A 57671-nucleotide genomic window follows, 5' to 3' on the forward strand; every position below is an offset into this window, starting at 1 on the left:
GAGAGGCGCTCCAGGACCAGCACGCCGACGCCCTCGGAGAAGCCGACGCCGTCGGCCGCCTCCGCGAACGCCTTGCACCGGCCGTCCTCGGCGAGACCCCGCAGCCGGGTCATCTCCCGCAGCACCTGCGTCGTCCCCATGACGGTGACCCCGCCGGCCAGGGCGAGGCCGCATTCGCCCTGCCGCAGCGACTGCACCGCCTGGTGCACCGCCACCAGCGACGACGAGCACGCCGTGTCGGTCGACACCGACGGCCCCTCCAGGCCCAGGGCGTAGGACACGCGCCCGGACGCCACGCTCAGCAGGGAGCCGGTCTGCGCGTAGCCCGCGATGGCCTCGGGGGTGAAGAAGTGGTTGCCGTACCCGAAGTAGGCCAGGCCCGCGAAGACGCCAGTGTCGCTGCCGCGCAGCGCGTGCGGGTCGATGCCGGCGCGTTCGAGGGATTCCCAGGAGGTTTCCAGGAGCAGCCGTTGCTGCGGGTCGGCGGCGAGCGCCTCGCGGGGGCTGATCCCGAAGAACTCCGCGTCGAAGTCGCCCGCGTCGTACAGGAAGCCGCCCGCGCGGGCGGAGCAGCTGTTGGGCCGGTCGGGGTCCGGGTCGTACAGGTCGTCCACGTCCCAGTTACGGTCCTGGGGGAAGTCCGAGACGGCGTCCGTGCCCGAGCGCACCAGTTCCCACAGGTCCTCGGGGGACTGGGCGCCACCCGGGAAGCGGCAGGCGACGCCCACCACCGCGATGGGCTCGGCGGCGGCGTCGGTCAGCTCCCGCAGGCGCTTCCGGGTCTCCAGCAGCTCGATCGACGTCCGCTTCAGGTAGTCGAGAACGTCGGCGTTGTTGTCGTTGTTGCCGTTCGTCATGGCTCTCCCTAGCCGAGCTCTTTGTCCAGCAGCGCGAGAAGCTCTCCCGCCGAGGCCGAGCCGATCTGGTCGGCGATGCCGGCCGGTGCTCCGGCGCCCGCCATCGAGCGGACCCGGCCCTGTACGTCGCCGAGCAGCGCGGAGACGGTGGTTCGTTCCTCCGCCGCGAGGTCGGGGAAGGCCTCCTGGAGGCGGGCGCCCAGCCGCTCGATCTCCTCGGCCAGGCGGGTGGCCGGGGAGCGCGGTCCGGCCTCGGCGCCGGGCGCGATCCGTTCGGTCAGGAAGCGGGCGAGGGCGCTGGGGCTGGGGTGGTCGAAGACGAGCGTGGCGGGCAGTTTCAGGCCGGTCACCGCGGCCAGTTTGTTGCGCAGTTCCAGGGCGGTGAGCGAGTCGACACCGAGCTCCTTGAAGGCCACGGCGGGGCCGATCCGCGTGAGGTCGGCGTGGCCGAGGACGGTCGCGGTCCGGTCCCGGACGGCGTCCAGCAGCACCGCCTCGGCCTCGGCCGGCGGCAGCGACGCCAGGTGTTCGGCGAGCGAGCCGTCGGCCTGGGGGCGCTCCGGGCCGCCCGCGGCGGGCGCCGCGGTGAGGCCGCGCAGCAGCGGGGAGCCCGGGTGGCCGGGTGCCGGAGCCGCGAGGTTAAGCCGCGCGGGCACCAGCACCGGTTCACCGTCCGCCGAGACCGCCGCGTCGAACAGGGCGAGGCCCTCCCGTGAGGACATCGGCAGCACGCCCTGCCGTCGCAGGCGCCCGAGGTCCGTGTCGTCGAGGTCGGCGCTCATCTCGCTGCGCTCGGCCCAGAAGCCCCAGCACAGGGCGGTGGCGGGCAGCCCGGCGGCCCGGCGGGCGTCCGCGAGGCCGTTGAGGAAGGCGTTGGCCGCCGCGTAGTTGGCCTGCCCGGCGGTGCCGAGGACGCTCGCGACCGAGGAGAACAGCACGAACGCGGACAGGTCGAGGGTCCGGGTCAGTTCGTGCAGGTGCCAGGCGCCGCGGACCTTCGGTGCCAGGACGGCGTCCAGGCGGTCCTCGGTGAGCGCCTCGACGACGCCGTCGTCCAGCACGCCGGCGCAGTGGACGACGGCCGTCAGCGGGTGGTCGCCGGGTACGGCGGCGAGCAGCGCGGCGACGGCGTCCCGGTCCGTGACGTCGCAGGCCGCGACGTCGACGTGCGCGCCCGCTCCGGTCAGCTCCGTGATCAGCCCGGCCGCCTCCGGGGCCGCCGGCCCCCGCCTGCTGGTCAGCAGCAGGCGGCGCGCGCCGTGCCGGTCCACGAGGTGCCGGGCGAGCAGCGCGCCCAGGCCGCTGGTGCCGCCCGTGATCAGCACCGTTCCGGAGCCGAGGGCGGGTACGTCCCCGGCGCCGGCCCGTGCGCCGGCGTCGGCGCGGACGAGTCGCGGGGCGGCCGGTGCGCCGGCGCGGATCCTGAGCTGGGGCTCCCCGGTGGCGGCCACCACCGGGAGGAGGGTCCGGGAGGCCGGGTGGTCGTCGGTGTCCACGAGGGTGAAGCGGCCCGGGTTCTCCGTCTGCGCGCTGCGCACGAATCCCCAGACGGCGGCGGCGGCCGGGTCGGGGCGCGGCCCCCGCGCGTCCGGGAACGCGCCCCGGGTGACGACGACCAGCCGCGATGCGGCGAAGCGGTCGTCGGACAGCCAGGCCTGGGTGTGGCGCAGCACCTGGTGCAGGGCCCGCTCCACGGCGGCGGGGGTGTCCTCGCCGCCTCCCCCCGCGCCGTCGCTCTCCGTGCCGTCCACGGCGGCGATCACGAGCGGGGGCACGGGGCCGTCGGCGGCGGCGAGTGCGTCGAGGCCGGCGAAGACCGCCGCGTCCGGTGCGGGGAAGGCGGGCGTGCCCAGTACCGCGTACGCGTCGGCGCTCGCCCCGGCCGGGGCGGGCACCGGGTCCCAGTCCAGGCGGAACAAGGCGTCCCGGTGGTCGAAGCCGAGCGCGGTCAACTGGGCGGCGTCCGCGGGGCGCAGGGTCAGCGACGCGATGCCGCCGAGGGGTGTGCCGCGGTCGTCGGCGAGGGTCACGGACAGCGTGTTCTCGCCCGCCGGTGCGAGCCGGACGCGCAACGCGGCCGGCCGGGCGGAGCCGAGCCGGATGCCGGTGGCGCGGTACGGCAGCCAGCCCTCGGGCCGGGAGGCGTCGACGGTGCCGCCCAGCCCGAGGGGGAGCAGCGCGGTGTGCAGCAGCGCCGGGTGGATACGGAAGCGGTCCTGGTCCCCGCCGCCGGCCGGGGGCGGTTCGACCTCCGCGAACAGGGTGTCGCCCTGGCGCCACACCGCCTTCAGGCCCCGGAACAGGGGGCCGTGGGTGAAGCCGAGGGCGGCCAGCCGGGCGTACTCCTGCTCGAACGGCACCGGGTCCGCGTCCGGCGGCGGCCAGGCGGTCAGGCCGTCCCGGGCGGGTGCCGCGGCGCCGGCGGTGCCGACGGCGTGGCGCGTCCACTCGCTCTCGCCGGCGCCGCGTGAGTGCACGCCGACGGTGCCGGTGCCGTCGAGCACGACGCGGATCTCCCGTTCGGCCGTGCGGGACAGCACCAGCGGCTGCTCCAGGGTGAGTTCGTCCACGGCGTCGTACCCGGCCTTGTGCGCCGCCCACGCCGCCAGCTCCACCGGCACGGTCGCCGGTACCAGGTGGGCGCCGTGGACCACGTGCTCGGCGAGCCACGGGTGGCGCTCCAGCGACAGCCGGCCGCGTCCCGCCACTCCCCCGCTCGCGCCGTCGGCGGGCAGGTCGACCACGGCCTCCAGCAGCGGGTGGTCGGAGGTGGTGCCGTGGGTGCTCTCCCGCGGGGTGTTCAGCCAGTAGCGCCGCCGCTGGAAGGCGTACGTGGGCAGCTCGGCCCAGCGGCCGTCGCGGCCGGGGAACGCCGCCCGCCACGCCACCTCGGCGCCCGCGACGAAGGCCTCCGCCGCCGACCGGTACAGCCGGGCGAGACTGCCCTCGTCCCGGCGCAGGGAGCCCACGACGAAGCCGGTGGCGCCGGGTGTGGTGTCGAACATCTCCTGGACGGTCATCACCAGCAGCGGGTGCGGGCTGAGTTCGACGACCGCGCTGTCGGGTTCCTGTGCGACCAGGCGCCCCATCGCCCCGGCGAACTGGACCGGCTCGCGCAGGTTGCGGAACCAGTAGGCCGCGTCCAGCGCCAGGGGGTCGATCAGGCCGCCGGTCACCGTGGAGTGGATCTCGACCGGGGTGGACGCCGGGGTGATGCGGCCCAGCTCGCGCGGGAGCCGCTCGGCAAAGCGGTCCATCAAGGGCGAGTGGCCGGGCACGCTGGACTTGATCAGCCGCGCGCGGGCGCCTTCGGCCCGGCAGGCCTCGACGAGGTCCTCGACCGCTCCGGTCTCGCCCGACACCGTCGTGGACGTGGGTCCGTTGACCGCGGCGATCCCGATCCGGGACTCCTGGCCCGCGATCAGCTCCCGCACGCGGTGCTCGGGCAGCAGGATCCCGGCCATGCTGCCCTGGCCGGCGAGGGTGGCCAGCATCCGGGAGCGCAGGGCCACGATCTTGGCCGCGTCCTCCAGGGTGAGGGCTCCCGCGACATGGGCTGCGGCGATCTCGCCCTGGGAGTGGCCGATCACCACGTCCGGGGTCACGCCCAACGACTGCCACACCCGGGCCAGCGAGACCATCACGGCGAACAGCACCGGCTGGACGACGGCGATGTCCTCCAGGTCGGCGGAGTCCGGCCCCCCGCACACGGTGTCGACCAGCGACCAGGACACCCACGGGTCCAGCGCCTCGGCGCAGGCGCGCAGGTGCGTGGCGAAGACGGGGGAGGTCTCCCACAGTTCCCGGCCCATCGCGACCCACTGGGCTCCCTGGCCCGGGAAGACGAACACGGTCTTCCCGACGGGCCGCGCGACGCCGGACACCGCGGCGGCGGAGTCGGGCTCGTCGCCCGCGGCGAGGGCGGACAGGGCGGCGAGCAGAGCGTCGCGGTCGGCACCGATGACCACCTGGCGGTGCTCGAACCGCGAGCGCGTCGTCACCAGCGCGTGCCCGACGTCGGCCGCCGTCAGCGAGGGGTCGGCGGCCACGTGGTCACGCAGCCGGCGCGCCTGCTCGCGCAGCGCCTGCTCCGACCGCGCCGACAGCACCCACGGCACCGCGCCGGCGTCCCGGGCGGGGGCCTCGGGCGAGCGGGCCGGGTCGGGGGCCTGTTCCAGGATCAGGTGGGCGTTGGTGCCGCTGATGCCGAAGGACGACACGCCCGCGCGGCGGGGGCGGCCCGGGTCCGTCGTCCACTCCCGGGCCTCGGTGAGGAGTTCGACCGCCCCGGCCGACCAGTCGACGTGCGTCGTGGGGCGGTCGACGTGCAGCGTCCGGGGCAGCACCCCGTGCCGCATCGCCATGATCATTTTGATGATGCCGCCGACGCCGGCCGCCGCCTGCGTGTGGCCGATGTTGGACTTCAGCGACCCCAGCCACAGCGGGGCCTCAGGGTCGCGGTCCTGGCCGTAGGCGGCCAGCAGCGCCTCCGCCTCCAGCGGGTCGCCCAGCCGCGTGCCGGTGCCGTGCGCCTCGACCGCGTCCACGTCACGGGGGGTCAGGCCCGCGTCGGCCAGGGCCGCCCGGACCACGCGCTGCTGCGCCGGCCCGCTGGGCGCGGTCAGCCCGTTGGACGCGCCGTCCTGGTTGACCGCCGAGCCCCGGATCACCGCCCAGACGCGGCGGCCGGCCCGCAGCGCGTCCGACAGCTTCTCCAGGACCAGTACGCCCGCGCCCTCGGAGAAGCCGGTGCCGTCGGCCGCCTCCGCGAACGCCTTGCACCGTCCGTCCGGCGACACGCCCCGCTGCCGGGACAGTTCCACGAACATCCCCGGCGTCGGCAGCGTCGACACCCCGCCGGCCAGCGCCAGCGCGCATTCCCCGGAGCGCAGGGACCGCACGGCCTGGTGGACGGCGACCAGCGATGCCGAGCACGCGGTGTCGGTCGACATCGCCGGGCCGTGCAGGCCCAGCACGTACGCCACCCGGCCCGAGGCCACGCTCAGGAGGTTCCCGGTGAGGGAGAAGCCCTCGACCTCGCCGGCCGCCCCGCCGCCCATCCGGGGGCCGTAGTCGACGCCGTAGATGCCGGTGAACACCCCGGTCGCCGAACCCCGCAGCCCCGCCGGGTCGATGCCCGCCCGCTCCAGCGCCTCCCAGGACGTCTCCAGCATCAGCCGCTGCTGCGGGTCCATCGCCAGCGCCTCGCGCGGGCTGATACCGAAGAACTCCGCGTCGAAGTCGGGCAGTTCGTGCAGGAATCCGCCCGAGCGGGTGTACGTCTTCCCGTGTGCCCCGGGGTCCGGGTCGTACAGCGTCTCCACGTCCCAGCCGCGGTCCGACGGGAAGTCGCCCATCGCGTCCACGCCGTCGGACACGAGGTCCCACAGTCCCTCGGGGGACGTCACCCCACCCGGGAAGCGGCACCCCACGCCCACCACCGCGATGGGCTCGCGCGCGGACTCCTCCAGCTCGCGCACGCGCTCACGCAGGTGCTGCGCGTCGCCGACGGCGCGACGCAGATAGGACCGGAGCTTGTCGACATCCTCCACCAGGGCCTCCCCCTAACGGTTGCTGAGACGGACGGTGCTGCTACACGTATCCACGGTCGATCAAGGCGTACAGATCGTCATCACTGCGACTTTCCGGGCGCTCGTCGGGCGCTGTGCCCCGGGCGGCGTCCGGGCCCGTCGCCGGGGCGGTGTCCTGGGCCGTCCCCGCCGCCGTGTCCGCCGGGCCGGGGTCGGCCGGCGTCAGGAGGGAGAAGAGGTGCCGGGCGAGTTGCCGGGGCGTGGGGTGGGTGAACGCGACGGTGGCCGGCAGGCGCACTCCGGTCACCGCGATGAGCCGGTTGCGCAGCGTCACCACCATCGAGGAGTCGAACCCCAGCGCTTTGAAGGTCTCGCCCGACCGCGCCGCGAGACCGTCGCCGACGAGGCCGGCGTCCTTCGCCGTCAGCAGCGCTTCGGTCTGCGCGTGGACGAGTGCGCGGACGGACGCCTCCGAGGCCAGGTCGGGCCGCTCGGCGGCCGCGTCCGGGGCGGGGGCCTCGTCCGGCGCGGTCAGCCAGTACCGCTGCCGCTGGAAGGGGTAGGCGGGCAGGCCGATCCGGCGCGGCCGGGCCGCGGCGAACACCGTCTCCCAGCTCACCGGCACGCCCCGCACGTGCAGTTCGGCCGCCGACGCGAGGATCTTGGCGGCGCCGCCTTCGTGCTTGTCGAGGGTGTTCACCACCAGGGGCGGGCTCGCCAGCGCGTCGGCGGTCTCCTCCATCGCCACCTGGAGCACGGGATGCGGGCTGACCTCCACGTACACACCGCCGCGCGAGCGCATGAGCCCGCCGACGACCTCCCCGAACCGCACCGTGGAGCGCAGGTTGTCGTACCAGTACGCGCTGCCGAGGGCGCGGGGGTCGAGCCGTCCCGCGGTGACCGTGGAGTGGAACTCCACCGGGGTCCGGCGCGGCGTCACGTGCGCGGCGGCGGCGAGCACCTGCTCACGGATGCGCTCGACCTGATGGGAGTGGGAGGCGTAGGCGACCTTGAGCCGCCGCGACCGCACACCGTCCGCGGCGGCCGCGGCGGCGAACTCGTCGAGGGCCTCCAGGTCCCCGGAGATCACCACGGAGGCCGGTCCGTTGACGGTGGCCACGGACAGCCGCCCGGGCCACCGGGTCAGCCGTTCCTCGACCTCGGCGAGGGGCGCGGCGACCGCGTGCATCCCGCCGAGGCCCGCCAGCGCGGTCAGGGCCCGGCTGCGCAGGGCCACCACCCGGGCCGCGTCCGGCAGGGAGAGGGCGCCGGCCACGCAGGCGGCGGCCATCTCGCCCTGCGAGTGCCCCACCACCGCGTCGGGGACGACGCCCAGGGACCTCCAGACGCGGGCCAGGGACACCATCATCCCGAACAGCGCCGGCTGCACCACGGCGTCCCCGGCTTCCAGCGAGGGCGCCGGCCCGGCGCCGGTCACCAGGTCCGTCAGGGACCAGTCCAGCCACGGTTCCAGTGCCCGCGCGCAGTCGTCGATCGCACGGGCGAAGACCTCCGACTCCGCGTACAGCCGCCGTCCCATGCCCAGCCACTGCGAGCCCTGGCCGGGGAAGACGAAGACGACCGGTCCCGTCGGTCCGCCGGCCACCCCGCGCACGGCGCGGGGCGCGTCGTCGCCCGCCGCCAGCAGGCCGAGGCCGGTCAGCGCCTCCTCGCGGTCGGCGCCGAGCACCACGGCCCGGTGAGCGAACGCCGTCCGTGTGGTCACCAGCGAGTGGCCCACGTCGGCCGCCGTGAGCGAGGGGTCGGCGGCCACGCGGTCGCGCAGCCGTGCCGCCTGCTCCCGCAGGGCCGGTTCGGAGCGCGCCGACAGCACCCACGGCACCGCACCGGGGACGCCGGGCGCCGGGTCCCCGGCCTCGGTCCCGGTCAGCGGTGCGGGGGCCTGTTCGAGGATGACGTGGGCGGTGGTGCCGCCCATGCCGACCGAGGTCACGCCGGCCCGTCGCGGCCGGTCCGGGGTGTCCGGCCAGGGGCGCGCGGTGCGCAGGATCTCGAAGTCGTCCTGGAAGTCGGGGATGTCGGGGTGGGGGGACCGGTAGCCGGGGTGCGGGACCAGCCGGGCGCGGTCCAGGCAGAGCGCCGCCTTCACGAAGCCGACGATCCCGGCGGCCGGCTCCAGGTGCCCGACGTTCGCCTTGACCGAGCCGATCACCAGGGGGCGGCTGCGGCCGGTGTGCCGGATCACCTCGCGCAGGCCGGCGACCTCGGCCGGGTCGCCACGCCGGGTGCCGGTGCCGTGCGCCTCGACGTACTCGACGCCGTCGAAGGGGAGGTCCGCGCCCTTGAGGGCGGCCAGGACGGCCGCCGCCTGCCCGGCGGGGCTGGGGTCCGGTATCCGGGAGGTGGCGCCGCCGCTGCCGACGCCCCAGCCGCGGACCACCGCGTAGACGTGGTCGCCGTCGGCCCGCGCCTGGTCGAGCCGCTTGAGCAGGACGAACGCCCCGCCCTCGCCGCGCACGAAGCCGTCCGCGCGCGCGTCGAAGGGGAAGCAGCGGCCGTCGGGCGACAGGGCGCCCAGGTTCGCCAGGCCCAGTCCCGCTTCCGGGTCGGCGATCAGGTGCACGCCGCCCGCGAGTGCCAGGTCGACCGCGCCGCTGCGGATCCGTTCGCAGGTCAGCGCCAGGGACACCAGGGAGGAGGACTGGCCCGAGTCCGCGCACAGGCTCATGCCCCGGACGTCGAACAGGTGCGAGATGCGGTTCGCGATCAGCGCGCCGCTCGACCCGAGGGCGGCGTAGTGGTCGTCCCGGTCGCTGCCGGTCAGCCTGCGCAGCAGGTCGTACCCGGAAGGGCCGGCGCCGACCACGACGTCGACCTCGCGGCCGGCGAGCGCGCTCGCCGGAACGCGGGCGTCCTCGACGGCCTCCCAGGCCAGCTCCAGGCCCAGCCGCTGCACGGGGTCCATGGCGGCCGCCTCCGCCGGGGGGGTGCCGAAGAACTCCGCGTCGAAGCCGTCGACGGCGTCGAGGAACGAGCCGGTGTTCACGGTGGCGGAGTCCGGGTGGGGCGTGCGGTCCGGGTGGGGCGTGCGGTGCTCGGGGAACGTGCCGAAGGTCGACCCGCCGTCGAGCAGCAGGCGCCAGAAACCGTCCACGTCGTGCACACCGGGAAAGCGGCACGACATCCCGATGACGGCGATGTCGTGGGCTGCGCCACTCATGCGAATTCCCTCCGGTTCCCTCGGTTCTTTCGGCGGACCGCTCTCGCGGGCGGCGGTGCCTCGTTCATCGCCAACGGGTCAGCACGTTCCGCAGCTCGTCGGGCGCGTCCATGAAGTCGTAGTGGCCGCCGTCGACGGCCAGGAACTCGACCGAGTCCGCGTACCGCCGCCAGCCCTGGAGCCGCTGAAGGCTCAGGTCGGGGTCGTCGCGCCAGTGCAGGACGACGACGGGGCAGGGCACGGGAGCCGGTTCGGTGCGCCGGTAGGCGGCCGCGGCAGCGTGGTCGCGCAGCAGCACCATCAGGCCGAGGCCGACCAGATCGGGCCGGGGTTCGAGGCCCCGGCCGCGCAGGAACGTCTCGACCTCGGCGCGCAGTTCGGGCTCGGTCAGGGCGAGCATCCGGTCGTGCGCCGTCTCGTGCGGGGGCAACTGCCCGGACACGAACAGGCACGCGGGTGCGGGCAGGCCGAGTGCGGCCAGCCGGAGCACGGTCTCGTAGGCGGGCAGCGCGCCCGCGCAGTGGCCGAAGAACGCGTACGGCACGTCCAGCAGGGGCCGCAGGGCCTCGGCGACGCCGTCGGCGAGGTTCTCGTAGGTGCCGTAGTGGGGGTGGGCCAGCCGGTTCTCACGGCCGGGGAACTGCACCGGGCAGAACTCGGCGTCGCCGAGCGCGGCCGGCCAGGCGCTGAAGGCCGAGGCCCCGGACCCGGCGAAGGGGAAGCCGAAGATCCGGGCGGCGTGGCCGGCGGCCGGCGGCCGGACGAACCACGGCGACGCGACGGTGCTGGACAGCGAGGTCATGGCGTCCGCCGTTTCTGGGCGCTGATGGGCAGGTGGGTCATCCCGGCGATGAAGTACGACCGCAGGTGCTGCGGTTCGCCGGCCAGGTCGATCGAGCCGAAGCGCTGGAGCAGTTCCTCGAAGAAGACGCGCAGGGTCAGGCGGGCCAGCGGCGCACCGATGCAGAAGTGCGGGCCGAATCCGAAGGCGACGTGGCGTTTGGCGTTGGTGCGTGTGAGGTCGAAGGTGTGCGGGTCGGGGAAGCGGGAGGCGTCCCGGTTGGCCGAGCCGATCCACGCGACGACCGCGCCGCGGGCGGGGACGGTGCCCCCGGCGATCTCGACGTCGTCCACCGCGTACCGCATGAAGTTGCACGCGGCCGAGGTCCAGCGCAGCCCTTCCTCGACCAGGTTCGGGATCAGCGTCGGGTCGGCCTGGGCCTTGTCGAACTGCTCGGGCCGCTCGATGAGCGCGTGCACCGTGCCGGAGACGGTGTGCGGGGTGGTGACGTTGGCGCCGAGCAGGATGCTGTAGCCGTCGAGGGCGATCTCCTCGTCGGACAGCGCGGCGCCGCCCGGGCGGACGTTCATGAGGTGGTGCAGGAGGCTGTCGTCCTCGAAGCCGGTCCTGCGTCGGGCGCGGACCCAGTCCCTGACGTAGGAGACCAGTTCGTGGTGGGCGATGGCCAGGGTGGCCGCCTCGCTGCCCTCCAGGAAGTGCGGGTCCGAGGGGGCCGTCACCATCGCGGTGAGCTGGACGAGTTCGGCCCAGTCCTTCTCGGGGATCCCCAGCAGAGGCCCGGTGACCATGGCCGGGAGGAGCAGTGCCCGCTCGGCCAGGTCGAAGGGCTCACCGTCGAGCGCCGGTTCCAGGAAGGCGGCGATCGTCCGCCGGACGGAGTCCTCCCAGGACTTCACCGCCCGCGCGGTGAGTTTGACGCCGAGCGGCCGGCGGACCTCGGTGTGCCGCGGCGGGTCGGTGGAGGTCAGCAGCACGCCGGCCGCGACGTCGTCCGTCCCGAGGTGGGTGGGGACGGTGCCGCGTTCGGAGGTGAACTCGCGGTGGTCGCCGAGCACGCGGCAGACGTCGTCGTAGCGGGTCACCGACCAGAACTCCCGGCCGTCGGGCAGGACCTGGTGGTGCAGGGGCGCCTGCCGGCGCATCACGTCCCAGACGGGGTGCGGGTCGCCGCCGGTGTACAGGTCCAGGTCGAACAGGTCGACGTCGTCGAGGTCGGGGCCGCGTGCGGGACCCGGCGTCAGCCTCACGTCCCCGCCCTCCCCTCTTCGATCAGCTCGGCGATCCGCGTCGGGGTCCCCGCCAGGTAGAAGTCGCGCACGGAGAGCTGGACGCCGTAGTCCTGGGAGACCCGCTCGATGATCTTGATGCCGGTGAGTGAATTGCCGCCCAGCGCGAAGAAGTCGTCCTCCGCCCCGACCTCACGGCCGCCCAGGCATTCTCCCCACAGCGCGGCTATTTCCTGCACCAGGGAAATCGGTGCACTCGAAGGTGCGGCCTTTTGTTCCATCGCCATTTTCCTTCCTCCGCCGAGCTCTGCTCCGGTGTCCCGCCGGCGGGACAGCGTCCCTTGAGGGCCGGGTGAACGGCCGCGTCGAGTGTCGCGTGGACCGGGGCCCGCTCCCACCGGGCCGGCGGGCCACCGGCCCGCGTCGGCCGGTGGGTTGAGGATGACCCGGCGGCCTTGCATGCTGACACCCCCGGAGCACCCGCGCCCCGTGACCGTCCCGCCGGCGGGACGGGGCGAGCGGAAAGTCGAGTGGAAAGCGACAAAGGGCGCTCGAGGCGTACTGGAACGCCACTGGAGAATCACTGGAAAAGCGCGCGGGAAAAGCACGGAAAAGACACGGGAGAGCCCGGAACGAGCGGGGAACAAGAGGGGCGGACGACGTGGGAGACACCGGCATGGACGCGGACGTGGTCGTCGCGGGCGCCGGGCCGACCGGCCTGATGCTCGCCTGTGAGCTGCGGCTGGCGGGCGCCGACGTGGTGGTGGTCGAACGGCTCGCGGGGCGGACGGGCGAGTCACGGGCCGGTGGCATCCACTCCCGCACCCTGGAGGTGCTGGACCAGCGCGGCGTCCTGGACCGCTTCCTGGCGGAGGGCCAACTGCAGCCGGTGGGCCACTTCTCCGGGCTCTACGTGGACTTCGACGAGTCCGAGTCCCGGCACCCGTACCCGCTGATGATCCTCCAGTCCGCCGTCGAGCGGCTGCTGGAGGAGTGGGCGGTCGAACTCGGCGTGCGCATCCGCTGGTCGGCCCCGGTGAACGGCGTCCGCCAGGACGCGGACGGGGTGACGGTCGGGCTGCACACCCAGGAGGCGGCGTCCGCGACGCTGCGCGCCCGCTACCTGGTGGGCTGCGACGGCGGGCGCAGTACCGTGCGCAAGCTGGCGGGCATCGGCTTCCCCGGCACCGAGCCGACGATGACCGCGCTGGTCGGCGACGTCGAACTGCCCGACCTGCCCGAGGAGTACGTCTGGGTACGCCGCCGCCCGGCCGGCGACTACTCGGCGATCGCGTTCGAGCCCGGCTGGTACCGGGTGATCACCTCCGAGTACGACCGCGTTCCCGGCCGGGACGAGCCGGTGACGTTCGAGCAGCTCAGGGAGTCGCTGATCCGGGTCGCGGGCACCGACTTCGGCATGCGCGAGCCCCGGTGGATCTCCCGGTTCACCGACGCCGCCCGGCAGGCGGACCGGTACCGGGCGGGCCGGGTGCTGCTCGCGGGCGACGCGGCGCACATCCACTTCCCGGCCGGGGGCCAGGGGCTGAACACGGGCGTGCAGGACGCGGTGAACCTCGGCTGGAAGCTCGCCGCGGTGGTGCGCGGCCAGGCGCCCGAGAGCCTGCTGGACAGCTACCACGCCGAGCGCCATCCCGTCGGCGAGCGCGTGCTGCACAACACCCGCGCCCAGTCGGCGCTGGTCCGCCCCGGCGCCCAGACGGACGCGCTGCGCGAGGTGTTCGGCTCGCTCATGGTCATCGACGACGTCAACCGGCAGCTCCGCCACATGCTGAACGCGCTGGACATCCGCTACCCGGCCGACGGCGACCACCCGCTGGAGGGCCGCCGGGTCCCCGACGCCGATCTCGACACGGCCGACGGCCCCGCGGCCGTCCACGAGTTGCTGCACGCCGCCCGGCCCGTCCTGCTCGAGCTGGGCGGCAGCGCCGAGGTGGCGGCGGCCGTCAAGGGCTGGGCCGACCGGGTCGACCTGGTCGAGGCGCGCAGCGCGGACGACCTGTGGACGGTCCCGGCCATCGGCGACATCCCCGCTCCCGCCGCGCTGCTCATCCGCCCCGACGGCCATGTCGCCTGGGCTGCCGAGGCCGGCCGGACGCCCCGCCTCGCCGCGCTCCGCACCGCCCTGACCACCTGGTGCGGCCCGGCCCTGCGGGGGTGAGGAGCGGTCCGCCCACCGCACCACGACGGCGCCACGCCGCACCGTCCCGGCGCCGTGCCGCCCCGCCCCGGGCGGCGCGGCGCGTCTGGTGGCAGCTCACCCGGCTTGCATATGGCGTCATGGTGGTACCACCATGACGTCATGGACCTCACGCCGTACGTCGACACCCTCCGCCGCACCCTCGCGGTGGCCGCCGAGGCCGGCGGGGACGATGCCCGCGAGCTGGCCGACCGGCTGACCGCTCCCCTGGAGTCGTCGGCGCGGCTGACCATGCTCAGCGTGCTGTCCGCCGCGATGGACGAGATCACCCGGGAACTGGCCCCGGGCTCGGTCGACGTACGGCTGCGCGGGCTGGACCCGGACTTCGTGGTGACCCTGCCGCCGGCCGAGGGCGAGGGAGCCGGGCAGCCGGCCGCGTCCGCCGAACCGCTGCCGGCCGCTGCCCCGCCCGCGGGCGAGGAGGGCGGCACCGCCCGCGTCAACCTGCGCCTGCCCGCCCGCCTCAAGGCACGTGCCGAGGAGGCAGCCGCGCGTGAGGGCCTGTCGGTCAACGCGTGGCTGGTGCGTGCCGTGTCGGCCGCGGTGGACGGCGGCGCCCGCCCGCCGGCCGCGGAGAAGACGGCGCGCACCGTCGGGCAGAGCTTCACGGGCTGGGTGCGCTGACCGCGCCCGCCTCCCGCACCACGTCACCCACCTCACCAGACGGGACCGCCATGCCCTCCTTCGACACCCCCGAGGCGATCTCGGTCACCGCGCGCGTGGAGGCCGGGTCCATCCAGTTCACCGCCGGCGAGCGCGCCGACACCGTCGTCGAGGTGCGGCCCCGCGACCCTAAGAAGGACCTGGACGTGCGCGCGGCCGACCAGACGGAGGTCGCGTACGCGGGCGGCGTCCTGACTGTGCGCACCCCCAAGCCGGGCCTGTTCGGCCGCACCGGCACCGTCGACGTGACCGTCGGCCTGCCCGCGGGCTCGCGCGTCGACCTGACCGGCGCCTGGACGCAGGTGTTCGGCGAGGGCCTGCTGGGCGAGGTCCGGGTGAAGACCTCCTCCGGGGACGTCCGGCTCGACGGGACCGGGCCGCTGACGGTCACCGCCTCGCACGGCTCCGTCAGCGTGGACCGCGTGACGGGGGCGACCGAGATCACCACCAGCTCGGGCAGTGTGCGGGCCGGCCTCCTGGACGGTCCGGCCGTACTGAAGAACTCGCACGGCACCACCACCGTGGGTGCGGCCACCGGCGAACTGCGGGTGGGCGGCGCCCACGGCGACATCGACATCGCCCGCGCCGAGGACTCGGTCACCGCCACCACCGCGCACGGCGCCGTGCGGCTGGGCGAGGTGGCCCGGGGCACCGTCCAGCTGGAGACGTCCACCGGCGCCATCGAGGTGGGCGTCCGCGCGGGCACGGCCGCCTGGCTCGACGCCCGTTCCGCCTCCGGGCAGGTGCGCAACGCCCTCACCGCCTCCGGCGCGCCGGAGGATGCCGAGGACACGGTCACGATCCGGGCCCGCACCCGGCACGGCACCATCCACGTGCGCCGCGCCACGCCCTGAGGCTTCCCGGCGGGCGGCTCAGGGGGCCGTCCGCGTCCAGGTGACCGGCAGGGCGTGGACGCCGTAGATGTTCATGTCGGTCCGCAGCGGCACCTCGTCGGCGGGGACGGCGAGTTCCAGGGTCGGGAAGCGGCGCAGCAGTCCGCCGAAGCCGGCGCGCATCTCGATGCGGCCCAGTTGCTGGCCGAGGCACTGGTGGACGCCGTGACCGAAGGCCAGGTGGCCGCGGGCCCTGCGGCGGACGTCGAGGGTGTCGGGGTTCTCGAAGCGGCGGGGGTCGCGGTTGGCGGCCAGCAGGGAGACGACGACGGTCGAGCCCTTGCCGATGGTCTCGCCGCCCAGTTCGAGGTCCTCCGTGGCGTACCGGTAGAAGATGTCGGCGACGGACAGGTAGCGCATGAGTTCCTCGACGGCGTCGGGGATCAGCTCCGGATCGGCGCGCAGGGCGGCCATCTGCTCGGGGTGCTCCAGGAGCGCGAAGGTGCCGAGCGCGAGCATGTTGACGGTGGTCTCGTGGCCGGCGAGCAGCAGCAGGAAGGCGCAGCCGGTCAGTTCCTCGACGGTGAGGTCCTCCTGCCGGGCGAGGTCGGACAGGATGTCCTCGCCGGGTTCGGCGCGTTTGCGGACGACCAGTTGGGCGAGGTACCCGGTCATGGCGCCGTAGGCGGCCATCTTCTCGTCGAACGCCTGGTCGCGGACGAGGAACTTGGCGGTGTTCGTCTGGAACGTCGCCCGGTCCTCGTAGGGGACGCCGAGCAGTTCGCAGATGACGAGCGAGGGCACCGGCAGCGCGAACTCCTCGACCAGGTCGACCGGCGGGGTGAGCCGTGCCAGGGCGTCGAGCTGCCGCTCGGCGACGTCGACGATGTGGTCCTCCAGCTCCTTCATCCGCTTGACGGTGAAGGCGCCGGTGAGCCTGCGCCGCAGCTTGGTGTGGTCCGGCGGGTCCATGGCGATGAAGACGCCCGGGATCTGCGGGGAGGGTTCGGTGGGGACGGGCATGCCGGGGACCTCGTAGGGCACGTGCAGCACGCCGAGGTCCTGGCGGGAGCTGAACCGGGTGTCGGCCATGAGCCGGCGCACCTCCTCGTAGCCGGTGACCAGCCAGCCCTGGTGTCCGTCGGGGAAGTGCAGAGGGCTGACCGGGCGGGCCGCGCGCAGCCGGGTGATCGCGCGGGGCGGGTCGAAGGGGCCCGCGTCCCGCTCGGTGGGCAGGCCGTTCGGGACGGGAACCGTCTGGCTCATCGCATTTCCTTTCGCAGCACAACCGGGGCACCGGCCAACGCCAGCGAACTCCACCTTGGCACACTGGTAGCGCCAAACCGAGCCATTCTGGCCCCGTCGCGCGCCGCGTGAGGAGCACGGGGACGCCCGCCAGCGCTGAAGCAGCAGGCCAGGGCGCCGCCGAGCCCGTCCGCCAGCATGACCGGAAATCGCCATCCGACCTCTGCAGGGGCCCCGCGCTCGCAAAAGTGCCTCGACTTGGCGTCATTGGAGTGCCACTATGGCACCACAACGATGCGAAGTGAGTCGGAAGGAGGGCGGGACCATGACGACACCACCGTGTCGGCCGCAGAAGGCACCCGTCGCCCTCGTCGCCGCTCGCTTCGTGCTCTGCGGCGGCGGGGTGGGGCTCGCCTCCGGCTTCGCCGTGGCGGGCCTCGCCGCGGTGCTGCCCTGGGCGCTGGCCAACGCCGTGATCACCGTGGTGTCCACGCTCCTCGCCACCGAACTGCACGCCCGCTTCACCTTCGGCACCGGCGGACGGGCGACCCGCCGCCAGCACACGCAGTCGGCCGGGTCGGCCGCCGTCGCGTACGCGGTGACCTGCGCGGCGATGGCTGTGCTGCACCTGCTGGTGGCAGCGCCCGGCGCGGTGCTGGAGCAGGCCGTCTTCCTGTCCGCCTCTGCGCTCGCCGGGGTGGGCCGGTTCCTGGTGCTGCGGCTCGTGGTCTTCGCCCGGGACGCTCGCACAGCGCGGCGCCGCCCCGGCGGCGGATGCCTGGCCGGGGCGGCGCTGGAAGGAATGCCGGGCGGTCCGGCCCGGGTCACGCTCGCGTCGTGAGCGGCCACCGGTCAGCGGCCCGCGCGGTGTCCCGGCGGCCGGGGCGTGGGCCCGCGCCGTCGCCGGATCCCGCACCGCACCGTACGCGCGGGGCCCTCAGGGGCGGGCGGCGGCGCCGGCCCCGCGTTCGCGGGCCGACTCCCTCTCGATCACGTCCAGCACCTGCCGGCCGCGGTCGACCAGGTACATGTGGTCGCCGGGGAACTCCACGTAGTCGAACCCGGCCGTGGTCGCCGCCCGCCACTGCCGGGCCTCCTCGGCGGTGACCAGCCCGTCGTGGTCGCCCCGCAGCGAGGTGACCGGAACCCGCACCGGGTCGTCGGTGCTGGGCACGTAGGCCTCGTGCATCTCGCAGTCGGCCTGGAGCGTCGGGAGGATCAGCTCCCGCATCTCCGGATGGTCGAGCGCCTCGTGCCGGAACCCGGCGAACTCCTCGACGCGGGCGAGGAACTCGTCGCCCTCCAGACCCGCCGCCCGCCGCTCGCGCTGCGTCCACGGCCCCGGCGAGCCGCTGACGACCAGCCGCTCGACGGGCACCCCCCGCGCGCTCAGCAGGTGCGCCAGCTCGTAGGCGAGCACCGCGCCCAGGCTGTGCCCGAACAGCACGGTCCGCGTCCCCTCACCGAGGTCCGCGACGATGTCGTCGATCTCGCCGCGGGCCGCCTCGACGACGTTGCGGTACGGCGGGTCCAGGAACCGCCTTTCCCTGCCCGGCAGTTCGACCGAGGTCACCCGCCACCGCCCGGCGGCCAGGTCCCGCCACGGGTGGAAGAACGAGGGCCCCGCCCCCGCGAACGGCACGCACAGCAGCGTGGTCTCCTCCCCGTGCCCCGCGGGCACGCCAGGATCCGTCACCACGACCAACCTCCGTCATCCGTCAGACGTCGCTGAAAGTTCGCTGGGCGCGCATGCGCTACGCCAGCTTCCGGTGGAAGACCTCGAACATCTCCGCCACGGGTCCCGGCATGTGCATCTCGTGGTGCGTGACCGCCACGTCGTGCACCTCCAGGGACCCCTGGACGTAGGGCCGCCACAGGTGCGCGTAGGAGGTGTCCTCCAGCGTGGCGTTGAAGTACACCAGGTCGCCGCGGTAGACCGGCGACTCGAAATCCATCATCAGGGCCGTGTTGTTGGCCAGTACCTTCGACATGGTGTCCAGGAACTCCTGCCGGTTGCCGGTGCGGATGTACTGGCCGAAGTCGTCCTCCAGCTCCGCCCGGAAGTCCGACGAGTCCTTGCCGGCGTGCACCTCCTCGAAGCCGTGCCCGCCCGGCTGGGCGTCCAGGACGGCCACCAGGGCGATCTCGTGGCCGCGCCGTTGCAGGGCGTCCGCGACGGCCTGGACCACGGAGCCGCCGTAGGACCAGCCGATGAGGTTGAACGGACCCTGCGGCTGGGTCTTCAGGATCTGGGCGACGTAGTCCTCGATCATCTCCTCCACGGACGTGGCCAGCGGCTCCACGCCGTCGGAGCCGCGGGACTGGAGCGCGTAGGCGGCCCGGTCCTGCAGGTGCAGCACGAAGCTGTAGTACGCCCAGCCCAGACCGCCACCGCCGTGGACGAACCACACCGGCTTCTTGCCCGTGCCGGGGTCCTCGTTCAGGGGCAGGACGACCGCGAAGGAGTCGGCGTCGTCGTCGGGGGTGCCGCCGGCGAGCATCAGCGCGGCCAGTTCGGCCACCGTGGGGTACCGGATGATCGTCCTGATGGGGATGTCGATGTCGAACCGGTTGCGGATGCGGACGCTGAGCCGGGTGGCGAGCAGCGAGTGGCCGCCGAGCGCGAAGAAGCCGTCGTCGACGCCGACCCTCTCCAGGCCGAGCAGCTCGGCGAACAGCTCGCACAGCGCGCGCTCGTAGGCGTTGCGCGGCTCCCGGCCGGCCGCGGTCGTCGTCGCGTCCTCCGCGGGCAGGGCCCGCTTGTCGACCTTGCCGTTGGAGGTCAGCGGGATCTCGGTCAGCACGGTCACCGAGGACGGCACCATGTAGTCCGGCAGGCGTCCGCGCAGGTACTCCGTCAGCTCCTCTCCCGAGACGGCGGCACCGGACTCGGGCACCGCGTAGGCCGCCAGGCGCTTGTCGCCCTCCTGGTTCTCGCGGACCAGGAGCACCGCCTGCGCCACGTCCGGGTGCCCGGCCAGCGTGTGCTCGATCTCGCCCAGCTCGATGCGGAAACCGCGGATCTTCACCTGGGAGTCGGCGCGGCCCACGTACTCGAGGTTGCCGTCGCGGCCCCAGCGGACCAGGTCGCCGCTGCGGTACATCCGCTCGCCCCGCCCGCCGAACGGGCAGGCCACGAAGCGTCCCGCGGTCAGGCCGGGCCGGCCGTGGTAGCCGCGGGCCAGGCCGTAGCCCGCCACGTACAGCTCGCCGGTCACGCCGGCCGGCACCGGGCGCAGGTGCGCGTCCAGGACGTAGGCGCGCAGCCCCGGGACGGCGGGGCCGATCACGCCGGCCCGGTGGCGGGCGGCGGAGTGCTCGTCCAGGTCGACGCGGGTGACGTGGACGGTGGTCTCGGTGATGCCGTACATGTTCACGAGCACCGGCGCTTCGGCGGCGTGGCGCGTGTACCAGTCGGTGAGGCGGTTCAGGTCCAGGGCCTCGCCGCCGAACACCACGTACCGCAGCGCCAGGTCCTGGCCGGGGGCGTCGGCGTCGGCCTGGGCCAGTTGGTAGAAGGCCGAGGGCGTCTGGTTGAGGACGGTGACCCGCTCGCGGGCGAGGAGCCGGAGGAAGTCGGCGGGGGAACGCGAGACGTCGAAGGGGACCACGACGAGCCGTCCGCCGTGCAGCAGCGGGCCCCACAGCTCCCACACCGAGAAGTCGAAGGCGTAGGAGTGGAAGAGGGTCCACACGTCGTGGGCGCCGAAGCCGAAGTCCCGGGTGGCGGTGAAGAGCCCCACCACATTGCGGTGCGGGACGGGCACGCCCTTGGGGCGGCCCGTCGAACCGGAGGTGTAGATGACGTATGCCGGGTGCGCGGGACGCAGGGCCGTGCGGCGCTCGGCGTCGGTGAGGTCGGCGGCGGACCGCGCGTCGAAGTCACCGGCCTCGTCGAGGCGGACCACGGGGAGGTCGTGCGCCAGGTCCAGAACCGCGCCCGTGGTGACCAGCAGGACGGGCGCCGCGTCCTCGACGATGTAGGCGATGCGGTCGGCCGGGGAGTCGGGGTCGATCGGCAGGTAGGCGCCGCCCGCCTTCAGCACCGCCAGCAGCGCGACGACCAGCTCCGCCGAGCGCTCCAGGCAGACCCCCACCAGGGACTCGGGGCCCACTCCCTCGTCGACGAGATGGCGGGCGAGGCGGTTGGCCCGCGCGTTCAGCTCCCCGTAGGTGAGCGCGGTGTCCTCGTGGACCACGGCGGTCTCGTCGGGCCGCCGGGCCGCCTGCCGTTCGAACAGCTCCACCAGGGTGACCTCGTCGACGGGGGCGCCGGCGGGGTTCAGCTCCACCAGCAGCCGCTCGCGCTCCGGGCCGCTCAGCACGTCGACGTCCCCGACGCGCATCTCCGGGTCGGCGGCGAACTGCTCCAGCACCCGCACGAGCCGGGCGGCGATCTCCTCGGCCGTGCCGCGGTCGAACAGGTCGGTCGCGTACTGGAGGTCCCCGCTCAGCGCCCCCGTGCCGTCCACGGCCAGGAAGAAGGTCAGGTCGACCATGGCGGTCGACGGGACGGCCTGCTCGAACCGCATCTGGAGGCCGGGCAGGGTGAGGTCCGGCTTCTCGTAGCTCTGCCAGGAGAAGATCACCTGGAACAGCGGCTGGTACGCCGCGGAACGCTCGGGGTTGATCGCCTCGACCACCACGTCGAACGGCACGTCCTGGTGCTCGTAGGCGCTCAGCGCCTTGTCGCGCACCTGCGCCAGCACTTCCGTGAAGGACGGGTTGCCGGAGAGGTCGGTGCGCAGCACCTGGGTGTTGACGAAGCATCCGATCATGTCGGCCAGCGCCTCGTCGGTGCGCCCGGCGATCGGGGAGCCGATCGTCACGTCCTCGCCGCCGCCGAGTGTGCCCAGCAGCACCGCCAGCGCGGACTGCACGACCATCGACAGGCTCATCCCGCGCGCGTCGGCGAGCTTCTGCAGCCCGGCCGCCACCTCGGGGCCCGCCTCGATGCCGACGGTGTCGCCGCGGGTGCCGGCCTCGGCGGGCCGCGGCCGGTCCAGCGGCAGGTTCAACGGCTGCGGCACGTCCGCGAGTTCCTTGCGCCAGTGCTCGATCTGCGTCGCGGCGAGGCTGTTCGGGTCGGCCACGTCGCCGAGCACCTCACGCTGCCACAGCGCGTAGTCCTTGTACTGGAGCGGCAGCGGCTCCCACGCCGGCGCCCGGCCGTCCCGGCGCGCGGTGTACGCCTCGACCAGGTCCCGCATCAGCGGCGCGCTGGAGCTGCCGTCCGAGGCGATGTGGTGGATGACCAGGACGAGGACGTGCTCCTGAGGCGAGCAGCGCAGCAGGGCGGCGCGGAAGGGCAGATCGGCCGTCAGGTCGAAGCGGTGCGCGACGGCCCGCTCCACCTCGGCGGACAGCCCCTCGGGCGTCACCTCGGCCACCGGCACCCGCAGCGCCGCCTCGGCCATCGGCAGGATCCGCGCGTACGGCTCGCCGGCGTCGTCGGTCCCGTAGGTGGTGCGCAGGATCTCGTGCCGCTCGACCACGTCGTGGATCGCCGCGACCAGGGCGTCCTGGTCCAGGGTGCCGGTCAGCCGGAAGGCCGCCGATATGTTGTAGGTCGCCGCGCCCCGCTCCAGTTTGTGCAGCAGCCACATGCGGCGTTGTGCGAATGACAGCGGAATCATTGCTTCACTCCTTGGTGAACATCTGGCGCATGCTGGGGCGGCGGGGGGCGGCCGAGGCCTCGGACCACGCGGCGAGCGCGGCGACCGTCGGCTGGTCGAAGACCTGGCGGATGGGGATCTCGATGCCCAGTTCGGCGCGGGCGCGGCTGATCAGCCGGGTGGCGAGCAGGGAGTGCCCGCCGAGCGTGAAGAAGCCGTCGTCGAGACCGACCCGGTCCACGTCGAGCACCTCGGCGAACAGCTCCGCCAGGGCCTTCTCGCGCGGGGTGCCGGGCTCGCGGTAGGGGGCGCCGGTGAACTCCGGCTCGGGCAGCGCGGCCCGGTCCAGCTTGCCGTTGGGCATCAGCGGCAGATGGCCGAGGAGCACCACGGCGGACGGCACCATGAACTCGGGCAGCCGCTCGGCGACGAACCGGCGCAGTTCCTGCACGGTGGTCGCGCCCGACGACACGGCGTACGCGACGAGCCGCTTGGCGGCGCCGGCGCCCCGGGCGACGACGGCGGCCCCGGTGACGTCCGGGTGCGCGGTGAACGCGGCCTCGACCTCGCCGGGTTCGACGCGGAAGCCGCGCACCTTGACCTGCGTGTCCGCGCGGCCCACGTACTCCACCTGACCGTCGGCGTTCCAGCGGGCCAGGTCGCCGGTGCGGTACATGCGCGCGCCGGGCGGGCCGTAGGGGTCGGCGACGAACCGTTCGACGGTCAGCGCGGCGCGGCCGTGGTAGCCGCGGCCCACGCTGCCGCCGACGTACAGCTCGCCGACGGTGCCCTGCGGCACGGGGGCGAGGCCGGGGCCGAGGACGTAGGCGCGCATGTTGCCGAGCGGCGTGCCGACGGGCGCGTTGCCCGTCGCGTCCCGGGTGTCGCCGGTGACGGTGCCGGTGGTGGCGTAGAACGACTCGCTCTGCCCGTAGGCGTTGACGACGCGGACGCCGGGGAAGGCGTCGCGGACCTTCTCGACGAGCGGGACGGGCAGGGCCTCGCCGGCGAAGACGACGGTCTCCACCGAGGTGCGGTCCGCGATCCGGTCGACGAGTTCGGCGAAGGCGGACGGCACGGTGGAGACGACGGCGCCGCTCCAGCTCGCCCGCTCCCCCAGCACCAGGACGTCGCGGACCAGTTCGACGATGCCGCCGGTGGCGAGCGTGGTGAAGATCTCGAACGCCGAGACGTCGAAGTTGACGGAGGCGCCGGCCAGCATCCGCTTGCCCGGTCCGAGTCCCACGCGGGAGGCGAGGCGCAGCACGCCGTTGACCACGTTGGCGTGGGTGATGGCGACGCCCTTGGGGGTGCCGGTGGAACCGGAGGTGTACATCACGTACGCCAGTTGCCGCGCGTGCACCCGTACCGCCGGATCCGCGGGGCCCTCGCCGGGGTCGCGGTCGAGGTCGAGTGTGTCGACGCGGACGTGCGGGGCGTCGTGCTCCGGCAGGGTCCCGGCGGTGGCGGAGTCCGTCAGGACCAGGCACGGCCGCGCGTCCTCCAGGATGGCCCGCAGGCGGTGGCCGGGGTAGCGGGGGTCGACGGGCAGGTAGGCGCCGCCCGCCTTCAGCACCGCCAGCAGGGCGACCACCAGCTCCGCCGACCGCGGCAGCGACACGGCGACCAGCGACTCGGGGCTCACGCCCCGGCGGACCAGTTCCGCGGCCAGGCGGCCGGCCCTGGTCTCCAGCTCGCGGTAGGTGAGCGTCACGTCGTCGGCGACGACGGCGGTCGCGTCCGGGGTGCGGGCCGTCTGTTCCTCGACGAGCCCGCCGACGGTGGTGTCCGGGGTGGGGGCGGCCGTGTCGTTGAAACCGGTGAGCAGTCGGCGGCGTTCGTCCGGGCCCAGGGTGTCCAGGCGGGCGGCCGGCAGGTCGGGCGCGGTGGTGAGCTGCTCGACGACCCTGACCAGACGCGCCGCGTACGTCTCGACCGTCTCGCGGTCCAGGACGCCCCTGGCGTACTGGAGGGTGAGCCGCACCTGGGGTTCGACCAGCGCCATCAGGGTCAGCGGGTAGTTGGTGCCGGTGTCCGCGGTCATGCCGGTGAGGGCGATCCCGGCGGTGGCGTCCAGGGCGGCGCCCAGGCCCTCCTGGTCCACCGGGTACGACTCGAAGACGACCAGGGTGTCGAAGAGGGACTGGAGTCCGGTGGCCCGCTGGATCTCCGTGAGCCCGAGGTGGTGGTGGTCCAGCAGGCCGGCCTGGCGGTCCTGGAGCCGGGTGAGGACCTCGGCGAGGGTGTCCCCGGGCGCGTGGCGGACGCGGACGGGGAGGGTGTTGATGAACAGTCCGACCATCGACTCCACGTCGGTCACCGCGGGCGGGCGCCCGGAGACGGTCGCGCCGAACACCACGTCCTGGCGGCCGGTGAGGTGGCCGAGCAGCAGCGCCCACGCGCCCTGCACCAGGGTGTTGACGGTGACGCCCAGACGGGCGGCGTGGCGGCCGAGGTCGCGGGCCGTCGCGGGCGGCAGCGGGACCTCGACCGTGCCGAGGCCGTCGTCGCCCGCGGCCTCGGCGCCGGGGACGAGCAGGGTGGGCTCCTCCAGCCCTTCCAGTTCGGCCGCCCAGGCCCGGGCCGACTCCTCCCGGTCCTGCCGCGCGCGCCAGGCCAGGAAGTCGCCGTAGCCGCGGGCGGGCGGCAGGGCGGCCCGGTCGCCGTCGAAGGCGTAGAGCAGCAGCAGGTCCCTCATCAGCAGGGGCGTGGACCAGCCGTCGAACAGGACGTGGTGGGCGGTCATCACCAGTTCGGTGCGGTCGGGGCCGAGGACGGCGAGGGCCAGCCGGAACAGCGGCGGGGCGGCCCGGTCGAAGTGGGCGGCCCGGTCCTCGGCGAGGAACCGGTCGAACGCCCCGGTCGCCTCCGCGCCGGCCCCGGTCAGGTCGAGGTGCCGCCAGGGCAGCGTCACCTCGCGCGGGACCACCTGCACCACGTCGCCGTCCGCCTGCTCGACGAAGGCGGCGCGGAGACTGGCGTGCCGGTCCAGCAGTGCCTGCCCGGCGCGGCGCATCCGCCACGGGTCGATGTCGCCGGACAGGTGGAACACCATCTGCATGTGGTAGGCGTCGAACGAGGACGCCCCGGCGAGCATGGTGTGGAACAGCATCCCGGACTGCGCCGGGGTCACCGGCCACACCTCGGCCAGCGGGCCGAACCGGGCCTCCCAGGTGTCGATCTCCTCCTGCGCCACGTCGACCAGCGGCGCGTCGCTCGGGGTCAGTCCGCCGGCGTCGGGGACCGCGGCGTGCCGGGCCAGGGCGGTCAGCGCCTCGACCCACAGCGCGGCCAGCTCGGTGACCTCGTCGCGGGAGAGCACCCCGGTCGGGAAGCCGAACCAGACGGTCAGTTCGTCGCCGGCGGGGGTGGCGGTGGCGACCGCGTTGATCTCCAGCGCCGACAGCACCGGCATGTCGGCGTCCGGGGCGGCGATCAGGTCGCGGTGCGTGGTGTCGGGAGTCCAGCCCAGGCCACGCAGTTCCTCGGGGATGTCGGCCGCGGAGGACTTGCCGAGGTAGTTGAACCCGATCTCGGGCGGGCGCAGTCCGGCGAGGTCGGCGGCGGTGGCGGGGTTGAGGTGGCGCAGCAGGCCGTAGCCGACGCCGTTGCCGGGGACCGCCCGCAGCTGCTCCTTGACGGCTTTGACGGCCCGGCCGGCCGCCGGGCCGCCGGCGAAGGCGTCCGCCACGTCGACGCCTGCCAGGTCAAGGCGGACCGGGAACATGGCGGTGAACCAGCCGATCGTCCCGGACAGGTCGGCGCCGGGCACCAGGTGCTCCTCCCGGCCGTGTCCCTCCAGCCTGACCAGCGCGGCCGAGCCGGGCACGCCGCGGGTACGGCGCCAGCGCACCAGCGCCAGCGCCAGGGCGGCCAGCAGCCCGTCGTCGGCGCCGCCCCGGAACACCGAGGGCACCGTGTCGAGCAGCGTCCGGGTGACGTCCGCCGGCACCTGGACGCGCACGGTGTCCACGGTGGCGGCGACATCGCGGACGGGATCCAGGGCGCGCGCGCCGAGCGGGGCGTCCTCGCCGCGCAGGATCTTCTGCCACCGGGGCAGTTCCGCCACCCGCTCGGGGGCGGCCGCCTCGTCGGCCAGAGCGTGCGTCCAGCGGCGCAGCGAGGTGCCCGCCCCGGCACGCTCCGGCGGGAGCCCGTCGCGGACCCGCTGCCAGGCGGACACCAGGTCCGGCAGCAGGATCCGCCACGACACCCCGTCGACGACCAGGTGGTGCAGCACGATCAGCAGCCGGTCCGCCTCCGTGGCGGAGGTGAACCGCACGAACTGCGCCATGACGCCCGCGTCGGGGTCCAGCCGGCCCGCCGCCGCGTCCAGTTCGGCCTGCGGGTCGGAGCCGTCGCGGGGGACCTCGCGCAGCGACAGGCCGGCGTCCACGGTGCCGGCCGGGGCGATGCGCAGGCCGGGTCCGGTGCGGTCCAGCCGGGACCTCAGGGCGTCGTGGCGGTCCAGTACGGCCTGGAGCGTGGCGACCAGTTGCCCGTGGCCGATGTCCTCGGGCAGCGTCAGCAGCGCGGACATGCAGAACCGGCCGATGGAGCCGCCGAGTCCGAGGACATGGGCCGCGGTCGGCGGCAGGGGCGCCCAGCCGGTGCCGCCGCCGGGAAGCTCCGCCAGGCGTACCGGCTCCTCGCGGCGGCGGCCCTCGACGAGTTCCGCGAGCCGGACGACCGTGCGGTGCTCGAAGACCTCCCGGGTGCCGACGACGACGCCGCGCGTCTTGGCCCGCGCGACGACCTGGATGGAGCGGATGCTGTCGCCGCCGCTGGTGAAGAAGTCGTCGTCGATGCCGACCCGTTCGGCGCCGAGCACGTCCGCGTACACGTCGGCGAGGATCCGCTCGGTCTCGGTGCGCGGCGCACGGTACTCGGCACCGGTGAACTCCGGCTCGGGCAGCGCGGCCCGGTCCAGCTTGCCGCTCGCGGTCAGCGGCAGCCGGTCCAGCGCCACGACGAGGGCGGGCACCATGTAGTCCGGCAGCCGCTCGGCGGCGAACCGCCGCAGCTCCGCGACCGGGACGGGGCCCGCGTCCGCGCCGTCCTCGGCAGGGGCGGGTACCACGTGACCGACGAGGCGCGCGGTGCCGGCGGGGTCCTCGCGGACCGTGACGACGGCCTGGCCGACCGCGGGGTGCCGGACGAGGACCGCCTCGATTTCGGTGGGCTCGACGCGGATGCCGTTGACCTTCACCTGGGTGTCGGCGCGTCCCGCGTAGGTGAGCCGGCCGTCGCCGTCCCACCGCGCCAGGTCGCCGGTGCGGTACATCCGCGCGCCGGGCTCGCCGAACGGGCAGGGCACGAACCGCTGGGCGGTGGCCGGGCCGTCGAGGTGGTAGCCGCGGGCGAGCCGGCCGGCGACGTACAGCTCGCCGGTGACGCCGGGCGGCACCGGGGCGAGGTCCGGCCCGAGGACGTGGGCGCGCATGTTGGCGAGGGGGCGGCCGACGGGGACCGCGCCGGTCCCGTCCGGCTGCCCGGGGAGGGTGTGCGTGGTGGCGTAGAAGCTCTCGGTCTGCCCGTAGGCGTTGACGACGCGGACGCCGGGCAGGGCGTCGCGCACCGTGCGCACCAGGTCGGCGGTGAGGGCCTCGCCGGCGAAGACGACGGTCTCGACGTCGAGACCGCCCGCGCCCAGGCCCGCGGCGGCGAGCTGGTCGAGCAGTGCGGAGAACACCGTGGGCACGGCGCTGATCGTGGTGCCCGACCACGCGCCGCGCTCGGCGAGTTCGAGGACGTCGCGGACGATCTCCACGGTGGCTCCGGCGGTGAGGGCCGTGAAGATCTCGAAGACGGAGACGTCGAAGTTCACGGACGTCGCGGCGAGCATCCGCGACCCCGGGCCGACGCCCACGGTGCGGCGCAGGTCCCACACGCCGTTGACGACGGCGCCGTGCGTGACGGCGACGCCCTTGGGGGTGCCGGTCGAGCCCGAGGTGAACATCACGTAGGCCAGGTCGTCCGCCGAGACACGGACGTCACGGCGGCCCTCGCGGCCGGCGCCGGTGGCTGGGTCGTCGAGGCGCAGGTCGTCCAGGTTCAGGACGGGCGCCGGGGAGCCGGTCACGACCGCCGCCGCCTCGCCGCCGGTCAGCACCAGCGCCGGACGGGCGGTGTCCAGGAGCAGGCCGATCCGCGCGGACGGGTAGGCAGGGTCGACCGGCAGGTAGGCGCCGCCGGCCTTGAGCACGGCGAGCATCCCGACCACCAGGTCGGCGCGGCGGGGCAGGGCCACGGCGACCAGGACGTCCGGTCCGACGCCGTGCTCCCGCAGGAGTGCGGCGAGCCGGCCGGCGCGGGCGTCGAGTTCCCGGTACGTCAGTTCGGTGTCCGCGCACACCACGGCCGTGGCGTCGGGTGTGCGGGCGGCCCGCTCGGCGACCAGTTCCGGCACCGTCGCTCCCGGCACCGGGGCCGCCGTGTCGTTCACCCGTGCCAGCAGGTCCCGTTCGGCGTCGGTGCGCACGTCCACGGCGGCCAGCGGCGCCCCGGGGTCGGCGACCACCTGCCGCAGGACGCGCGCGAAGCGGTCGACGATCGCCTCGGCGGTGGCGTGGTCGAACAGCTCCGTCGCGTACTCCAGGCGCCCGTAGGCGCCGCCGTCCGCGCGCGGGACGACGTTGAGGAAGAGGTCGAACTTGGCGGTCCCGGTGTCCGCCGCGACGGGTGTCGCCCGCAGCCCCGGCATCTCGATGGGCGGCCACACGAACTGCCAGGCCAGCATCACCTGGAACAGCGGCTGGTAGGAGGTGGCACGCTGCGGGCCCAGCAGCTCCACCAGCCTCTCGAACGGCATGTCCTGGTTGTCGTAGGCGGCCAGGGCCTTGTCCCGCACCTGTTCCAGCAGGGCGACGAAGGACGGGTCGCCCGACAGGTCGGCGCGCAGCACCCACGTGTTGACGAAGAATCCGATCAGTTCGTCGAGCTGCTCGTCGGCGCGTCCCTCGATGGGGCTGCCGATCGTCAGGTCGGTGCCGCCGCCCAGCTTGTGCAGGAGGACCGCGAGCGCGGCCTGCGCGGCCATCGGCGGCGTGGCGCCGTGCTCCGCGGCGAGCTTGCCGAGCCCGGTGAGCAGCTCGGGTTCCAGTTCGAAGGCGACATGGCCGCCGCGGTGGTCGGACATCGTCGGGCGGGGCCGGTCCAGGGGGAGCTGGACCGGCTGCGGCACTCCTTCGAGTTCCCTGCGCCAGTGGTCGATCTGCCCGGCGGCGACCGACTCCGGGTCCGCCTCGTCGCCCAGCACCTCGCGCTGCCACAGCGTGTAGTCCTTGTACTGCACCGGCAGCGGCTCCCACTGCGGCGCGGCGCCCCGGTGGCGGGCCGTGTACGCCGACACCAGCCCTTGGAGGAACGGCGCCATGGAGGCGCCGTCGACCGCGATGTGGTGGAACACGAACGCGACGACGTGCTCCCGCGGGGCGAGCCGGAAGACGGTGGTGCGCAGCGGCAGCTCCGTCTCCAGGTCGAAGCCCCGGCCGAGTTCCTCGCCCAGCGCGGCGTCCAGCGCGTCCGCGGCCACGTCGACCACCAGGAACGGGACGGCCGCCTCCCGCGGGGGCAGGATCCGCTGCTCGGGCGTGCCGTCCGCGTCCTCGGCGACGAGGGTGCGCAGCGTCTCGTGCCGGGTCACGACATCCGTGACGGCCGCCGCCAGAGCCGCGGTGTCCAGCGGCCCTTCCAGACGCAGTACGAAGGGGATGTTGTAGGTCGCGGAGGGGCCTTCCAGACGGTGGAGGAACCACAGCCGGCGTTGGGCGAACGACAGCGGAATCATCGGGCGCACACTCCTACACGGTCATCTGGCGCAGTTGGGGGCGGTTCTTCTTGCGCGGCCGGGAGTCGTCCGCGGTCAGTTCCTCGATGCGCGCCGCCAGTTGGGCGACGGTCGGGTTGCGGAACACCAGGGTGACCTTGGAGTCGACGCCGAACCGGTTGCGGATGCGTCCGCTGAGCCGGGTGGCGAGCAGGGAGTGGCCGCCGTTGCCGAAGAAGTCGTCGTCGATGCCGATCTCCTCCCGGCCGAGCAGGTCGGCGAAGAGCTCGCACAGGACTTCCTCGGTGGGGGTGCGCGGCGCCCGTCCGGCCTGGGCCCTGCCCTGGCCGGGAGCGGGGAGCGCGCCGCGGTCGAGCTTCCCGCTCGGGTTGGTGGGGAGCTCGGCCAGCGGCACGATCGCCGACGGGACCATGTACTCCGGCAGGCGCCGGCGCAGCAGCTCCGCCAGGGGCGCGAGGTCCAGCCCGGCCGGGTCCGCCTTGCCGGCCGGCACCACGTACGCGACCAGCTTCTGGTCGCCGGGGCGGTCCTCGCGCACCAGGGCGACGGCCTGCGCCACGGCGGGGTGTTCGGCCAGGACGTGCTCGATCTCGCCCAGCTCGATGCGAAAGCCCCGGATCTTCACCTGGAAGTCGGTGCGCCCGATGTACTCCAGGCGGCCGTCCTCGCGCCAGCGCACCAGGTCGCCGGTGCGGTACATCCGGGTGCCGGGACCGCCGAACGGGCAGGCCAGGAACCGTCCCGCGGTGAGGTCGGGCCGGCCCTGGTAGCCGCGGGCGAGGCCGTCGCCGGCGATGTACAGCTCGCCGTGCACGCCGCGCGGTACGGGCCGCAGCCGTGCGTCGAGGACGTACACCTGGGTGTTGCCGATGGGGGTGCCGATGGACGGGACGCCGGCGCCGGGGGTGACCGGCGCGCTCGTCGACCAGATCGTCGTCTCGGTGGGACCGTAGACGTTGGTCACCTCGGCGGCCTGCCCGGCCAGGGCCTCGGCGAGCTGGGGCGGCAGTGCCTCCCCGCCGACCAGGATCCGCAGGCCGGCGGCGCCGTCGGGCTCCTCCATGAGCAGGATCTGCCAGAACGCCGGTGTCGCCTGCACGGCGGTCACCCGGTGGCGGCGGACCGTCTCCCGTACGGCCGAGGGCTGGGCGACGGTCTCCTTGCCCGCCAGCACCACCGCCGCGCCGGAGGTCAGCGGCAGGTACAGCTCCAGTCCGGCGATGTCGAAGGAGACCGTCGTCACGGCGAGCAGCCGGTCGCGGGGCGTCAGCGGGAACCGGCGCCGCATGGTGGCCAGGAAGTTGGCCAGCCCCCGGTGGGTGACGGACACGCCCTTGGGCCTGCCCGTGGAGCCGGAGGTGTAGATGACGTACGCGGCGTTGTCCGGGCGGACGGTCACGGTGGGCGCCGTCGCCGGGTGGGCCGCGCGGTCGGCGCCGGCGAGGGTGTCGGCGTCGAGGACGAGCACGGGGCGGGCGTCCTCGACGATGTGGTCGATGCGGGAGCGCGGGTGGTCCGGGTCGATCGGGACGTAGGTGGCACCGGCCTTGAGCACGGCCAGCAGCGCGACCACGAGATCGGCGGAGCGCGGCAGTCGCACGGCCACCGGCGACTCGGGCCGCACGCCGCGGTCGATCAGCCAGTGGGCCAGGCGGTTGGCGCGCTCCTCCAGTTCCGCGTAGGTGAGCGAGGTGTCCTCGGCGATGACGGCGGCGGCCTCGGGGGTGGCCTCGGCCTGCCGGCGCACGGACTCCGCCGGGCCCGCCGCCGGGGCCGGTTCGGCGGTGTCGTTCACCTCGCGCAGCAGCCAGTCGCGTTCCTCGTCGCCGAGTACGTCGAGGTCGCCGAGGCGGGTGGCCGGGTCGGCCAGGAGCTGGTCGAGGACCCGCACCAGCCGGACGGCGATCTCCTCGGCCGCGTCGCGGTCGTAGAGGTTGTTCTGGTAGTCGAGGGAGAGCCGCAGGTAGGGGTCGGAGGAGTTGAGCGTGAGCGGGTAGTGCGAGCCCGCGAACGGTCGGATGCCGTCGATGGTGAAGCCCGCCGAGGTGTTGGCCTCCACCATGCCTTCACGGTCGATCGGATAGTTCTCGAACACGAGCAGCGTGTCGAACAGGGCGGGCAGGCCGACGCCGCGCTGGATGTCGGCCAGCCCGTAGTGGTGGTGGTCGAGCAGGGCGGTCTGCCGGTCCTGGAGGTCGGTGATGACCTGGCCCAGGGTGTGCTCGGGGGCGCAGTCCACCCGGGTCGGCAGGGTGTTGATGAACAGGCCGACCATCTCGTCGGAGCCGGCCAGGTCGGCCGGGCGGCCGTTGACGGCGGCTCCGAAGACCACGTCCTGCTGCCCGGTGAGCCGCGACAGCAGGACCGCCCAGGCGCCCTGGAGCAGCGTGTTGAGGGTGACGCCCAGTTCGGCGGCGCGACGGGCGAGTTCGCGTCCCTTGTCGATCGACAGCGGTACCTCGACCCGCCCGAGGGCGGACGCCGTCCCCTGCAGGGCGGCGTTCGGGGCGACGAGGGTCGGCTCGTCGAATCCGTCCAGTTCGGCCTTCCACCGCGCCTCGGAGACCGCCTGGTCCCGCGTGGCCAGCCAGGCCAGGTAGTCGCCGTAGCCGCGGACCGGCGCCGCCTCCCGGGTGCCGGAGTACAGCCTGATCAGGTCGGTGATCACCATCGGCGACGACCAGCCGTCGAAGAGGGTGTGGTGCGCGGTGAGGACGAGTTTGGCCCGCTGCGGCCCGCAGGTGAGCAGCGCCAGGCGGATCAGCGGCGGCCGGGCCGGGTCGAGCTGGTCGGCGCGGTCGTCGGCCAGCGCCCGGTCGAGCGCCGCGTCCTGCTCGGCCTCGCTCAGGCCGGTCAGGTCCAGGTGCCGCCAGGGCAGGTCGACGTGGTCCGGCACGACCTGCACCGGTTCGCCGTCGTCGGTGGTGAGGAACGCGGAGCGCAGGTTCGGGTACCGCTCCAGCAGCGCCTGTCCGGCGGCTCGCATGCGGTCGGGGTCGACGTGCCCGGACAGGTGCAGCGCGAACTGCATGTGGTAGACGTCGAAGGAGCCCTCGGCGAGCGCGGCCTGGAACTGGATGCCGGACTGCCCGGGGGCCTGCGGCCACACCTCGGTCAGCCGCCCGTACCGCTCTTCCCACGCCTCGATCTCGTACTGCCGCACCGGGACCAGCGGGGCGTCGGAGGGGGTGAGCCCGCCGATGCCGGGGCGGGCGGCGTAGGCGGCCATGCCGCGCAGCACCTCGGTCCACAGCTCGGCCAGTTCCGTGGTCCGCTCCCGGGTCAGGACCCCGGTGGGGAACATGAAGGCCGCCTGGAGCCGGGGGCCTTCGGGGGTGTCGGTGGCGACCGAGTTGACCTCCAGCGCCGACAGCGCCGGCAGGTCCGCGTCCGGCAGGGCGATCAGCTCGGCGGACCAGGACGCCGGTCCCCATCCCTCGGCGCGCAGATGCTCGGGCACGTCGGAGTCGGAGATCCGGCCGAGGTAGTTGAAGCCGATCTGCGGCGCCGGGCAGTCGGCGAGCTGCTCGCCGGTCTCCTCGTTCAGCCAGCGCAGCAGCCCGTAGCCGACGCCCTTGCCGGGGACGGCGCGCAGTTGCTCCTTGACCAGGGCGACGGCCCGTCCGGCGGCGACGCCGCCCGCCAGCACGTCGTCCAGGTCCACGTCCCGCACGTCGACGCGGGCCGGGTACATGCTGGTGAACCAGCCGACGGTGCGGGACAGGTCGGCCCCGGGGACGACGTCCTCCACGCGGCCGTGTCCCTCCAGGCGGACCAGGGTCGAGGCGTCCGCGCCGCGCCACCGCCTCATCGCCAGGGCGAGGGCGGCGAGCAGCACGTCAGTGCCGGTGCCCCGGAAGGCCGTGGGGAGCGTGCTCAGCACGGCCTCGGTCACGTCGGCGGGCAGTTCCACCCGTACGGTGTCGACGGTGGACCACACGTCCACCGCGGGGTCGAAGGGGCGGGCGCCCAGCGGCGGGTCGGACTCCTCCAGCACGTTCTGCCAGTGGGTCAGTTCCGCCTCCCGCTCGGGGGAGTACGCCTCGTCCTCCAGCGCCGCCGCCCAGCGCCGGGCCGACGTGCCGACCGCGGGCAGTGCGGGTGCGGTGCCGGAGCGGATCCGCTGCCAGGCCTCGGCGAGGTCCGACATCAGGATGCGCCAGGAGACGCCGTCCACGACGAGGTGGTGCAGCACCATCAGCAGGCGGCCCCGGCCGGTGCCGGGGGCGAACCAGACGAAGTCCGCCATGATGCCGGCCCCGGGGTCCAGGCGCCCGACCGCGTCGTCCAGTTCCGCCCTGGCCGCCTCCCGTGCGGCCGGCTCGTCCCAGCGGCCGTCGCAGTCGACCCGGCGGATCAGGCCGGCCGCGCGGACGGTGCCGGGTTCGCGCACGAGGAGGGAAGGCTCGTCGCCGGGCACCAGTGCGGCGCGGAGCAGGTCGTGCCGGTCGAGTACGGCGTCCAGGGTGGCGGCGAGGCCGTCGGCGTCGATGCCGTCGGGCAGTTCCAGCACCATCGACATGGCGAACCGGTCGGTGCCGCCTCCGTGTTCGAAGATCTGCCGGGCCACCGGCTGGAGCGGCATCGGGCCGACGCCGCCGCCGTCGAGTTCGGCGAGGACGGGCGTCCGGTCCCGGCGGTCGGCTGCCACCTCGGCCAGTTGGGCCGCCGTGCGGCGCTCGAAGATCTCCCTGGTGGTCAGTTCCAGGCCCTTGGCGCGCACCCGCGCGACCACCTGGATGGAACGCAGACTGTCCCCGCCGACCGCGAAGAAGTCGTCGTCGGCGCCGATCCGGTCCACGCCCAGGACGTCCGCGTAGGCGGCGGTGATGATCTTCTCGGCCTCGGTGCGGGGCTCCCGGTAGGTCCCGCCGTGGAACTCCGGCTCGGGCAGCGCCGAGCGGTCCAGCTTGCCGGTCGGCCCGAGCGGCAGGCTGCCGAGGGCGACGAACGCGGAGGGCACCATGTAGTCGGGCAGCCGGGCCGCGACGTACGTGCGCAGCTCGGCGGCGGAGGCCCCGGCCTGCACGTCCACGTCGCCGATGCCGCCGTCGCCGTCGTCGCCGACGGCGCCCTCGCCGGTGTGCACGACGTACGCGACGAGCCGCTTGCCGCCCGCGGGCAGTTCCCGGCCGATGACCACGGCCTCGCTGATGCCGGGGTGCGCGGCGACGACCGCCTCGACCTCGGCGGTCTCGATGCGGAAGCCGCGCACCTTCACCTGGCCGTCGCCGCGGCCGACGCACTCCAGTTCGCCCCGCGCGTTCCAGCGGGCCAGGTCGCCGGTGCGGTACATCCGCTCGCCCGCCGGGCCGAAGGGGTCGGCCACGTAGCGTCCGGCGGTCAGGCCGGGGCGGCCGTGGTAGCCGCGGCCCACGCAGGCGCCGGCCACGTACAGCTCGCCGACCACGCCCTGGGGTGCGGGGGCGAGGCCGGGGCCGAGGACGTAGGCACGCATGTTGCCCAGCGGGGTGCCGATGGGCGCGACGTCGCCCTCGGGCCACTCCTCGCCGGGGGCGAGGGAGTAGGTGGTGGCGTAGAAGCTCTCGCTCTGCCCGTAGGAGTTGACGATCCGCGCGCCGGGCAGGGCGTCGCGCACCTGCCGCACCAGCCGGGCCGGCAGGACGTCGCCCGCGAAGACGACGGTGCGCACGTCGGCCGCCGCGTCCAGGTGGCCGACCAGTTCGCCGAGGACCGAGGGGACGCCGCTGAGGATGTGGCCGTCGAAGCCGTCCCGTTCGCCGAGCGCCAGCGCGTTGGGCAGGATCTCGGCCGTGCCGCCGGTGGTGAGGGTGGTCAGCAGCTCGAAGACCGACACGTCGAAGTTGACCGAGGTGCCGGCCGGCATCCGCCACCCGGGCGGCGTGCCGAGGACGCGCACCAGTTCCCGTACACCGTTGACGACGTTGCGGTGGGTGATCGCCGCGCCCTTCGGCGTGCCGGTGGAACCGGAGGTGTACATGACGTACGCCAGGTTGTCCGGGCCGAGCGGCGAGGTCCGGTCGGTGTCGCCGGGCGCCCCGGCCGGGGTGTCCCAGCGGGCGCGGTCGTCGAGGTCGACGGGCACGAGGTCGCCGGCCGGCAGCTCCCGCCAGGTCGCGGTGTCGGTGACCGCGAACCGGGGGCGGGCCTCGGACAGCACGGTCCGCGCCCGCCCGCTGAGGTACTGCGGGTCCATCGGCACGTATCCGGCGCCGGACTTGAGGATGCCGAGCAGGCCGGCGACGAGGTTCTCGGTGCGCGGCAGGGCGAGGACCACCAGGTCCTCGGGGCCCGCCCCGCGCCGGATCAGTTCCCAGGCGACGCCGTTCGCCCGGTCGTCCAGCTCCCGGTAGGTCAGGGTCCGGCCGTCGCACACGAGCGCCGGGGCGTCGGGCGTGGCGGCCGCCTGCCGCTCGAACATCTGGGGGGCTGTCAGTGCCGGCAGTTCGGCCGGGGTGCCGACGGCCCGGGTGAGCCAGAGGTCCCGCTCGTCCGCGCCGAGGACGTCGAGGGTGGCGACCGCGCGCTCGGGTGCGGCGACGAGCAGGCCGAGGACGCGGACGAACCGCTCGGCGAGGGTGCCGGCGGTGTCCCGGTCGAACAGGCCGGTGGCGTACTCCAGGCGGCAGTCGGCCCCGCCGGCGTTGTTGGGCAGCAGGTCGAAGAAGAGGTCGAACTTGGCGGTGCCGGTCTCCAGCCGTTCGACCTGGACTCCAAGCCCGGGCAGTTCCAGCGGCGGGACGGGCGGCTGCCAGGAGAGCATGACCTGGAAGAACGGGTTGTAGGAGGTGGAGCGGTGCGGGTTGAGCAGCTCCACCAGCCGCTCGAACGGCATGTCCTGGTTGTCGTAGGCGGCCAGGGACCGCTCCCGCACCCGCTGGAGCAGCTCGCGGAAGGTGGGGTTGCCGCTCAGGTCGACGCGCAGGACCCAGGTGTTGACGAAGAACCCGACGAGGTCGCGCAGGTCCTCGTCCGTGCGGTCGGTGATGGGCGCGCCGATGGGCACGTCGTCGCCGCAGCCGAGGTGGTTCAGGAGCACCGCGAGCGCCGAGTGCATGACCATCGACACCGTGGTGTCCAGCTCGGCGGCAAGCTTCTCCACCCCCTCCAGCAGGGCGGGGTCGAGGGAGAACGGGATCCGGTCGCCGTCGGGGCTCATCACCCGGGGGCGCGGGCGGTCCGTCGGCAGGGGCAGCGGCTGCGGCAGGTCCGCCAGCGCCTCGCGCCAGTACGCGAGCTGCCGGGCCGCCAGGCTCTCCGGGTCGGACTCGTCGCCCAGCAGGTCGAGCTGCCACAGCGTGTAGTCCGCGTACTGCACCGGCAACGGCTCCCACGCCGGGGCCCCGCCCCGGGCGCGGGACGCGTAGGCGGTGGTGAGGTCGCGGAACAGCGGCCCGAAGGACTCCCCGTCCACCGCGATGTGGTGTGCGACGACGACCAGGGTGTGGTCGCGGGGTCCGCCGCGCACCAGTCCGGCGCGGATCGGCGCGTCGGCGGCCAGGTCGAACGTCTTCGTGGCGGCCTCCTGGACCGCAGCCGCCCGCAGCCGCCCGGTGGCCTCGACGACGGGCAGGGCGAACGGCTGCTCCCCGGCCGCCAGCACCCGCTGGTGCGGTACGCCGTCGTCGCCCTCGACGATCACCGTGCGCAGCACCTCGTGCCGCTCGACGACGTCGCGGAGCGCCGCCGTGAGCGCGTCCACGTCCAGGTCGCCGGTCAGCCGCAGCGCGAACGCGCCGTTGTAGGTCGGCGAGGGGCCTTCGAAACGGTCCACGAACCACAGCCGGCGCTGCGCGAACGACAACGGGATCATTGTGTCTCCAATATCGGCGAACCAGACGGCGGGGTCGTCGCTCAGTCCTGGTCGAGGAGGGTCAGGAGTTCGTCGTTGTAGAAGTCGTCGATGGAGCAGGCGCCCGACAGCGTCGAGAAGTACCGGTCGATGTGCTCCTGGTGGCCGACGAGCTTGCGGAGCATCTCCGTGCGCCCCTCGGGCTTCAGCTCGGCCACGTTCAGCGCGCCCTGGTAGTGGTGCAGGGCCTCGTTGCCCAGCTCGTTCTCGTAGCGCCGCAGGGCCGTCCGCAGCGCGGCCTCGTCGTGCAGGTTCTCCCCGATGAACCCGGTGAGGGACTGGGCCTGGACGAAGGCCTCGGTGATGCCGCGGGCGGTGATGGAGTCCTTGTGGTTGACCGCGTCACCGACCAGCACCCAGCCGGGCCCGTGGGCCTTGCGGAAGAAGTTCTCCTGGTGGCCCGTGCCGTAGAGCTGCTCCTCGCGCCGGCCCGAGCGCATCCGCTCGTACAGTTCGGGGGCCGTGGTGCGCAGCGCCTCCAGGTAGGCGGGTTCCACGTTCTTGCGGACCTGGTTGTAGTCCGCCTGCGGGAAGTACGTCATGAGCAGCGTGAGGTCGTCGTTGGTGGGCAGGACACCGATCCAGCGGCCCGGCCGCTCGTACAGCTCGAAGTCGGCGGGGACGCCGGACCAGTAGCTGTAGTAGGTGGTGGTCATGCGCGGGTGCTCCATGACGTACTCCGCGCCGGCCTTGCGCGCCACCAGGGAGCGCATGCCGTCCGCGCCGACGACCAGGCGGGCCCGGTCGGTCGCCTCGGCGCCGCCGGGCGTGGAGTACCGCACCCCGACGACCCGGTCGTCCTCGAACACCAGGTCCTTGACCGCGCAGCCCTGGCGGAACTCCACACCGGCCGCCACGGCCCCCTCCGCAAGGATCGGGTCGAGCACGTACCGCCGGGGCGCGTAGGTGGTCGTCAGGCCGTCGATCGGCAGTGAGAAGCCCTCGATGCGCACGCCCGGGCCCTGGTAGACCTGGTGGGTGATCGGCTGGGCGCCCGACTCGCGGATCCGGTCGAGCAGCCCCCACCGGTCGAGCAGTGCCACGCCCTGCATGTGCAGGTAGTGCGAGGACAGCGTGTCCTGCGGGAAGCGCGCTTTCTCCAGGAGCAGGACACGGTAGCCCTGCCGTGCGAACAGCATGGCCGTCGGCGATCCCGCACAACGGGCCCCTATGACAATCACGTCGTACATGGCGCGCCTCTCTCACCAGTAGGTCTTCGACACAACGCGGCTACGGGGCGGTCGTCGCAGCCTGGGATTCGATGTACGCAGAGATGGCCGCCACCGTCGGGTGGAGGAACATCTGGTCCATCGGGACCTCGACGCCCAGCTCCTCGATGTAGGCGCCCTGGATCCGCACCATGACCAGGGACTGGCCCCCCAGGGCGAAGAAGTCGTCGTCGACGGAGATGTCGTCGCGCTTGAACTCCCGGCACCAGATGGCACGCACGCTCTCGGCAGTCATCGCTGTCCTCTCGGTTGTCATCGCTGTTCGCCCGCTAGGAGGTGCCGCTGCCGGCGTACCGCTCGACGCGGGCGGCGGCGAGGGCGGCGCGGTCGACCTTGCCGTGCGGGCTGAGGGGGAGCCGCGCGATGGTCAGGAAGCGGGCGGGGACCATGGTGCGCGGCAGGTCCCGCAGCAGACGGGCGCGCACGTCGTCCTCGGCGAGGTCGCCTCCGGCCGGGACGAGGAACGCGGTCAGCTCGGCCTCGCCGGCGTCGGTGTACGTGACGACCACCGCGGCCTCCCGGACGCCGTCCAGCCGGGCGAGGGCGCGCTCGACGTCGGTGGGGTCGATGCGCATGCCGCGCACCTTCACCTGGGCGTCGATCCGGCCGAGGACGACGAGGTCGCCGGCGTCGGTGACCCGCCCGCGGTCACCGGTGCGGTAGACGCGGACCTGCTCGCCGCCGGCCTCGAGGGTGGTGAACCTGCGGTTCTCGGGGCCGGCGTTGAGGTAGCCCGCCCCGACGCCGGCACCGGCGATGCAGATCTCGCCCTGCTCACCCGGGGCGACGTGGCGCAGGTCCTCGTCGACGAGGTGGATGTCGGTGTTGTAGGCGGGCCTGCCGACCGGCGGGGCGTCCGGCCGGCCGGGGTCGTGGCCGGCGAGGTCGTAGGAGGTCGCGACGTCCGTGCACTCGGCGACGCCGTACTGGTGCAGAAGGGTGCAGCTGTTGCCCTCGCGCCGGGCCCAGTCGGTGAGCCGCTCGGCCTTGAGCGCCTCGCCGCCGAAGAGGACGTAGTCGAGCCGGGTGAGGGCGTCGCCGCCCCGTGCGGTCTCCCAGTCCACCAGCACGTACAGGGTGCTGGAGGCGCAGTGCACCACGCGGATGTCGTGCTCGGTCAGGACCCGGTAGGCCATCATGGCGTCGAAGTTGCGGCTGGCCAGGAGGTACTGGGTGGCGCCGCAGAACAGCGGTGTCATCAGGGCGCGCTGGGAGAGGTCGAAACCGAAGGCGCTGACGACCAGGTGGTGCGAGCCGCTGTGCAGGCCGTACTCCAGCCTCAGCCAGTTCATCAGGTTGAACCAGCCCTCGTGCCGCACCGCGGTCAGTTTCGGCGTCCCGGTCGACCCGGACGTGAAGACGGCGTAACACACGTCGTCGCCGGTGACGTCGGCGTCGGGCGCGGTGGCCGGCAGGTCCGCCAGGTGGCCGGCGAGCTGTTCGAGGTCGACGGTCTCCACGTCCGCCGACTCGACCATCCCGGCGGTCGCCGGGGAGGTCACGATCAGGGCGAGGCCGGGCACCTGGCCCAGCAGCAGTCGCAGCCGGGCCGCCGGGTAGGCCGGGTCGAACGGCACGTAGGCGGCGCCCGCCTTCAGCGTGCCGAGGATGGCGACGAGCAGGTCGGGCGTGTAGTCGAGGCAGACGCCGACCTTGGCGCCCCGGCCGTGCCCGCGGGCGACGAGGAAGCGCGCGAAGCGATTGGCCCGCGCGTCCAGTTCCGCGTACGTCACCCGCCGGCCGGCGTGGACGACGGCGACCGCGTCGGGGGTGGCCGCCACATGCGCCTCGAACTGCCGGTGGACGACGGGCTCGGGGGGCAGGGCCACCCGCTTTCCCTGAAGGATCATCAACTGACTCCGATGTAGGAGGTGTCCGGGGAGGGGGCCGCCACGGCGGGGGCGCCGGCCGGGGCCGCCGTCAGGCGGTGCGCCGCCGGGCGGCGGGCAGGACGGCGGTCTCGAGCATCCGGGCCACCCACTGGTCGACGGGCAGGCCGTACGCGGCGGCGGCCTTCGCGCAGTGGTCCAACTGGTCGGCGGACAGCTCGATGGTGAGCGTGGTGGCCTTCTTGCGCCGCTTCTCCGCCGCCGACTCGGCCAGCCGGGTCACCTCCTGCTGCCCGTCGCCGCCCGCGGGGGCGGCCTCGGCCGTGCCGCTCTGCACGGCGAGGCCGGCGCGGACCGCCCGGCGCAGTTCGTTGCGCGACCACTTCTGCTGTTCGGCCTTGCGCAGCCAGTAGTCCTGCTCGGGCGGCGACAGGCGGGTCACCTCGGCGTGGTGGGCGAAGCTGAGGCTGTCGCGCCTGCGGTGGTGCTCGAACCGCCGGGCGACCCACGCGTAGTTGCGCAGGGTCTGGTAGTCGAGCCCGGTCCGCTCGATCGCCTCCTTGTACCGCCGCCAGCCGTAGGTGGTCTCCCCGTAGATCAGCCAGTCGGCGAGCCACCACGCCGAGGAGTTCACCAGCTCGCGCAGATTGCTGCCGATGCGCTCCCAGGACCGCTCCGGCAGGTTCTCCGGGAAGATCATTCCCGACGTGCGCACCGTGGCCTGGGATCCCACGAAGGACAGGACCACGTCGCGCTGCGCGGGCTCACCGCCGCCCGCCGCAGGCCTCGCAGTCGCGGTTTTCACAGCGCCCCTCACAACCTTCATCTCCCCACTCAGAGTGCTTGCCTGGAACGTCCGGACCGGCGCCGCGGCGCTCAGTCCCCCGCCATGGCCTCCCGCAGGCTCCTGGGGCGCAGGTCGGTCCAGTTCTGCTCGACGTACTCCAGGCACTCGGACCTGGCCGCCTCGCCGAAGACCACCCGCCAGCCGGCGGGCACCTCGGCGAACGCCGGCCACAGGGAGTGCTGCTCCTCGTCGTTGACCACGACGTGGAAGCGGCCGGTCTCGTCGTCGAAGGGGTTCGTGCTCACCTGGGCACCGTCCTTAAGCGTCATGGCGTGACTCGCGATGGGTGTCGCCCGGCCGGTGCGCGACGGCACCGGGCTGGGGGGTCGCCGGCCGGCGGGCCCGGTCGACGGGACGCTCGGCTGTCCGGTCGACGGGACATCTGGCATCGGGGGCGGCCCCGGCGTTGCCACGTCACCGTAGGGACTCGGCCATCGGCGCTTCAAGGGCGGCGGGCCCGGCGGCGGACCGCCCGCAGGACCGGGTCCGCACCGGCCCGGATCGCCTGTACTTCGCCGGGCCGCTGTGCCAGCATGCGGCGCGTCGCCCGCACCGGCGGACCACTCCGTCGGGCCCCGCCCGCAGTCGGGGCGGCCCGTGGGCATCGCGTCGTACGGCACCGCGCCGTACGGTGGGGCGTCCCGCCTCGCCGGTCGCGGACCCTCCTACCTTCCCACCGGGCGTTCGAGATCCGCTCGGCATCCGCTGGAGGCGGCGGGCGTCCCCGCCCCTGGTCCGCGCCGCGCCGCCGGACCGCCCCGAGTACCGCCCCGCGCGCCGCCCGGTGCCCGGACCCCGACGGCCACGCCCCGCCCGTACGGCGCGAGGAGGCGTGGCCCGATCCGAGGGAGAGCGATGGACAGCCCCCGGCCCGCCCTGCGCCTGTTCGTGATGCACCACGCGGGGGGTTCGCACCTGCTGTACCGCACCTGGCCGGCCGCACTGCCCGACTCCTGGGACGTGCGGCTGCTCGACGCCCCGGGCCACGGCCTCCTGCTCGACCAGCCGCGGATCCCTGACGCCGGCGCGCTCGCCGAGCACCTGCTGCGCGCCGTCGAGCCTCGGCTGACCGGTCCCTACGCCCTGTTCGGGCACAGCATGGGCGCCCTGGTGACGTACGAGATGACCCGGCGGATCATCGACCGCGGCCTGCCGCCGCCGGTGTGGCTCGGTATGTCCGCGCGCACCCCGCCGGACCCGGCGCGGACGGCGAAGGCGTACCGCGAACCGTCGGACGCCGAGCTGCGCGCGCGTCTGAAGTGGCTCGGCGGCACGCCCGACGAGATCTTCGCCGACCCGGAGCTGTGGGCCGTGTTCGACCCGATCATCCGGACCGACCTGCGCCTCGTGGACACCTGGCGCCCGGCGCCCGGCGCCGCTGCGCTGCCCGTGGCGCTGTCGGCGTACGCGGCCCGCGAGGACCGTTCCGCCCCGCCGCCGCGGATGGCAGGCTGGGCGGCGCACACCGAACGCTTCCTGGGCCTGCGGGTCTTCGACGGCGGGCACTTCTACTTCCAGGACGATCCCGGGCCGCTGCTGCGGCAGATCGAACGGGACGCGACCGCGGCCCTCGACGCGGCGGACACGGCCAGGTGTGCCTGACCACCGGCCGGCACGGGAGCAGGGTGTGCGGCCCCGCGGATCGGCCCTCGCGGCCCGCACGGCGTGCGCTGCCCGGCATGTGGGCAAGAGGCCGGCGGCCGGTCGGGGCCGGTCCCGTAAGGGCGCCCGGCATCGCCTCGCAAGGCCCGGCGGGCGCCCGAGCGGACGTCCGGCCCGGCCCGACACGGGCGGCCCACGGTGCCGCGAACACAGCGCACGAACACCACGAGTCCGGCGTCGGCCGGCTACGGATCGGACACATCAACGGGGAGCGAGAACATGACGATACGGATGAGACCGAGGACCGGACTGGTCGCCCTGGCGGCGGCCCTGCTCACCGCCACGGCGCTGACGGGCCCCGCCCACGCGGCGCCGGACGCGGCGCCGGCGGCCGGCCACGGGGGGACCCGGGACGCGATCGAGGCGGCCGTCCGGGCCGGTGTCCCCGGCGTCACCGCCGAGGCGCGCGACGCCGACGGAGTCTGGCGGACGGCGGTGGGCGTGGGCGACCTGCGCACGGGCGCGGAGCGCGGCGCCGCCGACCGGTTCCGCGTCGGCAGCATCACCAGCACCTTCGTGGCGACGGTCCTGCTGCAGATGGCGGCGGAGGGGAAACTCTCCCTCGACGACACCGTCGAGCAGCATCTGCCCGGCGTGGTGGCGGGCAACGGGAACGACGGCCGCACGATCACCGTGCGCCAGCTCCTCAACCACACCAGCGGCCTGTTCGACTACCTCACCGAGCCGGCCTACTACCAGAAGTACGTCCTGGGCGACGGCTTCCTGAAGCACCGCTACGACCCCCTGACCCCGGGGCAGCGCCTGGACGTGGCCTTCGCCCGCCCGCCGCTGTTCCCGCCCGGCGCCCGGCACGCCTTCTCCCACACCAACGACCTCCTGACCGCGCTGATCGTCGACAAGGCGGGCACCTCGTACGAGGAGGAGGTGCGCTCGCGCATCGTCGAACCGCTGGGACTGAGGGCGACCTCCCACCCCGGTCAGGCCACCGTCCCGCCCCGGCCGAGCGGCCGCGGCTACTCGAAGCTCTTCTTCGACACCCGGCCGGACCGGATCGACGACGTCACCGCGTTCCACGGGTCCCAGGTCTGGGGCGACGGCGACATCATCTCCAGCACGAGCGACCTCAACCGCTTCTACCGGGCGCTGATGCGCGGCACCCTGCTGCCGCCGCGCCAGCTCGCGGAGCTGAAGACGACCGTCGTCAACCCGGATCTGCCGATCTCGTCCTACGGACTCGGCATCGAGCGGCTGGAGATGGGCTGCGGCAAGGCCCTCTGGTACCACGACGGCGGCACGGTCGGCTCCCTCACCTTCGTCGCCACCACCGAGGACGGCCGCCACCAGTTGACGTTCAACTACAACGGCGACTGGGAGGTCTCCCAGCTCCTGCCCACCCTGAACGCCGAGTTCTGCGGCACGACGTCCGGCTGACGCCGTGCCGGCACTTTCACGACGTGTGAGAACGAGATGCCTGTCCCTCAGGAGGGTCTATGACCGTGCGAGCAGCCGTCGCCGGAGCGAGCGGCTACGCGGGAGGTGAGCTTCTGCGTCTGCTGCTGGCCCATCCCGGCGTGGAGATCGGGGCGCTGACCGGCCGGTCCAGCGCGGGCCTGCGGCTCGGCGCGCTCCAGCCGCACCTGGCCCCGCTGGCCGGGCGGGAGGTGCTGCCCACCACCGCCGACGCCCTCGCCGGTCACGACGTGGTCTTCCTGGCCCTGCCGCACGGCCGGTCGGCGGCCGTCGCGGAACAACTGGGCGAGGACACCCTCGTCGTCGACTGCGGCGCGGACTTCCGCCTGGCGGACGCGGCCGACTGGGAGACGTTCTACGGCACCGGACACGCGGGCACCTGGCCCTACGGCCTGCCCGAACTGCCGGGCGCCCGCGCCGCGTTGGCGGGAACCCTGCGGGTGGCGGTACCGGGCTGCTACCCGACCGCGGTGCTGCTGGCCCTCTTCCCCGCGTACGCGGCGGGGCTGGCGGAACCCGAGGCGGTGGTCGTCGCCGCGTCCGGCACGTCCGGCGCGGGCAAGGCGCCCAGGGCGGACCTGCTGGGCAGCGAGGTCATGGGTTCCATGCGGCCGTACGGCGTGGGGGGCGGTCACCGGCACACACCGGAGATGACGCAGCACCTCGGCGCCGTGGCGGGCCGCCCGGTCACCGTCTCCTTCACCCCGACGCTGGCCCCGATGCCCCGCGGCATCCTCGCCACCTGCTCCGCCCCGGCGCGGGCCGGGGTCGGCGCGGACGACGTACGGGCCGCCTACGCGAAGGCGCTGGCCGACGAGCCGTTCGTACGCCTGCTGCCCGAAGGGCAGTGGCCCGGCACGGCGGCCGTGTACGGGTCGAACGCCGTCCAGATCCAGGTCGCCCTCGACGCGGCGGCCGGCCGCATCATCGCGATCAGCGCCCTCGACAACCTCACCAAGGGCACCGCGGGCGGAGCCGTCCAGAGCATGAACGCCGCCCTCGGCCTGCCCGAAGAGCTGGGGTTGACCACGATCGGAGTCGCACCGTGAGCGTCACCGCAGCACGAGGTTTCACGGCGGCGGGGGTCGCCGCCGGCATCAAGCAGAGCGGCGCCCTGGACCTGGCGCTCGTCGTCAACACCGGGCCGCGCCGCGCGGCGGCGGGCGTGTTCACCGCCAACCGGGTGCAGGCCGCGCCGGTCCAGTGGTCCCGGCAGGTCCTGGCGGACGGATCGCTGGGCGCCGTCGTCCTCAACTCCGGCGGCGCCAACGCCTGCACGGGAGCGCGGGGTTACCAGGACACCTGCGACACCGCCGAGCGGGCCGCCGGGCGCCTCGGCCTGGACGCCGCCGACGTGGCGGTCTGCTCCACCGGCCTCATCGGGGTGCCGCTGCCCCTGGACCGGCTGCTGCCCGGCGTCGACGAGGCCGTGCTCCGGCTGTCGGTGTCCGGCGGCGAGGACGCGGCCGAGGCCGTCATGACCACCGACACCGTGCCCAAGACGGCCTCGGTCACCCGGGAGGGCTGGACGGTCGGCGGCATGGCCAAGGGTGCCGGGATGCTCGCCCCGGGCCTGGCGACCATGCTGGTCGTCCTCACCACCGACGCCGACGTGGAGTGCGGGGTGCTCGACCGGGCGCTGCGGGACGCCACCCGGGTCACCTTCGACCGGGTCGACTCCGACGGCTGCATGTCCACCAACGACACCGTGCTGCTGCTGGCCTCCGGCGCCTGTGGCACCACCCCTGAGTACGAGGCGTTCGCGGAGGCCGTGCGGAGCGTGTGCGCCGACCTGGCCGAGCAGCTCGTCGGCGACGCCGAGGGCGCGAGCAAGGAGATCCGCGTCGAGGTCGTGGGCGCCGCGAGCGAGGACGACGCCGTCGAGGCGGGCCGCGCCGTGGCCCGCAGCAACCTCCTCAAGTGCGCCGTGCACGGCGAGGACCCCAACTGGGGCCGTGTCCTGTCCGCCGTCGGCACCACCTCGGCCGCCTTCGACCCGGACCGGCTGAGCGTCGCCATCAACGGCGTGTGGGTCTGCAAGAACGGCGGCGTCGGCGAGGACCGGGCGCTGGTCGACATGACCGGCCGCGCGGTCCGCATCACCGTGGACCTCGCCGCCGGCGCGGACTCCGCCGTCATCCGGACCAACGACCTCACCGCCGACTACGTCCACGAGAACAGCGAGTACTCCTCATGAGCGCTTCCCCGCCTCCGCAGCCGGTGCACGCCCTCGTCGGGGCACTGCCGTTCAAGGCGCGCCACCGCGGCAAGACCGTCGTCATCAAGTTCGGCGGCAACGCCATGGTCGACAGCGACCTGAAGGCGGCTTTCGCGATGGACGTGCTGCACCTGCGGCACGCGGGCCTGCACCCGGTGGTGGTGCACGGCGGCGGGCCGCAGATCAGCGCGGAGCTGGAACGCCTGGGCCTGGAGTCCCGCTTCGAGAGCGGCCTGCGGGTCACCACCGACGAGACCATGGACGTCGTCCGTATGGTGCTCGCCGGGCGGGTGCAGCGGGAACTCGTCGGGCTGCTCAACGTGCACGGCTCGCACGCGGTCGGCCTGACCGGTGAGGACGCCCGTCTGATGACCGCCGTCAAGCGCTACGCGCACAAGGACGGCGCGCCCGTGGACATCGGCCGGGTCGGCGACGTCGCCCGGGTCGACATCGGGATCGTGCGCGACCTCGTCGACCGGGGCCGCATCCCCGTCATCTCCTCCATCGCACGGCCCGAGGACGACAAGGACGCCGCCGAGGGCGGGGTGTTCAACGTGAACGCCGACACCGCCGCCGCGGCCGTCGCCGCCGCGCTCGGCGCGGAGATGCTGTTGATCCTGACCGACGTCCAGGGGCTGTACCGCGACTGGCCGCACAGCGACGAGGTGATCCCCCGGCTCACCGCCGGCGAGCTGGCGGCACTGCTGCCGGGGCTGGCCTCCGGGATGATCCCCAAGATGGAGGGGTGCCTCCACGCCGTGAACAACGGGGTGCGCAGTGCCCGCATCGTCGACGGGCGGGTCCAGCACTCGCTGCTGCTGCCGTTGTTCTCCGACGAGAGCACCGGCACCGTGGTCGTGCCGGACGACGGCGCCGGGGCCGAGGGGGCGACGGCATGAGCGACGGCGTGGACACGGGTGCGGGCAACGCGGCACTGACCCGCCGCTGGCAGCACGTCATGATGGACAACTTCGGCACCCCGCGGCTGCCCCTGGTGCGGGGTCGCGGCACCCGCGTGTGGGACGCGGAGGGCAACGCGTACCTCGACTTCGTCGGCGGTATCGCCGTCAACGCCCTCGGCCACGCGCACCCCGACGTCGTCCGGGCCGTGTCCGAGCAGGTCGCGTCACTGGGGCACGTGTCGAACCTGTTCATCGCCGAACCGACCGTGCGGCTGGCCGAGCGGTTGCTGCGGCTGGCCGGGCGCCCGGGACGGGTCTACTTCTCCAACTCCGGCGCGGAGGCGGTCGAGGCGGCCTTCAAGATCGGCAGGCTCACCGGCCGCACCCACATGGTGGCGGCCGCCGGCGGCTTCCACGGCCGTACCCTGGGCGCCCTGGCCCTGACCGGCCAGCCCGCCAAGCAGCGCCCCTTCGAGCCCCTGCCGGGCGACGTCAGCCACGTGCCGTACGGGGACGTGGAGGCGCTGCGCGCCGCCGTCACCCCGCGCACCGCGCTGCTGGTGCTGGAGCCCCTCCAGGGGGAGAACGGCGTGGTGGTGCCCCCGCCCGGCTATCTGCGGGCCGCCCGCGAGATCACCGCGGCGACCGGCACGCTCCTGGTCCTGGACGAGATCCAGACCGGCGTGGGGCGCACCGGCCGCTGGTTCGCCGCGGAGGCGGAAGCCGTCGAGGCCGACGTGGTCACCCTCGCCAAGGGGCTGGGCGGCGGTCTGCCCATCGGTGCGACGCTCGCCTTCGGCGCGGCGGCCACGCTGCTCACGCCCGGCGCGCACGGCTCCACCTTCAGCGGCAACCCCGTGGTGTGCGCGGCGGCCCTCGCCGTTCTGGACACCATCGAGCGGACGGACCTCCTCGAGCATGTGGCCCGCACGGGGCGCAGGCTGCGGCGCGGCCTGCGGACGCCGGCCCACCCGCTGGTGCGGGAAGTACGGGGCGCCGGGCTGCTGCTGGGTGTGGTGCTCGACGGGGCGCACGCGGCGCGGGTGCAGCGGGCGGCCCAGGACCGGGGGCTGCTGGTGAACGCGGTGGCGCCGGACGTGGTCCGGCTCGCCCCGCCGCTGACCGTGTCCGACCGTGAGGCGGACATGTTCCTCGACGGTTTCCGGGCCGCCCTGTCCGAGACCTTCGGCGAGGTGCGGACGGCGGCCTGACCCGCCGCCCGGCCGCCGGGCGGCACGGCCGCACGCCCTCCGGGGAGCGGCTCCGTGCCACCCCCGGAGCGGTCGTGCGGCGTCCTCCGGAGCGGTCGTGTGCCGTCGCTGTAGCGGTCATGTGCTGCCCCTGAAGCAGACGTGTGCCGTCGCTGAAGCGGACGTGTGCCGTCGCCGGGGCGTTCCTGGCGCCGCCCTGGCCGCCGGCGCGTCGGCGGGCGCACACAGGTGCGCCGTACAGCCCTTCGAGCGCCGCTCCGACGCCGTTCCAGCCAGCTGTGCGAGTTTTCTCGCCAGTTGTATGCACCCTCTTCATGGAGGCACGATGGCGCGTCAGGCCGGACAGACCGCGGGGTCGCAAGGCGGCCCGGCAGCCGCTCTCCCTCAGCCCCCGCCCCGACCGCCGCGCGCCGCGGGGACCGCACCACGCCGGGGCCAGGTGCTGACCACCAAGGTGGGCCTCCAGATGCCGGCCGGGATGGCCTACGCGGAGTGGGAGCGCGCCGGACGCCAGCTCGCCGACGTCGTCGACTCGTCGTCCTGGTGGCTGGGCGACTGGCTCGTGTACGGCAAGGACCACTACACCGACCGCTACCAGCGCGGGATCCGCGCCGTCGGCCTCTCGTACCAGACGCTGCGCAACTACGCCTGGGTCTCCCGCCGTTTCGACCTGACCCGGCGCCGGCCCGCCCTGAGCTTCCAGCACCACGCCGAACTGGCCTCGATGCCGGTCGAGGAGCAGGAGGTCTGGCTGGACCGCGCCGAGGAGCGGCAGTGGACCACCAAGCAGTTACGCGGCGCGATCCGCGAAGCGCGCCGCGACGAACCGCGGCCGAGCACCCCCGCCGAGCCGAGCCGGCACCTGGAGGTCCCCGGCAGCCGCCTCCATTGGTGGCACAAGGCCGCGGAGCAGCAGGGCGTCGACTTCGAGCAGTGGGTGACGGCCACCCTGGACAGCGCCGCCGCGAGCGCCCTGGAGGAGCTCGGTGACGACGAGGCGCCTCCCGAGGGCCTCGCCGGGCGTCCCCGGCCGGTGGCCATCAGCGCCTGAACCCCCGGCCGCCACCCTCCGCGCGCGTCACGGCAGCCGGCTCATCAGCCCGGCCGTCTCGCGCTTGTGCACACACCCGCTCCGCCCGAACGACTCCCGCACCCGCTCGCGCACTTCGCCGGGCTGCTCCTGGCTGAGCTTGAACATGCCGTCGGCCCCGGTCACCGAGAGCCGGAAGGCCCCCACACCCGGCGCGATCTTGCGGAAGTAGTCGAGCGACTCGGTCATGTCCCAGCCGTCGCCGAACTGCCCCTCGAAGGCCCGCACGGTGGACTGCACCACGCCGAGCGTCTCCTCCATCGAGTCGATCCGCTCCACCACGCCCCGGACGTGCACCGCGGTGAAGTTCCACGTCGGGGCGGCCGGCGTCACCTCGTACACGGTGGGCGACACGTAGGAGTGCGGGCCGGTGAACGTCAGCAGCAGGACGCTGCCCGTCTCCAGGGAAGCCCAGTGCGGGTTCGCCCGGTTCATGTGCCCGAGCAGCGTCGCGCCGGGCAGCTCGCCGCTCCAGTCGCCGGAGGTCTCGGGGTCGAAGATGACCGGCAGATGGGTGGCGAAAGGACCCTCTTGAGGTTTTCCGTTGGTCACCGCGAGAGCCAGCGGATTATCACGGATCAGGTCCACCATCCAGGAACTGCTCGGTTCGCGGTAGAACTTGGGCACGAACATGCGCATTCACCTCTTCGACAGTTGACGCGACGCACGACGTCGGCTCGGGGCATGACTGACCGCACGACGGATCGCATGAATCCGGGCGCCCACGTCACGGGCCGCGCCACGCGGAGATTCGGATATTCGCGCCGAACGTAACTCCGTCCCGTCGACAGGACAACGCTTCCGGGCTCCAGAGAGACTCATGCGCCTCTCCATCGCCCCTCCTGTGCCATTCGAGTTGCCTTCGAGCGCCGCCCGAGGCAACACTGCTGACGGTCTCTCGGGCCACCGGCCGAGTTTTCCAGACGCAATCGGGAGAATTTCATGGGCATAACTGGCAGGCGCGACGAAGAGATCTACGACGTGGTCGGAATCGGGTTCGGCCCGTCCAACCTGTCACTCGCGATCGCCTTGGAGGAACACAGGGCGAGCGCCCCGCACCACCCGGTCAAGTCCCATTTCTTCGAGCGGCAGCCCAGCTTCGGCTGGCACCGGAACATGCTGCTGCCGTCGACGACCATGCAGATCTCCTTCCTGAAGGACCTGGCCACCTTCAGGAATCCGATGTCCCGGTTCAGCTTCATCTCGTTTCTGCACGCCTCGAACCGGCTGGTGCAGTTCGTGAACAACCAGGACTTCTTCCCGACCCGGCAGGAGTTCCACCAGTACCTGGAGTGGGCCGCCGCCGCCCTCGCCGACCGGGTCTCCTACGGCGCCGAGGTCACCTCGATCCGGCCCCGCGTCGAGGACGGGGCCCTCTCGCCCGGTCTCCTGGAGGTCGAGGTGCGCGCCGGCGACGGCACCACCAGCGTGGTCACCGCGCGCAACGTGGCCATCTCCACGGGCCTGGTGCCGCGCATGCCGGACGGCGTGACGGCCGACGAACGGGTGTGGCACAGCTCGGAGTTCCTCGGGAAGTTCCGCGCACAGGACCCGGACGGCCTCAAGAGCGTGGCGGTGGTCGGCGCCGGCCAGAGCGCGGCCGAGATCACCCGGTTCCTGCACGACGCGCTGCCGCACGCCCAGGTCCGCGCGATCGTCCCGTCGTACGGCTACTCCGTCGCCGACGACACTCCCTTCGCCAACCAGGTCTTCGACCCCGCCGCGGTCGACGACTACTACTTCGGCACCGAGCGGGGACGGGACGCGTTCTGGCGCTACCACCGCAACACCAACTACTCGGTGGTCGACGCGGACGTCATCCGCGACCTGTACCGGCGGGCCTACGACGAGGAGCTGCACGGCGAGCAGCGGCTGCACTTCCGCAACCTCACCCGGGTCGCCGAGGTCCGGCGCGCCGGGAGCGCGACGCGGGTGGTCCTGCGCTCGCTGCTCGACGACCGGGCGGAGGAACTCTCCGTCGACGCGCTGGTCTTCGCCACCGGCTACGACGGCCTGGACCCGGCCCGGCTGCTCGGCGACTTCGACCGGCACTTCCTGCGTGACGCGGCGGGCAGGCACCGGGTGGAGCGCGACTACCGCCTCGTTCCCGTCTCGGACCTGACCTGCGGGGTGTACCTCCAGGGCGGCACCGAGCACAGTCACGGCCTGTCGTCGTCCCTGCTGTCGAACATCGCGGTGCGCAGCGGGGAGATCGCCGACTCGATCGTGCTGCGGCGCACCGAGCGGGAGCTGGAGCGCGACCGCCCCGTGGAGGTGGCGCCCCCGGCCGCCTGAGGCGGCACACCGCGGGGCGGGACCCGCCACCGTGGTCGCGGCACCGAGGCCCGTCCCAGCCCCGCAGCGGCCGGCCCCGGCCCGTCGTGCGCAACTCCAGGACGACACTCGATACGAAGGTGAGGGCAGTGCCCGTGACCCACCAGCCCTGGGCTGCACCCGCGGCGGACGGCCGCCCTCACGGCGGGGCGCCGGCGGCCCCCGGCCGCGAGCTGTCCGCCGCGGCCCTCCGGGACGGGGACGAGGCCCGCGGGCTCGCCCGCCGTCTCGTCGGTTCCCTGTCCGCCGAGGCCCGGCTCGTCCTCCTGCGCGCCCTGGCCGAAGCCGGTGCGGCACACGTGGCGGACCGCACCGCTGGGCCCAGCGACCGCGGCGGTGCCGAGCCCCGGCCACCGCGGGGCACCCCGCCGGGGGGTCCGTGGAGCGGCCCGCAGGATGGTCCGTGGAGCGATCCCCCGGGTGGTCTCATCCGTCTTCGGTTCGCCGACGTGCGCGCGCTCGACCGGGCCGGTGCCGCCTTCGGTGCCGGATCAGGGCCGGGCCTGGGCGACGCGTGGAGCGACCCCGCGACACTCACTCTCCGGATGGCCGGGGACGCCGGTGTCGACAGCCTGCGTTCCGTGCTCGCGGTGCTCGACGCGGCGGCGGTCACGGCCGAGTCGCTCACCGTGCACAGCCGCGAACTCGACGACGTCGTCGACGCGTTCACCGCTCTGGTCTGAGTCAGGGGCGCGGCCGGTCCGCCGGTCGCGCCGGGCGGCGTAGACGGCGACGAAGGCGGCCAGTCCCCGCACGCCGCCGTCCGGTCCGAGCGCCGTGACCGGCACGGTCCGCCCGAGCGCCCGGGACAGCTCGCGGTGCGCCTCCAGCGCGGCGGCCACCAACTCGCCGGGGGCGCGGTCCGGGTCCCCGTGGGCCATCTCCAAAGCCTCGGCCCAGGCACGGGAGGCGATGTCGTCCTCGCCCGGGTGCGGTACCGGCTCGTGGTCCGGCATGGCTGCCTCCTCGGCGTACGGCTGCTCTCGGTACAGGTGCTTCCCTGGGGTCGTGCGGGGCGTACGGGGTCACGATGCGTGCCGTGGACGGTCGCCCCCAGCATGCCGGGGACCGGCCACGCAGCTCTGACACGGGCCTGACAGCGCCCTCGGCCCGCCCTCGCGGCGCGGCGACAGGAGGCGCCTCAGGCCAGGTCGTCCCGGATCACCCGGCGGTGCGCGGTGCACCAGGCGCCGTGGGTGCACACGAGGACGTCCTCCATGACGCACACGTACAGAACCCTGGGTCCGCCCCCGGCCGGTGTCACGTACGCGAGGGCGGAGCAGCGGGTGCGCAGCGATCCGTCCGCCTGGGGCCGTACGTCGAGCATGCCGACCCAGTGGTCGAGGCGGCCGCCGGCCCGCCGCTGCCGTGCGGCGCGGGCGCGCGCGTAGTGGGTGAGCTGGGCGTGGGCCGGCACGGGCCCGGGCAGGGACGGCAGTTCCAGGACGGCGTCCTCGGTGAAGGTGGCCGCCCAGCTTTCGGTGTCCGGCGCGTCCAGGATCCGCATCTGGTGCGCGTAGTAGCGCTGCGCCTGCGCGTACAGGGCCGCGAACTCCCGTCTCGTGAACGGGTGTTCCACGGTGCCCGCCAGGTCGGCGGTCATGGTCTCGGCCTCCGTTTCCGTCCGTGTCCCCGAGGTGACGGGGAACGCCGGGAAGGGTCAGGCGCGCCGGTCGGCGATGGACGGGAGGGCCGTCCTCACGGCGCCACCACGGCGGCGTCCGACGGAAGCGGCGCGAGGCCGGCGGCGGTGCCGGTGCCGCCGGTCGCGGTGATGCCGGCGAACAGGTCGTCCTCCGGCAGGTCGGCCGGGACCAGGGAACGCGCCAGCGTGTAGTCGTCGGTGGGCCACACCTCCTGCTGAACCGAGGTCGGCACGGCGAACCAGACGCCGTGGGGGTCGACCTGCGAGGCGTGGGCGAGCAGGGCCCGGTCGCGCAGCGGGAAGTACTCGGCGCACGGGACACGGGTCGTCAGGTGCGGCTGGTGGGCCGGCTCGCCGGGCGGGGGCGCGCAGGGCAGGGTGCTGCCGCGCCGCCGCATGGCCAGGTGCAGCGCCGTGCGGCGCGCCGGGTGCGAGCCGTGGCCGTAGTACAGCTTGAGGGGCTGCCAGGGCTGTCCGGTGCCCGGGTGCGCCGTGGGGTCGCCGGCCTCGGTGAAGGCCGCCGCCGTGACGCGGTGCGCCATGACGTGGTCGGGGTGCGGGTGGCCGCCCTCCTGGTCGTGGGTGGTGATGACGTGCGGGCGGAAGCGCCGGATCAGCCGCACCAGCCCCGCGGTCGCCGCCGTGAGGTCGGCGCGGGCGAAACAGCCCCCGGGCAGCGGTGCGCCGGGCCGGGCCGGGCCGGAGTCGGCGTGGCCCAGCCAGTGGTGCCGGACGCCGAGGATCCGCCGGGCCCGTTCCATCTCGCGGGCGCGCACCGCGCCCATGTCGACCGGACCGAGGTGGCGCGGGTACACGGGGTTGAGGATGCTCCCCCGCTCCCCTCCGGTACAGGTGACCACGAGTACGTCGGCGCCCTCGGCGGCGTATTTCGCCAGGGACGCCGCTCCTTTGCCGGATTCGTCGGCCGGGTGGGCGTGGACCGCCATCAGCCGGAGCCGTGTCACACCGGTCATAACGGCCTCCTTTCCTCGGATTGTGGCCGTTCCGCACGAGACTCTATGGACGGTCACTCGAGAAACGGTCGAGATCCGCCCCAGGGAAACGGGCCGGACGTCGGCGGTCCGCCAGGTCGGAAAAAGCTCGGGAAGCGGGCGACTCGGCCGGATCCCATGCATGGGACCTGGAATGCTCGAGCCGTTCTCCGGTCATACTCGGGCGGCATTCGAGAATGGCGCGGGGGAATGACGCGAAAAAGGGCCACGGCACCTCCGGTGAGGGGAGGTACCGCGGCCCTTCGGCTGCGTCGGGAGAGGTCAGCCGGACTTACGGCGGAAGCGTCGGGTGCTGTTGTTGGCACCTCCGCTTCCCTTGATCTTCAGGCGGCTTTCCAGGTGGGCGCGCTGGGATCGGGCGTTGTTGGCCTTGCGCTCAAGGGCCTGGCGGAACTTGAGCTTGGCCTCGCTCTCGGTGGCGTTCTGTTCCGGCTGTTCGGTCATGCGTACCTCCATGCGAGTTGTCGAGCGGATTCACTGTGACATTCGCGGCGGCACGGCGTCAGGGGTGTCCGGCGGGCGGCGAAGGAATTACGCCAGTCCCGCGCCGCCCCCTCGCCAACCCCTCGAATCAGGGTCCGGAAGCCGTCGGAACTCGACCGGTACTCAGGCGATCTCATGCCGCGCCGGTCCTACGCTCGGGATTTCCGTCAGTCGGTGCCATCTGGGAAGGAACGGCCATGGGCGAGACCAAGGACCGGATCGAAGAGCTCGTCCGTGAGTACCACCGGGAGCGCACGCCGGGGCCGTTCGTGCCCGGCGAGAGCGCCGTGCAGGTCTCCGGTGCGGTGCTCAGCGCCGAGGACCGGCTGGCGCTGGTGTCGGCCGCGCTGGACATGCGGATCGCCGCCGGGCCCTCCTCCCGCCGCTTCGAGCGGGACTTCGCCCGGTTCATCGGCACCCGCAAGGCCCACCTGACGAACTCCGGTTCGTCGGCGAACCTGCTGGCGCTCAGCTCGCTGACCTCACCGCAGCTGGAGGAGCAGCGTCTGCGGCCCGGCGACGAGGTCGTGACGGTGGCCGCCGGCTTCCCGACCACGGTCAGCCCGATCCTGCACAACGGGCTGGTCCCGGTCTTCGTGGACGTCGAGCTGGGCACGTACAACACCACGCCGGAGCGGATCGCCGCGGCCATCGGTCCCCGGACCCGGGCCATCATGATCGCGCACTCGCTCGGCAACCCCTTCCAGGTCGAGGAGGTCGCCCAACTGGCCGAGGACCGTAACCTGTTCTTCGTCGAGGACAACTGCGACGGGGTGGACTCCACCTACCGGGGCAGGCGCACCGGCTCCTTCGGCGACCTGTCGACGACGAGCTTCTACCCGGCGCACCACATCGCGATGGGCGAGGGCGGCTGTGTGCTGACCAGCAACCTGGCCCTGGCCCGGATCGTGGAGTCGTTCCGCGACTGGGGCCGGGACTGCTGGTGCGAGCCGGGCGAGGACAACCGGTGCATGAAGCGCTTCGACCAGCAGATGGGCAAGCTGCCGCACGGCTACGACCACAAGTACATCTTCTCCCACGTGGGGTACAACCTGAAGGCCACGGACCTCCAGGCGGCCCTGGGACTGAGCCAGTTGCAGCGGATCGACGAGTTCGGCGCCGCCCGCCGCCGCAACTGGCGGCACCTGCGGGAGGGTCTGGAGGGGCTGCCGGGTCTGCTGCTGCCGGAGGCCACCCCGGACAGCGACCCGAGCTGGTTCGGCTTCCTGATCACCGTCTCGCCCGAGGCGTCCTACAGCCGGGCCGCGCTGGTCGACTTCCTGGAGTCCCGCCGGATCCACACCCGGCGCTTCTTCGCGGGCAACCTCACCCGCCACCCCGCCTACGCCGACCGCCCGCACCGGATCGCCGAGCCGCTGGTCAACAGCGACCTGATCACCGACCAGACGTTCTGGATCGGGGTCTACCCGGGGCTGACGGAGGAGATGCTGGACTACGTGATCGCCTCCGTAAGGGAGTTCACCACCCGCGGCTGACACCGCGGTCGTCGGTGAGCCGTGGCCCGGACGTGCCGCACCCGCCGCGCCGTCGGCGCGGCGGGTGCGGAGAGCCGGTGTCAGACGGCGTACTCGGCTAGTTCGGCGGCCAACCGGGCCTCCACGTTGGCCTTGATGCGGGTGCCGTCCTCCTCGTGGGCCTCGGCGAGGACCTCGCCGGAGGAGTGGATGCGGGCGACCAGGTGGCCGGCCGTGTAGGGGACCAGGACCTCGATCTCGGTGTCGGGGTGCGGAAGTTCCTCCTCGACCCGGGCGCGCAGGGCGTCAATGCCGTCACCGGAGCGGGCCGAGACGGTGACCGCGCCGGGTTCGGCGGCCAGCAGGCGCTCCAGGGTCGCCGGGGCCGCGACGTCCGCCTTGTTGATCACGACAACCTCGGGCACGCCCGCGCCGCCCACCTCGCCGATGACGGCGCGGACCGCCTCGATCTGCGCCTCGGGGTCAGGGTGCGAACCGTCGACGACGT

The 57671-nt window shown here is 73.9% G+C and carries 33 protein-coding genes and 2 pseudogenes (2 of these 35 running past the window's edge); 13 read left to right on the forward strand and 22 right to left on the reverse strand.

Features of this window, described 5'->3' with window-relative positions:
• From ELQ39_RS00450 to ELQ39_RS00475, 6 genes and pseudogenes are all read right to left on the reverse strand, one after another.
• Positions 1-839: pseudogene (locus ELQ39_RS00450) on the reverse strand (type I polyketide synthase); its annotated part reaches 5617 nt to the left of the window's first position; the annotation flags it as partial.
• A gap of 26 nt (positions 840-865) precedes the next feature.
• A pseudogene (locus ELQ39_RS00455) lies at positions 866-6403 on the reverse strand (SDR family NAD(P)-dependent oxidoreductase); the annotation flags it as partial.
• Between the two features lie 46 nt (positions 6404-6449).
• A complete protein-coding gene (locus tag ELQ39_RS00460) occupies positions 6450-9569 on the reverse strand; it encodes a type I polyketide synthase (RefSeq protein WP_242590495.1) in 3120 nt (1039 codons plus the stop codon).
• A 64-nt stretch (positions 9570-9633) separates the two neighbouring features.
• Positions 9634-10371, reverse strand: coding sequence for an alpha/beta fold hydrolase (locus ELQ39_RS00465; RefSeq protein ID WP_190005712.1), 738 nt, complete (start codon positions 10369-10371; stop codon positions 9634-9636).
• Entirely contained in the window at positions 10368-11618 is a 1251-nt protein-coding gene (locus ELQ39_RS00470; protein ID WP_242590497.1) for a cytochrome P450, read from the reverse strand. The genes ELQ39_RS00465 and ELQ39_RS00470 overlap by 4 nt, the downstream gene beginning before the upstream one ends.
• Positions 11615-11884, reverse strand: a complete 270-nt coding sequence (locus ELQ39_RS00475) for a phosphopantetheine-binding protein (RefSeq protein WP_242590499.1) — start codon at positions 11882-11884, stop codon at positions 11615-11617. Before ELQ39_RS00475 ends, ELQ39_RS00470 begins: the two co-directional genes overlap by 4 nt.
• Before the next feature lie 389 nt (positions 11885-12273).
• Here ELQ39_RS00475 and ELQ39_RS00480 point away from each other — a divergent pair, with 389 nt between their 5' ends.
• From ELQ39_RS00480 to ELQ39_RS00490, 3 genes are all read left to right on the forward strand, one after another.
• Entirely contained in the window at positions 12274-13776 is a 1503-nt protein-coding gene (locus ELQ39_RS00480) for an FAD-dependent monooxygenase (RefSeq protein WP_277994598.1), read from the forward strand.
• A 141-nt stretch (positions 13777-13917) separates the two neighbouring features.
• On the forward strand, positions 13918-14439 hold the full coding sequence (locus tag ELQ39_RS00485) for a toxin-antitoxin system HicB family antitoxin (protein ID WP_225640936.1): 522 nt from the start codon (positions 13918-13920) through the stop codon (positions 14437-14439).
• A gap of 50 nt (positions 14440-14489) precedes the next feature.
• Positions 14490-15332, forward strand: coding sequence for a DUF4097 family beta strand repeat-containing protein (locus ELQ39_RS00490; protein WP_190005716.1), 843 nt, complete (start codon positions 14490-14492; stop codon positions 15330-15332).
• 18 nt (positions 15333-15350) lie between these two features.
• Here the strand turns inward: ELQ39_RS00490 and ELQ39_RS00495 are convergent, their stop codons facing one another.
• Positions 15351-16577 (reverse strand): cytochrome P450, encoded by a 1227-nt coding sequence (locus ELQ39_RS00495; protein WP_190005717.1) that lies wholly within the window; start codon positions 16575-16577, stop codon positions 15351-15353.
• A gap of 304 nt (positions 16578-16881) precedes the next feature.
• On the opposite strand from ELQ39_RS00495, the gene ELQ39_RS00500 reads away from it, so the two are divergent.
• The gene (locus tag ELQ39_RS00500) at positions 16882-17397 is read left to right on the forward strand and encodes a hypothetical protein (RefSeq protein ID WP_225626561.1); all 516 of its coding nucleotides are present in this window, start codon (positions 16882-16884) and stop codon (positions 17395-17397) included.
• 96 nt (positions 17398-17493) lie between these two features.
• On the opposite strand, the gene ELQ39_RS00505 is transcribed toward ELQ39_RS00500, so the two are convergent.
• The 9 genes from ELQ39_RS00505 to ELQ39_RS00545 all read right to left on the reverse strand — a co-directional run bounded on the left by ELQ39_RS00505 (position 17494) and on the right by ELQ39_RS00545 (position 41944).
• On the reverse strand, positions 17494-18255 hold the full coding sequence (locus ELQ39_RS00505) for a thioesterase II family protein (RefSeq protein ID WP_225640938.1): 762 nt from the start codon (positions 18253-18255) through the stop codon (positions 17494-17496).
• Between the two features lie 55 nt (positions 18256-18310).
• Positions 18311-22192, reverse strand: coding sequence for a non-ribosomal peptide synthetase (locus tag ELQ39_RS00510; protein WP_242590503.1), 3882 nt, complete (start codon positions 22190-22192; stop codon positions 18311-18313).
• A 4-nt stretch (positions 22193-22196) separates the two neighbouring features.
• Positions 22197-29960 (reverse strand): non-ribosomal peptide synthetase, encoded by a 7764-nt coding sequence (locus tag ELQ39_RS00515; RefSeq protein WP_242590515.1) that lies wholly within the window; start codon positions 29958-29960, stop codon positions 22197-22199.
• A 13-nt stretch (positions 29961-29973) separates the two neighbouring features.
• Positions 29974-37755 carry a non-ribosomal peptide synthetase gene (locus ELQ39_RS00520; RefSeq protein WP_242590516.1) on the reverse strand — a complete coding sequence of 2594 codons (7782 nt, stop codon included), beginning with the start codon at positions 37753-37755 and terminating at the stop codon, positions 29974-29976.
• A 41-nt stretch (positions 37756-37796) separates the two neighbouring features.
• On the reverse strand, positions 37797-38984 hold the full coding sequence (locus tag ELQ39_RS00525) for an NAD(P)/FAD-dependent oxidoreductase (protein WP_190005721.1): 1188 nt from the start codon (positions 38982-38984) through the stop codon (positions 37797-37799).
• A gap of 40 nt (positions 38985-39024) precedes the next feature.
• Complete coding sequence (locus ELQ39_RS00530; protein ID WP_190005722.1) at positions 39025-39258, reverse strand: acyl carrier protein; 234 nt, start codon at positions 39256-39258, stop codon at positions 39025-39027.
• Between the two features lie 34 nt (positions 39259-39292).
• The gene (locus ELQ39_RS00535; protein WP_225626566.1) at positions 39293-40873 is read right to left on the reverse strand and encodes an amino acid adenylation domain-containing protein; all 1581 of its coding nucleotides are present in this window, start codon (positions 40871-40873) and stop codon (positions 39293-39295) included.
• Between the two features lie 70 nt (positions 40874-40943).
• Entirely contained in the window at positions 40944-41657 is a 714-nt protein-coding gene (locus ELQ39_RS00540) for an LmbU family transcriptional regulator (RefSeq protein WP_337662502.1), read from the reverse strand.
• Positions 41658-41728: 71 nt separating this feature from the next.
• Complete coding sequence (locus tag ELQ39_RS00545) at positions 41729-41944, reverse strand: MbtH family protein (RefSeq protein WP_190005725.1); 216 nt, start codon at positions 41942-41944, stop codon at positions 41729-41731.
• Between the two features lie 610 nt (positions 41945-42554).
• On the opposite strand from ELQ39_RS00545, the gene ELQ39_RS00550 reads away from it, so the two are divergent.
• The 7 genes from ELQ39_RS00550 (at position 42555) to ELQ39_RS00580 (ending at position 50174) form a co-directional block, all read left to right on the forward strand.
• On the forward strand, positions 42555-43301 hold the full coding sequence (locus tag ELQ39_RS00550) for a thioesterase II family protein (protein ID WP_190005726.1): 747 nt from the start codon (positions 42555-42557) through the stop codon (positions 43299-43301).
• Positions 43302-43580: 279 nt separating this feature from the next.
• A complete protein-coding gene (locus ELQ39_RS00555; RefSeq protein WP_242590518.1) occupies positions 43581-44753 on the forward strand; it encodes a serine hydrolase domain-containing protein in 1173 nt (390 codons plus the stop codon).
• A 59-nt stretch (positions 44754-44812) separates the two neighbouring features.
• The gene (gene argC, locus ELQ39_RS00560; protein WP_225626568.1) at positions 44813-45841 is read left to right on the forward strand and encodes an N-acetyl-gamma-glutamyl-phosphate reductase; all 1029 of its coding nucleotides are present in this window, start codon (positions 44813-44815) and stop codon (positions 45839-45841) included.
• Positions 45838-46989, forward strand: coding sequence for a bifunctional glutamate N-acetyltransferase/amino-acid acetyltransferase ArgJ (argJ, locus tag ELQ39_RS00565; protein WP_242590519.1), 1152 nt, complete (start codon positions 45838-45840; stop codon positions 46987-46989). Before argC ends, argJ begins: the two co-directional genes overlap by 4 nt.
• A complete protein-coding gene (gene argB, locus ELQ39_RS00570; protein WP_242590521.1) occupies positions 46986-47909 on the forward strand; it encodes an acetylglutamate kinase in 924 nt (307 codons plus the stop codon). The genes argJ and argB overlap by 4 nt, the downstream gene beginning before the upstream one ends.
• On the forward strand, positions 47906-49123 hold the full coding sequence (locus ELQ39_RS00575) for an acetylornithine transaminase (RefSeq protein ID WP_190005730.1): 1218 nt from the start codon (positions 47906-47908) through the stop codon (positions 49121-49123). Before argB ends, ELQ39_RS00575 begins: the two co-directional genes overlap by 4 nt.
• Positions 49124-49562: 439 nt before the next feature.
• Positions 49563-50174 carry an LmbU family transcriptional regulator gene (locus ELQ39_RS00580; RefSeq protein ID WP_198427602.1) on the forward strand — a complete coding sequence of 204 codons (612 nt, stop codon included), beginning with the start codon at positions 49563-49565 and terminating at the stop codon, positions 50172-50174.
• A gap of 27 nt (positions 50175-50201) precedes the next feature.
• On the opposite strand, the gene ELQ39_RS00585 is transcribed toward ELQ39_RS00580, so the two are convergent.
• Complete coding sequence (locus ELQ39_RS00585; protein WP_242590523.1) at positions 50202-50846, reverse strand: FMN-binding negative transcriptional regulator; 645 nt, start codon at positions 50844-50846, stop codon at positions 50202-50204.
• A gap of 309 nt (positions 50847-51155) precedes the next feature.
• Here ELQ39_RS00585 and ELQ39_RS00590 point away from each other — a divergent pair, with 309 nt between their 5' ends.
• Positions 51156-52508 carry a lysine N(6)-hydroxylase/L-ornithine N(5)-oxygenase family protein gene (locus ELQ39_RS00590; RefSeq protein WP_190005733.1) on the forward strand — a complete coding sequence of 451 codons (1353 nt, stop codon included), beginning with the start codon at positions 51156-51158 and terminating at the stop codon, positions 52506-52508.
• Positions 52509-53038: 530 nt separating this feature from the next.
• Here ELQ39_RS00590 and ELQ39_RS00595 read toward each other — a convergent pair.
• The 4 genes from ELQ39_RS00595 to ELQ39_RS00610 all read right to left on the reverse strand — a co-directional run bounded on the left by ELQ39_RS00595 (position 53039) and on the right by ELQ39_RS00610 (position 55649).
• Positions 53039-53503, reverse strand: a complete 465-nt coding sequence (locus ELQ39_RS00595) for a hypothetical protein (RefSeq protein ID WP_242590525.1) — start codon at positions 53501-53503, stop codon at positions 53039-53041.
• A gap of 185 nt (positions 53504-53688) precedes the next feature.
• Positions 53689-54150, reverse strand: a complete 462-nt coding sequence (locus ELQ39_RS00600) for a nuclear transport factor 2 family protein (RefSeq protein ID WP_225626574.1) — start codon at positions 54148-54150, stop codon at positions 53689-53691.
• Between the two features lie 95 nt (positions 54151-54245).
• Positions 54246-55166 carry a mycothiol conjugate amidase Mca gene (gene mca, locus ELQ39_RS00605; RefSeq protein WP_242590530.1) on the reverse strand — a complete coding sequence of 307 codons (921 nt, stop codon included), beginning with the start codon at positions 55164-55166 and terminating at the stop codon, positions 54246-54248.
• Between the two features lie 300 nt (positions 55167-55466).
• Positions 55467-55649 carry a DUF5302 domain-containing protein gene (locus ELQ39_RS00610; RefSeq protein WP_190005736.1) on the reverse strand — a complete coding sequence of 61 codons (183 nt, stop codon included), beginning with the start codon at positions 55647-55649 and terminating at the stop codon, positions 55467-55469.
• 236 nt (positions 55650-55885) lie between these two features.
• Here ELQ39_RS00610 and rfbH point away from each other — a divergent pair, with 236 nt between their 5' ends.
• Complete coding sequence (rfbH, locus tag ELQ39_RS00615) at positions 55886-57184, forward strand: lipopolysaccharide biosynthesis protein RfbH (RefSeq protein WP_242590531.1); 1299 nt, start codon at positions 55886-55888, stop codon at positions 57182-57184.
• Positions 57185-57264: 80 nt separating this feature from the next.
• On the opposite strand, the gene hflX is transcribed toward rfbH, so the two are convergent.
• Positions 57265-57671, reverse strand: the 3' portion of a protein-coding gene (hflX, locus tag ELQ39_RS00620) for a GTPase HflX (protein ID WP_225626585.1). It continues 955 nt past the right edge of the window; only the last 407 of its 1362 coding nucleotides appear in the window; its start codon lies beyond the right edge, outside the window — the gene reads right to left on this strand; the stop codon is at positions 57265-57267.

Source organism: Streptomyces sp. GB4-14 (genome assembly GCF_022696125.1).
GTDB lineage: Bacteria > Actinomycetota > Actinomycetes > Streptomycetales > Streptomycetaceae > Streptomyces > Streptomyces werraensis.

Bases quoted from the DNA above. Each gene is read 5' to 3' on its own strand.
- ELQ39_RS00460 (WP_242590495.1), bottom strand. From the start codon at position 9,569: ATGAGTGGCGCAGCCCACGACATCGCCGTCATCGGGATGTCGTGCCGC.
- ELQ39_RS00465 (WP_190005712.1), bottom strand. From the start codon at position 10,371: ATGACCTCGCTGTCCAGCACCGTCGCGTCGCCGTGGTTCGTCCGGCCG.
- ELQ39_RS00475 (WP_242590499.1), bottom strand. From the start codon at position 11,884: ATGGCGATGGAACAAAAGGCCGCACCTTCGAGTGCACCGATTTCCCTG.
- ELQ39_RS00480 (WP_277994598.1), top strand. From the start codon at position 12,274: ATGGACGCGGACGTGGTCGTCGCGGGCGCCGGGCCGACCGGCCTGATG.
- ELQ39_RS00485 (WP_225640936.1), top strand. From the start codon at position 13,918: ATGGACCTCACGCCGTACGTCGACACCCTCCGCCGCACCCTCGCGGTG.
- ELQ39_RS00490 (WP_190005716.1), top strand. From the start codon at position 14,490: ATGCCCTCCTTCGACACCCCCGAGGCGATCTCGGTCACCGCGCGCGTG.
- ELQ39_RS00495 (WP_190005717.1), bottom strand. From the start codon at position 16,577: ATGAGCCAGACGGTTCCCGTCCCGAACGGCCTGCCCACCGAGCGGGAC.
- ELQ39_RS00500 (WP_225626561.1), top strand. From the start codon at position 16,882: ATGACGACACCACCGTGTCGGCCGCAGAAGGCACCCGTCGCCCTCGTC.
- ELQ39_RS00510 (WP_242590503.1), bottom strand. From the start codon at position 22,192: ATGATTCCGCTGTCATTCGCACAACGCCGCATGTGGCTGCTGCACAAA.
- ELQ39_RS00515 (WP_242590515.1), bottom strand. From the start codon at position 29,960: ATGATTCCGCTGTCGTTCGCCCAACGCCGGCTGTGGTTCCTCCACCGT.
- ELQ39_RS00520 (WP_242590516.1), bottom strand. From the start codon at position 37,755: ATGATCCCGTTGTCGTTCGCGCAGCGCCGGCTGTGGTTCGTGGACCGT.
- ELQ39_RS00525 (WP_190005721.1), bottom strand. From the start codon at position 38,984: ATGTACGACGTGATTGTCATAGGGGCCCGTTGTGCGGGATCGCCGACG.
- ELQ39_RS00530 (WP_190005722.1), bottom strand. From the start codon at position 39,258: ATGACTGCCGAGAGCGTGCGTGCCATCTGGTGCCGGGAGTTCAAGCGC.
- ELQ39_RS00535 (WP_225626566.1), bottom strand. From the start codon at position 40,873: ATGATCCTTCAGGGAAAGCGGGTGGCCCTGCCCCCCGAGCCCGTCGTC.
- ELQ39_RS00550 (WP_190005726.1), top strand. From the start codon at position 42,555: ATGGACAGCCCCCGGCCCGCCCTGCGCCTGTTCGTGATGCACCACGCG.
- ELQ39_RS00555 (WP_242590518.1), top strand. From the start codon at position 43,581: ATGACGATACGGATGAGACCGAGGACCGGACTGGTCGCCCTGGCGGCG.
- argC (WP_225626568.1), top strand. From the start codon at position 44,813: ATGACCGTGCGAGCAGCCGTCGCCGGAGCGAGCGGCTACGCGGGAGGT.
- argB (WP_242590521.1), top strand. From the start codon at position 46,986: ATGAGCGCTTCCCCGCCTCCGCAGCCGGTGCACGCCCTCGTCGGGGCA.
- ELQ39_RS00575 (WP_190005730.1), top strand. From the start codon at position 47,906: ATGAGCGACGGCGTGGACACGGGTGCGGGCAACGCGGCACTGACCCGC.
- ELQ39_RS00585 (WP_242590523.1), bottom strand. From the start codon at position 50,846: ATGTTCGTGCCCAAGTTCTACCGCGAACCGAGCAGTTCCTGGATGGTG.
- ELQ39_RS00590 (WP_190005733.1), top strand. From the start codon at position 51,156: ATGGGCATAACTGGCAGGCGCGACGAAGAGATCTACGACGTGGTCGGA.
- ELQ39_RS00595 (WP_242590525.1), bottom strand. From the start codon at position 53,503: ATGCCGGACCACGAGCCGGTACCGCACCCGGGCGAGGACGACATCGCC.
- ELQ39_RS00600 (WP_225626574.1), bottom strand. From the start codon at position 54,150: ATGACCGCCGACCTGGCGGGCACCGTGGAACACCCGTTCACGAGACGG.
- mca (WP_242590530.1), bottom strand. From the start codon at position 55,166: ATGACCGGTGTGACACGGCTCCGGCTGATGGCGGTCCACGCCCACCCG.
- ELQ39_RS00610 (WP_190005736.1), bottom strand. From the start codon at position 55,649: ATGACCGAACAGCCGGAACAGAACGCCACCGAGAGCGAGGCCAAGCTC.
- rfbH (WP_242590531.1), top strand. From the start codon at position 55,886: ATGGGCGAGACCAAGGACCGGATCGAAGAGCTCGTCCGTGAGTACCAC.